This is a genomic window from Bradyrhizobium sp. Mp27, from assembly GCF_029953005.1.
Taxonomy (GTDB): domain Bacteria; phylum Pseudomonadota; class Alphaproteobacteria; order Rhizobiales; family Xanthobacteraceae; genus Bradyrhizobium; species Bradyrhizobium barranii.
This window is the reverse complement of the sequence record NZ_JASAUS010000007.1, coordinates 111,087-154,890: the sequence shown is the minus strand read 5'-3', so window position 1 is coordinate 154,890 and position 43,804 is coordinate 111,087. Positions and strand designations below refer to the sequence as shown.

Here is a 43,804-nt window from a genome sequence, read left to right as displayed (position 1 = left end):
GCACGCCTCAAGCACCTTGCGATCTTTCCTCGAAAGGTGGACTTCTCTTGCTTCGGGTATCATCCCGACCTTGAATCACGACTCACGTTCCAAGAAAAGTGGGTACTAGCTTCCCGCGGAGACTGCCCCGGATGATGCGAGAGCATCATCCGGGCTTTGTTGGCCGTCGATATAGGGGACGGAAAAAGGAATCCATGGCGCACGTCGAGATCGAGAACGTCAGCAAGGCATATGGGCCCTACAAGATCATCGAGGGGCTTAATCTGAGTGTGGCCGACGAGGAGTTTGTCGTACTTGTCGGACCGTCCGGCTGCGGCAAGACCACGACGTTGCGCATGATAGCGGGACTGGAGACGGTCACCAGCGGAACCATTCGTATCGGTAATCGCGATGTGACGCAGCTGCGCCCGGGCTTGCGTAATTGCGCGATGGTGTTCCAGAACTATGCGCTCTATCCGCATATGACTGTTGGTGAGAATATCGGCTACGGCATGAAGGCGCGGGGCGAGTCGCGCGCCAATATCGCGAAAGCCGTCGAGGACGTGGCGCGGGTTCTCGACCTCGAGCAATACGTGGACCGTCGGCCCAAGCAGCTCTCCGGTGGGCAGCGTCAGCGCGTGGCGATCGGCCGTGCCATCGTGCGCAGCCCGGACGTGTTTCTGTTCGACGAGCCATTGTCAAACCTCGACGCCAAACTCCGCATCGAGATGCGGACCGAGATCAAGGCATTGCATCGCCGTCTCGCCAAGACGATCGTTTATGTCACACACGATCAGGTCGAAGCCATGACCATGGCCGATCGGGTCGTGGTGATGAATCGCGGCCGCATCGAGCAGGCGGCTGATCCGATCACGATCTATGAGAAACCAAGCAATCTCTTCGTCGCGGGCTTCATGGGGGCGCCCAGCATGAATTTCATCCACGGGGAGATTGCCGCTCGCGACGGTGCACTGATCTTCACCGAACCCTCGGGTACGGCGTTGAGATTGCCGAAATCCCGAGAGGCGGCCTATGCAGGGAGCATCGGCAAGCCGGTTGTGCTCGGCGTGCGGCCCGACCACGTGCTGCGGCAAGATGCGCCATCGGGCTCCTCCGTCCGCATGATGGTGAAAGACGTGGAGCCGCTCGGGCCGCATACTCTCGTGATTGGAACCGTGGGCGCATTTCCATTCACGGCGCAGATGCAAGTTGGTGTTTCTGCGGCGCCGGATTGCCCAATAGATGTCGCCATCGATCTGGAGCGAACGCACCTTTTCGACAAGGTTTCCGGGAAGTCCGTTTCATAGTCGGCGGTCCTCCGGCGGTGCGGGTAATCCCAAATCTTTACTTCCAGCGTGCGCATGCCTCATCGCGGTCACTTGCGCTGCGGCGAGCTCGCAGGTGATGCGGGCGACGTTGCACCCTTCTTCGCAAACTTTGCTCGTCCGGTATTGGTGTCGAGCAGAGTCTGCGAAAGGAGATTAAGCGATCTCAGATGGTTGCATGCCAATATTCATTACCTCGCGGGTAATGGAAGGGCTGATATCCGCATGCTATGTTTTCGAGCATGAACGCACACGCATCCACGGCACAGGCCGAACGCAGCCAGCCCGTCCATATCGGCGACCATTTGCGCGAATGGCGGCAACGCCGCCGCATGAGCCAGCTCGATCTGGCGGGCGAGGCCGAGATTTCCGCGCGGCATTTGAGCTTCGTCGAGACCGGCCGCGCTGCGCCCTCGCGCGACATGGTGCTCAGGCTCGCCGAACGTCTCGAGGTGCCCTTGCGCGAACGCAACGTGCTGTTGGTCGCGGCCGGCTATGCGCCGGCGTTTCCGCAGCGCCCGCTGGAGGATCCCGCCTTGAAATCAGCTCGGCAGGCGATCGACCTCGTTCTCAGGGCGCATGAGCCCAATCCGGCGCTGGCCTATGACCGGCACTGGAATCTGGTGTCGGCCAACCGCATGCTGGCGCCGCTACTCGAAGGCATTCCGCAGCGCCTGCTCGGCCAGCCCTTCAATGTGCTGCGGCTCGCGTTTCACCCTGAAGCGCTGGCGCCGCGCACGGTCAATCTCGCGGAATGGTGCGGGCACCTGCTGGAGCGGCTGCACCGGCAATGCGAGGCAACGGCCGATCCAGAGCTGATCAAGCTCTATAACGACCTCAAGAGCTATCCCATCCCGGCGCGCTCGGGGCCGCTGTCGAGCGACAATGTCGCGATTCCCTTCAAGCTGCGCCATGGCGGGGAGATACTAAGTTTCTTCTCCACCACCATGGTGTTCGGTACACCTGTCGACATCACGCTGTCGGAGCTGGCGCTGGAGACGTTCTTCCCGGCGGACGAGCGCACCGCCGAGCGGCTCAAGCAGATGGCAGCAGCTATGACCTAGCGCCCTTGCCTCTGGGCGGGTTCGGCTTATCTTCGGCTTATCTTGGGTCAAACCCGCATCGCCCGAAGGAGGCGCTATGAGCACGTTGAAACCGCTCCAGATCGATGTCGTCTCCGACGTGGTGTGCCCCTGGTGCTACATCGGCAAGCACCGGATCGAGAGCGCGCTGGCGCTCGTTCCCGACGTTCCCGTCAAACTCAATTTCCGTCCCTTTTTCCTCAATCCCTGGGTGCCGCGTGAGGGCATCAGCCGCGAGGACTATCTCACCACCAAGTTCGGCTCGGTCGAGGCCTATAAGGGCATTGCCGGCCGCGTGGTCGCGGCTGCAAGCGAGGAGGGCCTCGTCTACAAGCCCGAGCTGGTCGCGCGCCAGCCGAACACCACCGACTGTCACCGCCTGATCCTCTGGGCCGAGGCGATCGGCAAGGCGCCCGAGATGAAGCAGCGGCTGATGGAGCTGTATTTCCGCGACGGCGGCGACCTCACTGACGTGAACGTGCTGGTGCAGGCGGCCGCCGATGTCGGCCTCGATGCCGACGACGTGCGCAAGCGCCTCGCCACCGACGAGGACGTCGCGCGCGTGTCGGCCGATGCGCAGGAGGCCGCCGAGAAGGGTATCTCCGGCGTGCCGACCTACGTATTCGCGCAGAAATACGCCGTCTCCGGCGCGCAGGATCCGAACCTGCTCGCCCGCGCCATTCGCGACGTCTCTGCGGAGATCAACGCGCAGGCGGCGGAGTAGCTTTCGCTTATTTGCGGAGCAGACGCGCCAGGCGTCGCGCGCCGTCGTGCGCGACGTTGAGGCCAACCAGCGCCGCGTGAATGAGCGCGACGACCAGATCGTGACGCCGTAGCGGAATCAGCACGTCGCCGATGGCGAAGCGTCCGCGCCAGATCGGGTTGATCATGGGGTGGTCGGCGCTCGCCGTGGAGTCCGCGCTGGCGATAGCAGGATCGGCGCAGAGATGGCGGGTAAGGTCGAGCGTGAGCTGCACGCCCGGCGAATATCTTGCAAAGCGTTCGTCGATACCGAGCTTGAAGAAGAAGGCGCGGTCCTGGTGGCGTAGCACGATGCCGGCTGCCACCGGCGTCGTGCCGGCGCGCAGCGTGATGACCTCGCACTGCGCGGTCTCTGCCAGCGCGGGAACCGCGCGGCGAATGAAAGTCGCATCGCCCGCATGCTGGATCAGCGCGGTGCCGCGCTTGCCTTTCCAGCCACTGGCCTCGAGTTGCAGGAATGTTTCGAGTGCCGGCCCGATCTCGTCGGGCTTGCGCGCGACCTCGAAGGCGACGGGCCCGTGCTCTTCGAGGCGATGGCGCTGGCGACGCAGCTCCTTGAGCTTCTTGGCGCCGAGCGCGCCATGCAACAGCGTTTCACCATCCTGCGTCGCGTCGAGGCTGGCGCGGATGTAGGAGGAGAGGATACGCGGCTTCAGGCCGTCGCGATTGAGAACCTCCTTGAGAGAACTCATCGCCGCGCCGTCGAGTGCAACGTCGTTGAGCACGAGCGCATGTGCTCCGGCCTCGCGCGCCTGCTGCAACAGGCGCGTGGCCACTTCGATCGGCGCGTCGCGGTCGATCAGCGGGCTGCACAGGGTGCCATAGGGATGCGCGCTCACCAGCGCGGGCAGGGGGATCTTCCAGGCGCGCCAGAGCGAGACCACCGGCATCAACCCGATCAGCCGCGCCGACGAGCCGTCGAAGGCGGGCAGCGCCTGGGCGTCGGTGCGGCCGCGTGCGGCCTCGCTCACGGCGAGCTCCCAGCCCGGCAGGTAATAGCCGTTCGGCTCGATCACGCGCTGAGCGAGCGCGCGCCATTGGCCGGGATCGATGGACGTGAGGGGGACGAGCGCGCGCGTCGCCGCGGCAGCCCTTGCCGATGCCGGATTGATCGCTGCCTGATGCGCGATATCGACCACGTCCCGTCGTTCCCCGTTCAGAAGGTCATGCTTAGCGCAAAGATTGGAAAATTCCGTTGGGGCGCCGCTTCAATTCGAATGGTAATATTAACGTCTCATTGAGCATTCGGGCGGCAGGCCGCGGCGTGCCATGATCGAGCTCTCGACCTGGAGGATCACAATGATCGCCACACCTTTCACGCCGATAGCGTCGCTCCTTGGTGGCGCGTTGATCGGACTGTCCGCCGTGCTCCTGATGTGGGCGACGGGGCGGATCGCCGGTGTCAGCGGCATCGCGGCCCGGCTGTTTCCGCCTTACGAGGACCGCGAGTTCGCCGGCCGGCTCGCTTTCGTCGCCGGCCTCGTCGTCGCGCCCATCCTGGTGCGCGTTGTCAGCGGAAGCCTGCCGGTGCAAACGATCGCAGCGGCAACGCCGGTGCTGATCGTCGCCGGATTGCTCACGGGCTTCGGTGCGGTCTGGGGCAGCGGCTGCACGTCCGGCCATGGCGTCTGTGGCCTGTCGCGGCTGTCGCTGCGGTCGCTGGTCGCGACCATCTCCTTCATGTCGGCGGGCATCGCCACTGTCTTCGTGATGCGGCACTGGGGCTGACGACGATGGCAATCCTCATCCAATTCGCGATCGGCCTCCTCTTCGGCATCGGGCTCATCGTCTCCGGCATGTCGAATCCGGCAAAGGTGCTGAACTTTTTGGACGTCGCCGGCATTCCCGCCGGAACTTGGGATGCGAGCCTCGCCTTCGTGATGGCGGGTGCAGTCGCGGTAACCTTCATCGGCTTCAGCCGTGTCTTGAAACTCGCGCGACCGTTTTTCGCGGACCGCTTTTACCTTCCGACGCGAAAGGACATCGATCCGAGAATTATCGCTGGTCCCGCCATCTTCGGCATCGGATGGGGGCTCGCAGGCTTTTGTCCCGGCCCTGCGCTCACCGCGCTCGGATTCGGCTCCGCGTCCGCTTTCATCTTCGTCGCCGCGATGTTTGCCGGCATGGTGCTCGCCCGCTTCATCGCGCAGCTCCCGTCGTCAACGCGCTTCGTCGCGCCGGCCGATCCGCTCGAAACCTGACATGGACAGGACCGGGCGAGTGGATCTCGTCCGGTCCTGCCCTGTGACAGCTTCAGTGACTACCAGCGGTCCCCGCCGACACCGACGCCCACGCTGACGCCGGGCGCTCGAATGCCGACGCCACCGCGCGGACCATCGTCCCAGTCGCGATAGGTGCGGCGCTCGTAATAGCGATCGCGCGGCATGGCGTTGTAGGAGTCGCGCACGATCACGCGCGAGCCACCACGGGTGCGATAGCAATTGCCGGCGTCATCGCAGACAAGCCGGACTTCCTGAACGAGCTCAGGGTTGGCGTATTCGCTGGTCGTGTAGATGTCCGCGGCTTTCGCGCCGCTCGCCGCAGCGAGGGCGCCGACGCCAGCCAGTAGTGCGATCGTGAATGTCCTCATCGTGTCCTCCTCCGAAACTGCCCTCGGGGGTAACAAGAAGGGGAGGCGGTGATCGTTCCGGGTCGAATTACAGGTTTTTCCCGGAACCGGAGCGCGTGTCGGCGTGATTGTTCCTAGATCGGCTCGTAGGTTTCCGTCCCGCAGATGTCGTCGGCTTCCGCGCGGCGGCGATCGATCACTTTTCCGCCTGAGATCGTCACGATGTAAATCTGGGTGCCGAGCATGGAGCCGGTGGCAGAGGTGAGCTGCGCGCGGACGCAGGCGGTCCAGCCCGGTCCCCGCACCTCCCGATGGGGCGGGGCGACGTGCACCTCGCGCGGATAGGACGTGTTGAGGAAGACCACGTTGATCTGCTCGCGGACCACGCGCTTGACGTCAGGGGGCGCTTCGGGTGGCGGCTGCTCGGCTTCCTTCAGGCGCATGAACTCGGGCACCGGCGCGCGGCTGTCGGCGAAGCCGCAAGAACCGAGTGCGAGGGCGCTGGCCAGCAGCGCCGCATGAGCAACAATCCGTAACATCCGTGAAGGTCCCCTGCGGGCCAACAGATAGGCAGGAATGCGATCCGGCAAAGTCCCGGCCGATCAAGATTTGCTGAAATCCCGGACGCCCCGGCATTTGCTATTACGGGATTGCAGGCTAATTTGTGCCCCAGACGAGGGGGATTGCATCAATGCGGATTTTGGTCATCGCGGCCGCCGTGCTCGCGCTAACGGCTGCGTCGGCGCAGGCGCAGGGCCGCAGCAGAGGCCAGCCGAACGAAGCGAAGTCGGACAACAAGCCCAAGGTCGACGAAAAGGCCTACAAGGCCGCGCTCGAGCGCATTCCGGAGCCCAAGGAGAAGTACGACCCGTGGAGCGGAGCCCGTCCGGCTGAACCTGCCAAGAAGCCCAAATAAATGAGGGGGGCGTTGGCGACCCGTCTGTGTCAGTCGGCCGCCGTCATCGTGCTCCTCTTGTTTTCGTCGTGGCCAGGCATCGCCTGGGAGAGCTGGGGTGGCGATCCCGGCGGCTCACGCTTCTCGCCTTTGCAGGAGGTCACGCCCGACAACGTCGGCAATCTGGTTCGGGCCTTCGAATTCCATACCGGCGATCTCGCGGCGCGGCCGCCCGAGGTGATGCGGCGAACCAAATTCCAGGCGACGCCATTGTTCGTCGAGGACAGCCTGATCTTCTGCTCGCCCTTCAACGAGGTGATCGCGCTCGATCCCGGCACGGGCGCGCAGAAATGGCGCTTCGATCCGAAGATCGCGACCAATCAGCGGCCCGCCAACCGCTATGTCTGCCGCGGCGTGACCCATTGGATCGACGATGAGGCGCCCGCGAATGCCGCCTGCCGATCGCGCATCTTCATGGGCACGAACGATGTCCGCCTGATCGCGCTCGATGCAAAGACCGGCATTCCCTGCGCCGGTTTCGGCACTGGCGGTGAGGTCAGGCCCGATATCGGCATGAAGCTGGACTGGCCTGGCGAATTCCAGATCACCTCGCCACCGGCGGTCGGCCGCGGTGTCGTCGTGATCGGCTCCGCGATCGGCGACAACCGCCGCGTCGACGCGCCGAGCGGCGTGGTGCGCGCGTTCGATGCGCGCAGCGGCCAGCCGCGCTGGACCTTCGAACCGCTCAAGCGCGACGGCGTCGAAGCCGGTCACGCCAATGTCTGGGCGCCGATGTCGGTCGACGCGGCCCGCGGGCTGGTCTTCCTGCCGACGTCCTCGCCGTCGCCGGACTTTTGGGGCGGCAAGCGGCCGGGCAATAACGAGCACGCCAATTCGGTGGTCGCGCTGCGCATCGAGACCGGCGAGCTCGTGTGGGCATTCCAGACCGTGCATCACGATGTCTGGGATTACGATCTGGCGTCGCAGCCGACGCTCACGCGTATCGAGACCGGAGACGGCCAGCGCGATGTCGTGATTCAGCCGACCAAGCAGGGATTGGTCTTCGTGCTCGACCGCGATACCGGCAAGCCGGTGTGGCCGGTGGAAGAGCGCGTGGTGCCGCAAGGCGGCGCGGAAGGTGAACGACTGTCGCCGACGCAGCCATTCCCGACGCATGTGCCGCCGCTGACATCGCAAAAAATCTCGACTGAGGATGCGCTCTCGCTCCTCCCTGGCCTGGGTCGCTCTGCTTGCGAAAGGCAGTTCGCGGAGGCACGTAACGAGGGGGTGTTCACCCCGCCCTCGACGCAAGGCACGGCGGAGTTTCCCTTCACCGGCGGCGGCGTCAACTGGGGTAGCGCAGCCTTCGACCCTGTCAACCAGATCCTCTACGCCAACACCGGCCGCGCCGTTCATCTCATCAAGCTGATCCCGCGTGCGGAGGCGGCTGGATTCGATCCGCCTCCCGGTCATGATTTCGGCCAGCAGAAGGGCGCGCCGTTCGCGATGTCGCGTGCGGTGGTGACGTCGCCGCTCGGGCTGCTTTGCAACAGGCCGCCTTGGGGCGAGATGGTCGCGGTCGATCTGAAAGCCGGCAAGATCCTCTGGCGTTCGACGGTCGGCACCACGGAAGACCTTGCGCCGCTCGGCGTGCCGCTGCCGTGGGGCGCGCCGCTCGTCAACGGGCTCGCGGTCACCGCAGGTGGTCTCGTCTTCACCGGCGCGATGGATGCCTATCTGCGCGCCTTCGATGCGCGAAGCGGCCGGGAGTTGTGGCAAGGCCGGCTGCCGGTGCCCGGCGTCGCCAACCCCATGACCTATCTCTGGAAGGGCGAGCAGTATGTCGCGATCAGCGCCGGCGGCCACTCCGAGGTCGGCACCTCGATCGGCGACAGCGTCGTTGCGTTTCGCCTGGCGCGGCCGGGTGAAGGGCCGTCGCTGTGGTCGCGCACCATCGATCGTCCGGGCGGACGATTTTGGGTGTCGTCGTCAGCAATTGCGCTCGCGATCATCGTGCTGATCATCGCGTGCCTGCGCTGGCGTCGTCGACGTCGTATAAAGCAAGCATGATGCTGCGTTGTGTATGCGATGCGAACGGTTGTTCACATCGCGCGCGCTATCGTACGAAAGCGAGGCCGATGCGCCTGTCATTTCGCCACACGGTGCGGCAATTCCGTACGAAATTGTCGCGCGCGATCGAGAGCGTGAATGATTGTGGCAACATGACGGGGGAATCGAGCTCGATCGCCGCGCCGCCTTCCGACATGTTTCGCACCGTGCACGCGATGCCGCTGCTTTCAAAAGTGATCGTTCCACCCTTGAAAATACGGTAACGCTGCGCTGCACGTTTCTCGATCATCGGCATTAATCCATAACGATGATTGTGAAGTAGTGCATAGAAATTACGTTGAAATAAACTCAATACTGGCGCTACTTGCACAGCGCTTCAGACTTCGTTTACGACGTTGGAGCGGTGAGTCACTTCCCGCCGACTTTCCTCACAAGCCCTTCCTTTGTGGCGTTACGCGCCGATGGAGAATATTGATGAAGACCACGCTTTCGCTTCTGTTCGCCGCAGCGCTCTCGCTGTCATCGATGCCCGCCCACGCCGTCAAGTGGGACCTCTCGACCATGACCTGCAAGCAGTTCCTCGAGAGCGGCGAAGACAACATCGCGGTCGTGCTGACCTGGATGGACGGCTGGTACAAGGGCGACGAGGACAACGCGATCATCGACACCGAGGTGTTCATCGAGAACGCCAAGAAGTTCGGTGCCTATTGCGGAAAGAATCCGACCGTCAGCGTCGTCACCGCGGCTGACGAAATTCTCGGCAAGTAATTCCTGAAGCTGACCGAAGCGCGGACACAATCGCGCTTCAGTCCCTTGCTTCGATGCGAATTTGATTGGAGAGCCGCTGAGCGCCTTGCATGCTCACCGCGGCTCTCTTCTTTTTGCGGCTCTCTTCTTTTGGATGATGCTCAGCCCGGCAGCATCGCGAACGCGCTCGACACCATCGCCACCTGTTTGTTGTCGGTGGCCGAGAGCAGCGTGACGCGGCCAAAACTCATGGTGCGTCCGAGCCGCACCACGCGCGCGTCGGCGAGCACATCCGAGGAGGAGACTGCGCGCATGAAATGCGTGGTCTGGTCGACCGTCGTCATCGGACGATAGCCGCGATTGGCGGCGAGGTTCGCGATCACCATCGCGGTATCGGCGAGCGCCATCAGCGCCTGGCCGCACACCACGCCGCCGTTGCGGCACAGCCGCTCCGAGAATGGCATGCGCAGGAGCGCACCCGGCTGCCAGTCCGCCACGTCCGGCGGCGGCAGGTGCTCGATGCGCTCGACGGCGAGGTTGAGATCCTGGACCCAGGGCGCAAAGACCTCGCCGAGTATGCGTCTGGCGTCAGCGATGCCGAACTCGGCTTCTGGCTGCGATGGCATTGCTGTCGGTCCCCCTGTGTTGCCGGATGTTTCGGCCATTCTGCGCGCATCGGCGCGGCAAAGTCACCCGGTCTTCCTTCGGCTCTGTCGGCTTGAAAATGCCTGACTTGGCCCGATATGATACCGGGCTTGGGAACGGGTGGGCGAAGTTGCGTCGGTGTGTCCTCGTGTTTGGGTTGATAGCGCCAGGTCTCGCGCTGGACGGGTGCACCAGATGCGGTGCGATTTGGGACGACTGGCTGAACGCGCCGAAATCGTGCAGATCGGACCGGCTCTAGCGCGCCATTCGGCCTGAGCGGGCCGTTGACAAAGACGACAAGGCGCGGTTGACCCGCCCTTCATGGATGATCAAGGAGTCAATGATGAAGCTTTTCCGTATGGCGGCGGTGCTGCTGGCCGTGCTGGCGGGACCGGCCTACGCGCAAATGCCCAATCTCAATTTGCTGCAGGAAGGTCCGGGCAAGACCCCCGAGGAAAAGGCCGCGGAAGCTGAGCGTGACAAGGCCTACAAGGAAACGCTGAAGAAGATTCCGGACTCCAAGGCGTCCAACGATCCCTGGGGCGGCATGCGTTCCGATCCGCCGAAGCAGGCGACTGCGCCGAAGGCATCGGCCGCAACCAGCGCGCCTAAGAAGAAGTCCGGCACGACCGCCAATTGACCTTCGGCCCGATCGGAGGCGGCTGATGCCTCCGGCCGGGGACTCCTCTTCGGCCGGCCTGCTTCCTACATCTCCGAGAACGTATTGCGTTGAGGAGGAACGGCATGGCCGATCGTCCGCGGGATCTCGCCGAGCGGATGGCGCGTCGGCGCCAGATAGGCGGCAAGCCGGGCGAGCGCGGCGGCGACGGCTTTTTGCGTGAGACTTTCACTCTGCCGCGCCCGGCGGCGCGGGCGAGGGCGGAGGCTTTCTTCGCCCGCTACCCCAAGGCCGGCTATATGAGCGCGGTCGAGACCTGGCGCGAACTGCCGGGCGGCGAGATCGAATTCACCATGCGGCGGCTGCCCAGCGCCGACTAGACCTCAAGTCTCCTCGAAGGATTCCGCGATGATGCGGATCCGGAACACGGGCTCTTTGGCCTCGTCCAGCAGCTCCATGTGCCATTCGGAATTTTCGTTGAGCTTGCGCGCGAGGCCGGCGGCCATGTCGGCGCAGATGCTGGTCATCATCTTCCAGGCCGCATCGCGATCGGCAAATTCCGTCGCCTGGTCCGCGCAGCCGGAATAGCGGCCGTTCCGAATTCGAAAGAAGTAGAGCGGCATGGCTGGCACCGGTCACATGATGGTCCCGCCTCCCGGGCCATGGGCGCGCGCAGTGCAGTCCCAAACCAGGGACAGATCAATTCCGGGCCGCTACGGACCACACCTCGCGGGCGCGCGTGGCTGCGGCATCCGGCTCGGGTGGTTTATTCATGCGGTCTTGCGCCCGATCGCCTTCAGCTCCCGATCGATGCGCAGCTGCACGCGTCGGATCGCCAGCAGATCGATCTTCGTCTCGGTCTTGCCCGTCCTGATCTCGTCACCGATGCGGAACTGCCACTGCCAGACTCCGGGAAGCGCCGTCTTGGCAACGGTGAACTCAACGCCCCTGTGATTCATGGTCGCCTCCACGATTCACCCTCCATCACCGTGAACATGTTGGGTGTCACCCTATTCCTGCGACAAGCGAAATTTGGCGGTAAGCCTTGGATAATTCACGGTAATCTTTGGAACCGCGCGCGGTCCGGAACAAACGAAATTAGGTTCCGAAAACCGTGCACGGAATTCGGGCAAGGCATGGCAATTCACGCGGTCTTGCCGTGCAACCGTCCGCCGCGAGGAACTCTGTTCATGGTCGGAGAACCCCGGAACGCGGGATCCGCGCATTTGACACATCGCTGCGAAGCGCGGTCCGGATTCCATTCCGCATCTTGTGGAACCCAAGGCGGCGCGCGTTGCCGCCGGCATTCGAAGCGAACAGGTGTGGTCGATACTTTTCCACTTTTGCGTGTCATGTATCTATGCTCTGCTTGTGAATGACGGTTCGAACGCGATGTCACGAAGGGGAAGGTGTGAGCTGGCTGAGACATCTTGTGCTGCGCTGGGGTGCACGGAATTTCTCGCTGACCTGTCCCCATTGCCGGCATCCCGCGTCCTCATCGAGCTTCAAGCGCGCGCGTTTCATGCTCGGTGACGAGAAGCTCGTCTGCGAAGAGTGCGGCGAGACCAGCGTCGTCACGTTCTGGCGTTTCGAAGGACTATCGAGCCGGCCCGATTGCACTGAAGCGAGGCGGCGCGCGCCGCTGTCCGATTCGCGGCAGTGATCCAGCGCCGGCGGTGTGCGTTGAAGTCCACTCCATGCGCGCTGCGGCATATGCCTTGCTTGGCCTCATGACGGCAAACAACATGGGCGCGTCATGCTCGGCATTCCCCGCCGCTACTCTCATTTCGTCTTCGGTGTCATCCAGTCCGGCCTGACCTCGTTGATCGCGGCGGGCATCGCCAGCTTTCCCGCTTCTGGCGCGACGGTCTTCGTCGCGCACTGGATGGTGTCGTGGCTGATTGCGTGGGCCGCGATGCTGCCGATCGTGCTGCTCGCGGCGCCTGCGATCCGCGCCTTCTCGCTGCGGCTGACGCGAGAGGAGAGGGCTCGGTGAGGCCGTCGGCAAGCATGAAAAAACCCGCTTGGGGAGAGCCAAGCGGGTGAAAGGTTATTGGAGGCTGAGGCGCTGGGCTGCAGCACCGTAGCCAGACGACCCTAGCCGGTTGAGCTTACGACAGCCTGACAGGGCCGGCAGATCGGCTTTCAACCTGCCGCGCCTCCGTGCCTGCAAACAGAAAACCCCGCTCGGGGCAGAGCGGGGTCCTCGACTGTGTATGGAGGCCCGGTGTTGGTCCACCGGGCACAGCCAGACTAGGAGACCAGGCTTACGGGTGCCTGACGGCCGGCACCGAAATCCGCGTCGGGAGGCCGCAGACTGGCCCCGCACACGTCCCAATTTAGCCACCCGATCGCACCACTGGAGCCACACCCCTCGGCGAGATTTCGCATCGTCGGCGACGCCATGGGGGAAACGTGGTGTGCCGGCAGCGGGGTGGCATCATGGATAACGTAGAGCGGTCATTCGCCGCCGCGACGGCGGCTGGCTTCGTCGTGCTGGTGATCGGCCTCGTGCTGCTGGCGCTGCTGTAAGGCGTACCGGCGGACGGCAGCCAAGGCCGGACCGGGCTAAAGCAGGCGCTTCGATCCTGGGTGGGCACCCAGGACGCCGCCGCGCCGTTTCAAAACATGGAAAACAACCCCTTGCACAGTAGGGGTCGGGCGGTTTCGTCGCGTGATCAATGGCTTAGCTATAGTATCTAGATGCCTTAAATGCTGCGCAACGGCTCCAGGGGCCCATCGCAGCGCAGCCTTGGTCAGATCAGAAGCCCGTCGGCAGGCTTAGTGGACCTTGATCTCACCGAGGGGAAGGCGGAGTTCGGCGGCGCGCTCTTCGCGGTCCTTCTTGCGAAACTCGTTTTCCTTCCGCTCGAACTTCACCATCTCCTCGTGCGCCGCCGCCAGGAGGTGAGTGCGCCTGACAGCACTGGGATGCGTGTCTTCCGTCATGTTCCTGGTCCCTATCGTTGCGATCGCATCCCGAAGAAAGCCGGACACCGCAGAATGGTTCGATGCCGCAGGATTGCGGAATTATGACGGCGCGCGGCGGCTGCGTCTTTGATGCGCGTCATCTTCAGTCGAAGGGGGACGAATGCGGAGGATCGGCAAAAATCAAGAAGGCCGCCAACCGGGGCGGCCTCTCGTCATCTTTGAATCACTTGATCTTTGGATCGCTTGCCCGCTAGCGGCAGGGCTTCTAGCGGCAGGGCTTCTAACGACAGGGCTTGCCAATCATCTGGGCGTGCCGGCTGTGGCAGCCGTCGTGCAACTGAGACTTCCTCGTCACCTTTATGCCGACCTTTGGGGCGCCCGATGCCGTCGCGGCATTCGATATCTGGGCTTGCGCCGGCACCGAACCGGCGAGGACAGACAGCGCCAGAGCGATCTTGAGGATTGCCTTCATCGTGCCTCCTGAGGTTGTTTGAACGGTACGAAAAGTAGCGCTACTTATATTAGCGTTACATATTGTAGCGTTCAATTCAAGTTCGATCGGAGGTGGATCGCTTATTCCAGGTAGGGCGGGGCGAACGCTTCGGGGAATGGGCCGATCAGGCGGGACCCCTCAAAGGGCGCCCGGGACTAAGTCGATGCATGGTGAGACGAAGAGGCCGCCTACTGAGGCGGCCTTGCTTCGTCGCGATGTGCACGCCCATTGTGGCGAGCCGTGGCGGCTATTGCTTCGTCGCTGGCGGCTCGAAGATGAGGGCGGCTTGGAACACCCGCCCGGCGTCGGTGCGGACTTCGATCGCAACGTCTGTTCGATCCTCGTGTCCCGCCAAGTCGCGCGCGAGGCCGCTCAATGTTTGCGTCGCCTCGATCTCTGCTTCGCGCTGGGTTCGAAACTCCAGTCCCTCTTCGTCGGCATAGAGGCCGGTGTCGTCTCGGATATCGAAAAAGTACCGGACCATGGCGCCGCCTCTCAGAGAGAGTATCGCCGCCAACCCCGCCTTGTGAGGACTGTTCCTAATTATTTCGGCGGCAGGAATCCGGGGGCTGTCCCAATCCCGGGGCGTGGTTGGCGTCCCGTTGGCCGACGAGAATTCAAGGACCGCCGCTTGCAGGTTGGGCAATCGTAGATCTGGACGCAGGGCGCGCCATTGAAACCAGGTCAATCATAGTTGCTTTTACGGACGGTCTCGATCCGCCTTGCGGCCGCCTACAGCTGTGGCGGCGTGACCCTTGCTTCGTCTCTCGTCAGGGCGGCCAGCCTGTCCAATTGGCTAGCCACGCCAGTGAGGCTCCGGGCGATGTTCTTCAACAGGAAGGCCCTCTCCGCGGAAACCCCGGATGCTTGAGAGAGGACCTTGTATTGATTTGCGAGTTCCTCGCATTTAGCAGCGTCGATCATAATTGAGCCCATCTATGAAACAGGTCAACAGCTCAACCCTAATACGGTTCCCACGCGGGGCGCTGACGACCCTTGGCGTTGCAATGCGTCGTATCTTACCACAGGTATTCGTCGTCAGGTTGTGTTCTGCGCCACAAAACTGGTCACTCCCGAAATCAAAGGCGACCGGGCCAGGAAACAGGCTCGTCCCTGAAGACGGCCCCGGCCGGTGGGGCTTGATAGGGGTGAAGGCCGGGGCCGCCTGGGGATGCTTGGCCCTTGGCAAAGACCAAGCGAGTCCGAGTTTAGTCGACCCTCACCGCGCCTCTGTTCGTTTCAGCACACAATTGCCAAATTTTCCTGCCCCGCATTCGCATGCGCAAATTCATCTCGAGGCCGGCACGGTTTCCTTATCGTCTTCGATTGGCAGACCACGGAGACGTGCGTATTGCCTGACCGGCACCCCCGCAGGGCAGATTTTTTCATTCGGATGAGTGGCATCGGTTGGATGATCTCCGACCGAGAGCGTAAGGGCCTGGCGATCATCGAAACAGCTGCGCCCGATGTCTATGCGCGCGCGCCGCAGTCAAGTCCGCCGCATTGCCAAAAATTCCCGCAACCGGTGGGCCTCGGCGGACCCTGCTGCGGCTCGCATGTCCGCCAACCGAGGCCTCAATTCATCTTGCGAAGCTTCCGGATGATCTCCCGCGGGTCGTCGGCATACTACCGTCCGGCTTCCTCGGTGCGCTCCGGATCGGGAGCCGGGAGCGCCTTCGGGAGGGACTGATTTTCGGTCACCTATCTCGGTGTCCCAAACGCAGCTGTGGCAACTCTGACACCGGAACTGCCGAATGAGCTCACAGGAAATCCGTGCAATGAGTGATCCCCGGTAAGGTTGCAATCGCCCCCGGTGCACGTGCCCAGGCTCGGATCGCCAGATTGGCCGCCTTCAAAACCGAGGGGCGCAAGATTTGAAGCGCATCGCGGATCGTTGCGCTCAGGGGCTGCTGAAGGATCCGTGTGCGCAGCCGGGCGACCCGCAATGCACGCACCATCGTTTCAGGATCGGGAAGTCCGCGCTTATCCTCCAGAAGGCTCCAGGCGAGGTGCTTGAGTTCGATGGTCTCCTGGTCAATCTGAGGGAACGATCCCAACGCCGTGATGCTCGCGTGGTTGGTCGTGTCGTAGAACACAAGACCGTCGTCGATCGCCACCATGTCGCCCTGGCAGGCGAGATCGAGAAAGAACAGTTGGTCCACGCCCCAACTGATCGACTTGTAGTTTCGCATCAGGCAACCGGCCCGGATGACCTTGCCGTTGATCAGCAGGGTCGACGGGACAATCCCAAGCAATCGGGTCTTGCCCGCCAGATAGAGATCCGTCAGGCACTGCTGGCCCGAATACAGATAAACCTGGCGTCCTCGCCGGTACTTTATGCCGCTGTCCTGAACGAGATGAGATGTGGAGGTCATGAACGCAGCGGCGGGGTACGTCCTCGCCAATTCCGCAAAAGTCGCAAGCGATCCTGGCGTGAGCCTGTCGTCGTCGTGCAGCACTTTGATCCAGTCGCCGCGACATGCGAGCATCGCGTTGTTGGTATTCTCAACCTGGCCCCGGCCGCGGTGGTTCTCGATTACGCGAATGCGCGGGTCGCTCAGCGCGTGCTCGGACAGGATGCTCCAAGTCGCGCCTTCTGGACCTTCGTCGTCGCTGATCACCATTTCCCAGTCGGCGTGCTCCTGCTGCAGCACGCTTTCAATCGCACGGCGCACCATCTCCGGTCGACGGAAAGTGGGTATTGCCACCGAAATGAATGGGCGGTGTTCCGAACTCCGGGAGCTATCGAACCGCTCGGCGTACAATTGATCCATTCATCGTACCTCGTTGATCGAAGCGGTCGTGGCTGGAAGTGGCAGACCCTTCTTCGGTTTGAGCCTGTTCGCAGAGCATCTTGAATCGAACCGAGCGAACGAGGCGCGTGAATGCTAGGGAGACGATCTCGACTCGGTCATCGTCCATTCGCATGAACTTTGTTCCCGCAGGCCGCGACGTTTCGAAGCGGCCGCTTGTCCGCCTTGGTGAAAGAGTGTCCTGGTTCCCCTCGGTTTCTGTCGCTGTAGCAGCCGCGCCAACGCGGTGACGGATCAAGACGGGGGCAGCCAATCGAGTCGGCGTCAGTTCAGTTTCTTGCGGAGCACCTGAAGGATTTCGCGAAGCTCTGCCGCGCTGCTCCTTTCCAAGAGGGAAGCGAGACGGGAGCGTGATGGCGTTCTCAATCACCGGTAGATTGCCAAGGGCCGCTCGGTGACAGATGGAGGGTGACTGCGTCCTGCCGCGACGTGCTGTCTCACCTCGCGACAATTGAACGACTTCAAATCCGGCCACGGCTCGTTTCAAAATCGGACAGTGAGGTCGGAAACAGGCCGACGCCCAAACCCGGGTGCTGTCCCAATCAGGACACTCGGAACATCAAGTCAGGACAGGTTGCTTGTTGGGCTTCAGAAGCAAGAACGCCGTCCGCTTAAATGAAGCGCGGACGGCGGCTGACCAGCCCCGGGAGGGAAACTGCAAAATCCCGATACCGTTATGTCAGCACGTCTCGTGCCAAGGTTCATCGGGACACCCGCAGAATTTGGAAAACCTTCATCCTCGAGCGTTGATGCCGCCAACGCGAATGACCACGCCGGGATGAATCCGGATCTATGCCGGCAACGCGATACCTCAGGCGCCGTCGGCTTCTAGGCTGGCTTGGGCGGTTGAAGCCCCGGCGATCTCAGCCACTCGCTCATGTGCGAGCCGGTCTCAGCTTGGCGCGCTTTGCGCAGCAGGGTCTCGCGCTCAGCCCCGGCGGGGAGCTTCCTGGCTTGCTCTCTCAGGCGTTGGGCTTCTTGGGCAAGACGTTCTTCGAGGGATTGAGTCTGCTTGAACCGGCGGCGCTCCATGACACAACCTCGTCTTACGGGTCCTAACCGCAGGGTTTGAGTTCCAGTGAACTTAGTATGCCGACGGGCGACCTTCCGTTCCAAAGTGAACTTTCAAGATCAAGCCGCGTCGAAATTCGCCTAGGACCAGGGAGGTCGGAAGCAGGCCAGCGCCAAAATCCGGATGCCGTCCCAATTAGGACAGCGGGACTGTCGGATTGCGACATCAATAAAAACGCCGCCCGCTTAAATGTCGCGCGGGCGGCGGCTTTCCAGCCCCGGAGAGGTGGATGCAAAACCCCGGTGAGGATGAGTGTGCACAGCCTGTGCCAAGGTTTTATGTCACGCTGCGGGACACCTCAGAGGGGCGGGCCACCGCCTGCAACGGCCGCGATCTTCTGATCATCAGAATATCCGGAGGAAAGGACGTGTGGGCCAGGCGTGCCGCGATGGTTCGGGAGGTCGGCGAGCTCTCCGCCCATCTGGTGGTCTAGGCCGAGGTTGGACGGAGAGCCGCGCGCCGGACCCCCGTCGCATGACAATGCTAGGAACGTGCCATGACAGTCGTGTGAAACTGTCGGCGCCGCTCAGTGGACGTTGATCTTATCCAGAGGCAGACGAAGCTCCGCCGCGCGCTCCTGGCGATCGCGCCTGCGGAACTCATTTTCCTTCTGTTCGAATTTGATCATTTCCTGCGTGGCGGCTTCCAATAGCCGATTGCGCCTGTCCGCCTGCTGCTGCGTGTTTTCCGTCATCACCCAGACTCCCTCAACGACTAGCGGCGCCATCCTCAGACCGGCCAGGCACCGCAAAAGATTCGCTAGGGATTGCGGATTTATGACGGCGACGTTCCGCTCGCGGATACACCGTAGGGTTGGCCCAGAAGAAAACAGGCCACGTGTCATTTTAAACCAGGCCACTGTCGCCGGAAACAGGCCAGCGCCCAAAATCGGTCACCTGACGGTCACCAAGACTTGTCGGATTATCTTGCGCTGTTCTTACGTAAGGCAAAACAAAATGCTGATGTCTCGCGTCTGGTCGAAGAGGTTACAGGGCGCGATAAGAAAGGCGTTTTCGAATGAAAGAGGCCGCCAACTGCGGCGGCCTCAAATCGTCAGGATCAGCCAGACGATTAGGCCAGCGTTCACGGTGCCCACAGTGACAATGCCTGCCTGAATAAGTCGCTCGGTCATACGGTTTCCCTCTCGATTGAGAGGGAACCTTGCGCTCAACCGGAACGAGCGTCTATGCGGATTATGCCAAAATCGGGAAATTTCGGTAATATATAACGGCGTGTTCCGCCCGTGAATACACCGTACGGTTGCCCAGAACAAAACAGGCCACGTGTCATTTCAAACTAGGCCAATGTCGCCAGAAACAGGCCAGCGCCCAAATCCGAAAGAACATATTGCGAACTCGGAACAAATAGGGTACATTGCTTTTATCGACGACCCGCCGCGCCAATCGTTTGTCCCGCACCCGAATCCTCGCCATAAGGAGCACGACCCAATGTCCAACACTGCCCTGCGTATCGTCGAAGGATCTTCCATGGACAAGAGTAAAGCTCTGGCCGCCGCGCTCTCCCAGATCGAGCGCCAGTTCGGCAAGGGCTCGGTGATGAAGCTCGGCAAGAACGACCGGTCGATGGATGTCGAGGCGGTGTCCTCGGGCTCCCTCGGGCTCGACATTGCGCTCGGGATCGGTGGTCTGCCGAAGGGGCGCGTCGTGGAAATCTACGGGCCGGAATCCTCGGGCAAGACCACGCTGGCGTTGCACACGGTAGCGGAAGCGCAGAAGAAGGGCGGTATCTGTGCCTTCATCGACGCCGAGCACGCGCTCGACCCGGTCTATGCGCGCAAGCTGGGCGTCAACATCGACGAGCTCCTGATTTCGCAGCCGGACACGGGCGAGCAGGCGCTGGAAATTTGCGACACGCTGGTGCGCTCGGGGGCGGTGGACGTGCTGGTGGTCGATTCGGTCGCGGCTCTGGTGCCGAAGGCCGAGCTCGAGGGCGAGATGGGCGATGCGCTGCCGGGTCTCCAGGCCCGTCTGATGAGCCAGGCGCTGCGCAAGCTGACGGCCTCAATCAACAAATCCAACACCATGGTGATCTTCATCAACCAGATCCGCATGAAGATCGGTGTGATGTACGGCTCGCCGGAGACCACGACCGGCGGCAACGCGCTGAAGTTTTATGCCTCCGTCCGCCTCGACATCCGCCGCATCGGCGCGATCAAGGAGCGCGACGAAGTGGTCGGCAACACCACGCGCGTCAAGGTGGTGAAGAACAAGCTGGCGCCGCCCTTCAAGCAGGTCGAATTCGACATCATGTACGGCGAGGGCGTCTCCAAGATGGGCGAGATCCTCGATCTCGGCGTCAAGGCCGGCATCGTCGAAAAGTCCGGCGCCTGGTTCTCCTATGACAGCCAGCGCCTCGGCCAGGGCCGCGAGAACTCGAAGGCGTTTTTGAAGGCCAACCCCGACATCACCGCCAAGATCGAGACCTCGATCCGCCAGAACTCCGGCCTGATTGCCGAGCAGATTCTCGCCGGCACCCCCGAGCGCGACGCCGACGGCGAGGAGCCGGCGGACGAGTAAGACCTAACGCGAAGAACTTTCGCGAGGAGCGGGCGCTGAAGACGTTGAGTTGCCGACGTCGTCAGTGCCCGTTTCGTTTTGGGGGGCGTTCGCGATGAGACGTGTGATCCTGACCAGTTCGTCGGGCGTGGGTCTCACCTACGCAAATCGTGCCGACATGGTCGTCCCGTTTATCTTTCGCTTCGTTTCGGGGCCGCTGCCTACCTCGCATCACCTCCAGCAATACCTGACGGGAGGCTATGTCAGAGGCGATCCGGAGGTGCGTTGGTCCGATCTTGTTGGCCGGTTGCCTCAGACCGGTCTCGCGCACAAGGAGACAGGCCTGATTTGGTTTTGTGAGACCTATGGCGTCGATCTCATCGAGCTGTGGTTCGACCCTGAGCCTAATAGTCAGTTGCAACTGATCTGGATTCTGGATTATTTGCGGTCCCATCCATCGATCACCGATCGTCTGAGATTGCGACGTGTCAATTTCGACCTGCGCGGAGCGGACGGCACGGAGCTTCGTGATCGTGTGCTGCGGGAATTGGAGGTCGCGGACTGCGACTTCGAGATCGCCAACATGGCCTGGGAAGCTTACCGGGCGTCAACGCCTGAACTTTGTTTCGGGCTTCTGAGCAGGGAGTAGGCTGCCTTTCCTGAAGCCGGCCCTGGAAGCATTGCTGGCAGAACTGCCGTCTCCGACAACCGGACTGGGCGCGACGGAAACGCGGCTTCTCGAACTCATTGCGAGGGGACACAACCGTACCAAGGAGCTGTTTCAGCCGGGCGGGTTGCTCGAAACGCGTGTGTTCGATCAGTGGGAGCTGGGCCCGTTGCTCGAAGGGCTTGCATCCGGCCCGATGCCGGCGATCGCGGGTCTCGATCCGAAACTTGCGACGCTCGCCCCGCACGATGCGAGAGGTCGCAATGCCGCTTATCGCCGGAGTCGGCTGTCGCTGACAGAGTTTGGCAAAGCAGTTGTTGCGGGCCGGGAGGATTTCCGACGTCACAATCCGATCAGACGCTGGTGGGGCGGCACGCTTCTCACCAACGAACGGCTGTGGCGTTGGGACCGAAAGAACCGTTCGCTGGTTGCACCCTAGATACGCGTTCGGGGCCGTAGGGTGGGCAAAGGCGCGCAAGCGCCGTGCCCACCATATTCCAACGCGCACAAAGGTGGTGGGCACGCTTCCGCCTTCGCTCTTCGAGCTAAGGCGGACAAGTCGCTTTGCCCACCCTACGAAGCCACGATCCCTTACTCCGCCGCTTCCGCGTAATCGCTGACCGGCGGGCACGAGCACACCAGGTTGCGGTCGCCGTAGACGTTGTCGACGCGGCCGACCGGGCACCAATATTTGTCGGTGCGCGAGACACCATCGGGGAAGCAGCCTTCGGCGCGGGTGTAGGCGCGATTCCACGCATCATCAGCGATGTCATGCACGGTGTGCGGGGCGTGACGCAGCGGTGACGCCTCGATCTTGAAGCGGCCGGCCTCGACTTCGGCGATCTCCTTCCGGATCGCGATCATGGCGTCGCAGAAGCGATCCAGCTCCGCCTTCGATTCCGATTCGGTCGGCTCGATCATCAGCGTGCCCGGCACCGGAAAGCTCATGGTCGGGGCATGGAAGCCGTAATCGATCAGGCGCTTGGCGATGTCGTCGACAGTGACGCCTGAGGTCGTCTTCAGCGCGCGCGGGTCGACGATGCACTCATGTGCGACCCGGCCCTTCGCGTTCTTGTAGAGCACCGGGAAGTGCGCATCGAGGCGCGCGGCAATGTAGTTGGCGTTGAGGATCGCGATTTCGGTCGCGCGCTTCAGGCCGTCACCGCCCATCATCAGAATGTAGATGTAGGAGATGGTCAGGATCGACGCCGAGCCGAACGGCGCGGCCGAGACCGGGCCGACCGGCGCGCCCCCATTCGTCGCCGGGTGACCGGGCAGGAACGGCGCGAGATGTGCCTTCACGCCGATCGGGCCCATGCCCGGGCCGCCGCCGCCATGCGGGATGCAGAAGGTCTTGTGCAGGTTGAGGTGGCTGACGTCGGCGCCGTAATCGCCGGGCCTGCTAAGGCCGACCTGCGCGTTGAGGTTGGCGCCGTCCAGATAGACCTGGCCGCCATGGCCGTGGACGATGTCGCAGATCTCGCGAATGTGCTCCTCGAACACGCCATGCGTCGAGGGATAGGTGATCATCACCGCGGCGAGATCTTTCGAGTGCTTTTCCGCCTTGGCGCGGAGATCATTGACGTCGACGTCGCCGTTCTTCTCGCAGGCGACCACCACCACGTCCATGCCGACCATCGCGGCCGAGGCTGGGTTGGTGCCATGGGCGGAGGAGGGGATCAGGCAGATTTTTCGGTGCGTCTCGCCGCGCGCGGCATGATAGCCGCGGATCGCGAGCAGTCCGGCGTATTCGCCCTGCGCGCCGGAATTCGGCTGCAGCGAGATCGCGTCATAGCCGGTGATGTCGCACAGCCATTTCTCCAGCCGCGCGAACAGCGCGTGATAGCCCTTGGCCTGCTCGCGCGGCGCGAAGGGATGCAAGGACCCGAACTCCGGCCAGGTCAGCGGCATCATCTCGGTGGTCGCGTTCAGCTTCATGGTGCAGGATCCCAGCGGGATCATCGCACGGTCGAGCGCGAGGTCGCGATCACTGAGCTTGCGCATGTAGCGCAGCATCTCAGTCTCCGAGCGATGCGCGTGGAAGACGGGATGGGTGAGGAAGGCGGTGGTGCGCTTCAGCGCCTCCGGCAGCGCCTCGCGCGTGGTCGCGTCGATCTCGGCATAGGCGAGCGTGCCGCCGAATACGCGCCAGACCGCTTCGACGGTCGCCGGCGTGGTGGTCTCGTCCAGCGCGATGCGGAGCGCGGTTTCGCCAACGCCGAGGTTGATCTTCTCGGCGGCCGCGCGCGCGACGATCTCGGCGCGCTTGGCACCGGCGTCCACGCTGAGCGTGTCGAAGAAGGCTTCGCTGTCAGGCGCAAAGCCGAGCTTGCGCAGGCCGGCGGCGAGCACGGCGGCGCGGCGATACACGTTGCGCGCGATCTGCGCAAGCCCCTCGGGGCCGTGATAGACCGCGTACATCGAGGCGATCACGGCGAGCAGCACCTGCGCGGTGCAGATGTTGGAGGTCGCTTTCTCGCGGCGGATGTGCTGCTCGCGGGTCTGCAGCGCGAGGCGATAGGCCGGCATCCCGCGTGAGTCCACGGAGAGGCCGACGATGCGGCCGGGCAGCGAGCGCTTCAGCGCATCGCGCACCGCCATGTAGGCCGCGTGCGGTCCGCCATAACCCATCGGCACGCCAAAACGTTGCGCCGAGCCGATCGCGATGTCCGCGCCGAGCTCGCCGGGCGAGGCGAGCAGCGTCAGGGCCAAGAGATCGGCGGCAACGATCGCGACCGCGCCCTTGGCCTTCAACGTCGCGATCGCGGGCCTGAGGTCGCGCAACGCGCCCGAGGAGCCCGGATATTGCAGCAGCGCGCCAAGCACGTCTGATTTGTCGAGATCGGCGAGGGGATCGCCGACGATCAGGGTCCAGCCCAGCGGCTCGGCGCGGGTGCGCATCACAGCCAGCGTCTGCGGATGGACGTCCTTGTCGACGAAGAAGGCCTTTGCTTCGACCCGTGAGTGCCGCTCCGCGAGCGCCATCGCTTCCGCCGCGGCGGTCGCTTCATCCAGCAGCGAGGCGTTGGCGACGTCGAGCCCGGTGAGATCGCAGATCATGGTCTGGAAGTTGAGCAGCGCTTCCAGCCGGCCCTGGCTGATCTCGGGCTGGTAGGGCGTGTAGGCCGTGTACCAGGCCGGGTTCTCCAAAATGTTGCGCTGGATCACCGCGGGCAAAATCGTGCCGGAATAGCCTTGGCCGATCAACGAGGTGAAGACCTGGTTCTCTCGCGCGAGCTCGGCCATGTGCGCGATCGCCTCGGTCTCGCTCAAGGGCTTGCCGAGATCGAGCGGAGCGGTCTGCCGGATCGAGGCCGGCAGCGTCTCCGCCATCAGGGCGTCCACGCTCTTGGCGCCGACGGCCTCCAGCATTGCGGTGACGTCGCGCGCCGACGGGCCGATGTGGCGGCGAACGAAGTTGGCGGCGGCGTCGCCATTGGATTTACGGTGCGCGGTCATCATGGGTCCTCGCTTTAGGTCATCTGTCATCGCCGTCGTCGTCATCGTCCGCGAAGGCGGACGATCCAGTACGCCGCGGCTTCTCGGTTCAATCCGTGCTGCCGGTGGCTACTGGATACCCCGCCTTCGCGGGGCATGACGATCGCTTGGGTCTGCTTCATCTCACGCCGTATGTGCCTTGTAGGCGGCCTCATCCATGAGGCCGCCGAGCTCGCTCTTGTCGGCCATCCTGATCTTGAAGAACCACGCCTTGCCTTGCGCGTCCGAGTTCACCAGCGCCGGCTCGGCGGCGAGCGCGTCGTTGGTCTCGAGCACTTCGCCCGTAACAGGCGCGTAGACGTCGGAGGCGGCCTTCACCGATTCGACGACGGCGGCGGCTTCCGCCTTCTTCAGGCTGCGGCCGACCTTCGGCAACTCGACGAATACGACGTCGCCGAGCTGCGACTGCGCGTAGTCGGTGATGCCGACGGTGGCGACGTCGCCGTCGATGGCCAGCCATTCATGGTCGGAGGAGTACAGCGTCGTGGTCATCTTCTCAGTCCTCAGCGTTTGTAGGTGTTTTTCACGAAAGGCATGGCGGCGACCGTGAGCGGCAGCCGCTGGCCGCGCACTTCGGCGAAGAGCTTTGTGTCGAGCGCGCTCGATGCCGTGGGCACATAGCCCATCGCGACCGGCGCGTTCAGGCTCGGGCCGAAACCGCCCGAGGTGACCTTTCCGATCGGCTCGCCGCCCGCTTCATCCGCAAACAGCAGTGCGCCTTCGCGCACCGGCGCGCGGCCTTCCGTGCGCAGGCCGACGCGGCGGCGGCTCGCGCCGTGATCGAAATGAGCGAGGAGCTTTTCAGCGCCGGGGAAGCCACCGGCGCGGGCGCCGCCGCTGCGGCGGCTCTTCTGCACCGACCATTCCAGCGCGGCCTCAACCGGCGTGGTGGCGGTGTCGATGTCGTGGCCGTAGAGGCAGAGCCCGGCTTCCAGCCGCAGGCTGTCGCGGGCCCCCAAACCGATCGGCATCACGTCGGGATTGTCCAGCAGCGTTTTTGCGAGACGCTCGGCATCGGCCGCGGGGACCGAAATCTCGAACCCATCCTCGCCGGTGTAGCCGGAGCGCGAGACGAAGCAGTCGAGACCGGCAACCTTGTGCGGGCCGGCGTCCATGAACTTCATGGCGGGCGCCTCTGCACACAATTTCGCCAGTACCGCTTCCGCCTTCGGGCCCTGCAGCGCGATCAGGGCGCGGTCTTGAAGCGAATCGATGATGCAGTCGTCCGCGAGATGCGCGCGCAGATGCGCCTCGTCCGCTTCCTTGCAGGCGGCGTTGACCACCAGGAACAGGTGATCGCCGAAATTGGCGACCATCAGATCGTCGAGAATCCCGCTGTCCGGATTGGTGAACTGGGCGTAGCGCTGCCGTCCCGGGGCGATCGCCACGATATCCTGTGGCACCAGCCGTTCCAGCGCGCGCGCGGCGTCCTCGACCTTGCCCGACTTCGGCCGAAGCGCGAGCTGGCCCATATGGGAGACGTCGAACAGGCCGGCGGAGGAGCGGGTATGGAGGTGCTCTTTCAGGACGCCCGCGGGGTACTGAACGGGCATGTCATAGCCCGCGAACGGCACCATCTTGCCGCCGAGGGAGACATGAAGCCCGTGAAGGGGCGTACGTTTGAGGGAATCTTGGTCGTCGCGCGCAAGCATTACGGGGCCCTCGGCGGTTCCCCGGGGACGATTCCCCGGTAGCAACCAGTCGAAGCCCCATCTGTCGCTGTGCCTGAGAGTATTATCCCGTCGGCGGACGTCGTCCGGGCTATGCCCGTCGGCGCCTCTTTCCAGATGTCGTCAAAGCCACGCGGTCCTTTTGCCTGAGAGTTTCCGGGGCGGTTGCTCCTTCGGCGCCGGCACCAAAGCCGGTCTCTCCCGACGTGGCCGTACGATACAGATGGGTACAGACCACAGGCCGGCCAAGCCTGTCAACGCGCACCTGGCGGCTTTCAACGGGATTGCAAACGGGATTGCGCGCCTGCGGCAACTCACTGATCTCCTTGCACAGTTTCTGGACAGCGCAGCTGGCCTTGTCTAAAAGCGCTTTGACCCGCAGATATCAGCCCAAATGCCCGGTTTGGATGGCGTATCGCGGGGCCAAGCACACCCGATTGGATGAACATGAGCGGCGTCAACGAGATCAGGTCGACCTTTCTGAACTTCTTTGCCGAGAACGGCCACGAGATCGTGTCGTCCTCGCCATTGGTGCCGCGCAACGATCCGACGTTGATGTTCACCAATGCCGGCATGGTGCAGTTCAAGAACGTCTTCACCGGCGTCGAGAAGCGGCCCTACCAGCGCGCCACCACGTCGCAGAAATGTGTGCGCGCCGGCGGCAAGCACAACGACCTCGACAATGTCGGCTACACCGCGCGCCATCTCACCTTCTTCGAGATGCTCGGCAATTTCTCGTTCGGCGACTATTTCAAGGAGCGCGCGATCGAGCTGGCCTGGACCCTGATCACGCGGGAGTTCGGGCTCAAGAAAGACAAGCTGCTCGTCACCGTCTACCACACCGACGACGAGGCGGCCGGGCTGTGGAAGAAGATCGCGGGTTTCTCTGACGACCGCATCATCCGCATCCCGACCTCGGACAATTTCTGGGCGATGGGTGACACCGGCCCGTGCGGACCGTGCTCGGAAATCTTCATCGATCGCGGCGACCACATCTGGGGCGGACCTCCGGGCTCGCCGGAAGAGGACGGCGACCGCTTCCTCGAATTCTGGAACCTGGTGTTCATGCAGTACGAGCAGGTGACGAAGGAGGAGCGCGTGGATCTGCCGCGTCCCTCGATCGACACCGGCATGGGGCTGGAGCGCATGGCCAGCATCATGCAGGGCGTCGACAGCGTGTTCGAGACCGACCTGTTCCGCCATCTGATCGACGCGACCGCGTCCGCGCTCGGCAGCGGGCCGAACGAGCAGACCGTCGCCTCGTTCCGCGTCATCGCCGACCATCTGCGCTCCTCGGCGTTCCTCGTCTCCGACGGCGTGCTGCCCTCGAACGAGGGCCGCGGCTATGTGCTGCGCCGGATCATGCGCCGCGCGATGCGCCATGCGCAGCTCCTGGGTGCGAAAGAGCCGCTGATGCACCGCCTGGTCTGGGCGCTGGTGCGCGAGATGGGCCAGGCCTATCCCGAACTGATGCGCGCGGAAAACCTGATCGAGGAAACGCTGCGGCTGGAAGAGACCCGCTTCCGCAAGACGCTGGTGCGCGGCCTTGCCATCCTCGACGAGAAGAGCGCGTCCCTGAAGAAGGGCGACATGTTCGACGGCGACGTCGCCTTCACGCTGTACGACACCTACGGCTTCCCGCTGGACCTGACCCAGGACGCGCTGAAATCGCGCGGCATCGGCGTCGACCAGGCCTCCTTCACCGACGCGATGGAGCGCCAGAAGGCCAAGGCGCGCGAGTCCTGGAAGGGTTCGGGCGAGGCGGCCTCCGAAGCGATCTGGTTCCCGCTGCGCGAAAAGCTCGGGGCCACCGAATTCCTGGGCTATGAGACCGAGAGCGCCGAAGGCGTGGTCTCCGCGCTGGTGAAGGACGGCCAGGAAACCGCGAGCCTCAAGGCCGGCGAGACCGGCGCGCTCGTGCTCAACCAGACGCCGTTCTACGCGGAGTCCGGCGGCCAGGTCGGCGACACCGGCGTGCTCAGCGGCGAGGGCGGCATCAAGTTCCGCGTCACCGACACGCAGAAGAAGCTCGGCGATCTCTTCGTTCACGTCGGCACCGTGGAGAGCGGCGAGCTTAAGCTCGGCACCGCGCTCCAGCTCGAGGTCGATCACGGCAGGCGCTCCTCGATCCGCGCGCATCATTCGGCGACGCATCTCATCCACGAGGCGCTGCGCCAGGTGCTCGGCGACCACATCGCCCAGCGCGGCTCGATGGTCGCGCCCGATCGTCTGCGCTTCGACTTCGTGCATCCGAAGCCGATCACGGCGGAGGAGCTTGCCCGCGTCGAGGACATTGCCAATGACGTGGTGCTGGAGAACGACGAAGTCACGACACGCGTGATGGGAGTCGATGAAGCGCGCGAGGCCGGCGCGCGCGCCCTGTTCGGCGAGAAATACGGCGACGAGGTCCGCGTCGTCTCGATGGGCAGGACCGCGCGGGAGCGCGGCGCCAACGCGCTCGGCTGGTCGGTCGAGCTTTGCGGCGGCACCCATGTGAAGCGCACCGGCGACATCGGCCTGATCACGCTGACCGGCGAGAGCGCGGTCGCCTCCGGCGTGCGCCGCATCGAGGCGCTGACCGGCAATTATGCGCGCAGGCACGCCAACGAGACCATGGCGCTGGCGAAGACCGCGGCCAACGAGCTGCGCACCTCGATCGACGACGTCCCGGCGCGCATCACAGCCCTGATGGAGGAGCGCAAGAAGCTCGAGCGCGAGCTCTCCGACGCCCGCAAGAAGCTCGCGATGGGCGGCGGTACATCCGTCGGGAACGGCGCAGCCGCAGGCGTGCGTGAGGTCGGCGACGTCAAGCTGATGGCGCGCGCGGTCGAGGGCATCGAGATGAAGGATCTCAAGAGCCTTGCGGACGACGGCAAGAAGCAGATCGGCTCCGGCGTGGTCGCCATCGTCGGCGTCACCGAGGACGGCAAGGCCGGGATCGTGGTCGGCGTCACCGCGGACCTCACCGCGCGCTTCAATGCCGTGAACCTGGTCCGCGTCGCCTCTGAGGCGCTCGGCGGCAAGGGCGGCGGCGGCCGGCCCGACATGGCGCAGGCTGGCGGCCCCGATGGCGCCAAGGCGCCCGAGGCGCTCGCGGCGATCGAAAAAGCGATGGCAGGCGCTTAAGATTCCATGGGCCCCGTTCCGCGAGGACGTGGGCTTCGCGATCCCGATTTGAGGGATCGCCTCTACGAATTGCTGGAGCACGATCCGCTGGCCTATTCGGCCGGATCGCGCTTCATCCAGATCATCATCAGCGTCATTGTGCTCGACGTCGTGGCGATGATTCTGGCCTCGGTGCCGGAACTGGACGCGCAATTCGGCACGTTGTTCTCGGCGATCACCATTCTCGCCGTGATCGTGTTCGCGCTGGAATATGCCGCGCGGCTGTGGACGGTGGCGGGCCACACACCGCGCAAGGGCTCGGCGCTGGCCGACCGCCTCGGCTACGCCTTCTCCGCGCTCGGCATCATCGATCTCCTGGCCTTCCTCCCCGCCGCGATCGTGCTGGCCACCGGCCGGCATGCGACGCTGGCCGGGCTCGGCGTGCTGCCGTTCTTCAAGCTGATACGGTACTCGCCGGCAATGCGCTCGCTGCTCGCGGCCGTCCATGCCGAGCGGCGGGCGCTGATCGGCTGCATCGTCATCCTGTTCGGTGTGGTGCTGACGTTCGCCTCGCTGCTCTACGCCATCGAGCGCGATGTGCAGCCCAGCAAGCTCGGCACCATTCCAGACGCGATGTGGTGGGCGATCGTGACGCTCGGCACCGTCGGCTATGGCGACGTCGTGCCGGTGACGCCGCTCGGCAAATTCATCTCGGTGTTCGCGATCATCTCAGGTTTTGCCATGATCGCGCTGCCGGTCGCGATCATCTCGACCGCCTTCGCCGAGGAGGTGAGGCGGCGCGATTTCGTGGTGACCTGGGGCATGCTGGCGCGGGTGCCGCTGTTCTCGCATCTCAGCGCAGCGGAGATTGCCGACATCATGCGGCTGCTCCGCGCCCGCACCATCGAGCAGGGCGAGATATTGGTCCGCCGCGGCGATGCCGCCTCGTCGATGTATTTCATCACCGCCGGCGAGGTCGAGATCGCGCTGCCGAGCCAGCAGGTACGGCTCACCGACGGCACCTTCTTTGGTGAGATCGCGCTGCTGCATAAGACAAAACGCAGCGGCACGGTGACGGCGACACGCAAGACGCGGCTGCTCGTGCTCGACGCCCAGGATTTTCACGCGCTGATCGAGCGCATGCCGACGCTCGCCGCCCACGTCCACCAGACCGCAAAAGCCCGGCTGGAGGAGACCGGCGATCTCGCGGCGGCAGAACTGGCGCAGGCGGAGCGCGACGACACCGACCGCTAAGCGGTCAGCCCTTCTTCAGGAAAATGTAGTCGGCCGAGTAGGGCGCGCTTTTGAAATCGCCGGCCTTGTCGCAAGCGCCGTCGAGTTTGCCGCCGTGGGTGTTGATGCGCTGGACCGTGGTAACAGGCGTCAGCACGCCGCTGCCGCGGCGGGAGGCGACCTCCAGCTTCAGCCAGGGGATATCGGCGGCGGTCACACCCGGCGCGTTGCCGATGGCCTTGCCGGCCACGGCGCTGCCGTCGGCGAGCTCCCAGTTCGGCCCGGCATAGTGCCGGCCGACGGTCTTGCCGTCAGCGAGCAGGGTGGCGATCGGCTCGCGAAAAGTCCAGGCGAGCTTGCCGTCGGCGGCTGCCTTGCAGTCATAGCCCTGCGCGCCCTCGGCGTGGACGCTGAGCACGACGCTCTCGCCCGGCGCGGCGATGGCCTCGGGAAGCGACTCCGCGCCTGCGGCGGGTCCGGTCACGGCCGCGAGCAACAGGTAGGGGACGGCGAACTTGACGATGGACATGGGTGGCCTCCGCGCAACGGTGTTAAAATGAAAGGGCCGCGCCCAGGCGCGGCCCTTAATGATGTCTAACCCCGATCAGACGAAAATAATGCGCGGGCTTACGCCAACGCTTTCGTGAGGTTCTCCGCGACCTTGTCGAGGAAGCCGGTGGTCGAGAGCCAGCGCTGGTCGGCGCCGACCAGGAGCGCGAGGTCCTTAGTCATGTAGCCTTCCTCGACGGTGTCGACGCAGACCTTCTCCAGGGTGCTCGCGAACTTGGCGAGCTCGGCATTGTTGTCGAGCTTGGCGCGATGCGACAGGCCGCGGGTCCAGGCGAAGATCGACGCGATCGAGTTGGTCGAGGTCTCCTTGCCCTTCTGGTGCTCGCGGTAGTGGCGGGTCACCGTGCCGTGGGCGGCTTCGGCTTCCACGGTCTTGCCGTCGGGGGTGAGCAGCACCGAGGTCATCAGGCCGAGCGAGCCGTAACCTTGCGCGACCGTGTCGGACTGCACGTCGCCGTCGTAGTTCTTACAGGCCCAGACATAGCCGCCGGACCATTTCAGCGCCGAGGCCACCATGTCGTCGATCAGGCGGTGCTCGTAGGTCAGGCCCTTGGCGTCGAATTCCTTCTTGAACTCGCGCTCGTAGACGTCCTGGAAGATGTCCTTGAAGCGGCCGTCATAGACCTTCATGATCGTGTTCTTGGTCGAGAGATAGACCGGGTAGTTGCGCAGCAGCCCGTAGTTCAACGAGGCGCGGGCGAAGTCGATGATGGAATCGTCGAGATTGTACATCTGCATCGCGACGCCGGCGCCCGGGGTCTTGAACACTTCCTTCTCGATGACGGTGCCGTCCTCGCCGACGAACTTCATCGTCAACGTGCCCTTGCCGGGGAACTTGATGTCGGTGGCGCGATACTGGTCGCCATAGGCGTGGCGGCCGATGATGATCGGCTTGGTCCAGCCGGGAACCAGGCGCGGCACGTTCTTGCAGATGATCGGCTCGCGGAAGATCACGCCGCCGAGAATGTTGCGGATGGTGCCGTTCGGCGACTTCCACATCTGCTTGAGGTTGAACTCCTTCACCCGGGCCTCGTCCGGGGTGATCGTGGCGCACTTGACGCCGACGCCGACCTTCTTGATCGCCTCGGCGGCGTCGATGGTCACCTGATCGTTGGTTTCGTCGCGGTACTCCATGCCCAGGTCGAAATAGAGCAGCTCGACATCAAGGTAGGGGTTGATCAGTTTGTCCTTGATGTACTGCCAGATGATCCGGGTCATCTCGTCGCCATCGAGTTCGACGACGGGGTTGGACACCTTGATTTTTGCCATGATCGGGGAAGCCTCTTGGGAACGGCGCTTTGGCGCGCCACGGGAATATCCGCCGCCTCTTAGCACCGGACTGCAGCGGGCGAAAGCCAAGGGATTATGCACTTTTAGCTCATCCAGCTTGCCCAGATGGGGGGCGGGGCGGGCCCTGCCGCGGGGCGGGCCTCAGGCTTCAGAAGAGATTCAAAAGTCGAATCCAACCCGTTATTTCCCTTGAGAATTTCGTCAGGACAGGCAAACGACAGGTGAACGGGCAGCCGCCCCCAACGGATCGGGGCAGACCGGCTTTGAATCAATTCCTGAAGAGCGCCTTGCCAAGGCCTTGAGAACCAGTGTGAAAGCGAAGAGAGATGTCGGGGACTGACAAGACCAAGGCGGGCCTTTCCCTCGACGGTCCCATCGTGATCCTGGTCGAGCCGCAGCTTGGCGAAAACATCGGCATGGCCGCGCGCGCCATGGGCAATTTTGCGCTCAGCCGATTGCGCATCGTCAATCCCCGCGACGGCTGGCCCAATATCGCCGCGCAGCGCGCCGCGGCCGGTGCCGACTACATTCTGGAAAAGGTCGAATTGTTCGACACGGTCGGCGAGGCGGTCGCGGACCTCGACCTGCTGTTCGCCACCACCGCGCGTCCCCATGACCAGGCCAAGCCGGTGGTGGGGCCCGAGGCAGCCGCGACCGAGATCTCGGGGCACATCGCCACAGGCGGCAAGGCGGGCATCCTGTTCGGCCGCGAGCGCTGGGGGCTGACCAACGAGGAGGTCGGGCTCTCCAACCGCATCATCACCTTCCCGGTCAATCCGGGCTTTGCCTCGCTCAATCTCGCCCAGGCCGTGCTGCTGGTCGGCTATGAATGGTTCAAGCGGGCAACGTCAGGCGAGCTGCCGCACAGCATGCCCGAGCGCTCCGAGCGCGCCTCGCAGCATCAGATGCAGGCCTTCTTCGACAACCTCATCCGCGAGCTCGACCGGGTCGAATTCCTCCGCCCGGCCGAGAAGCGCGACACCATGCTGGTCAACCTGCGCAACATCTTCAGCCGCATGGAGCCGACCAGGCAGGACATGCACACCCTGCACGGGGTGGTGATGGCGATCGCGGAGGGGCGCAAGGGCCCGGCCAAAGGCGGCGTGCTCGACGGCGAGCAGGCCACGCGCCTGCGCGCGCTGCTGGCCGAGCACGGCCAGGGCGGCGGCGTGCCCGACAGCGGTTCGACCGTGCGCGGGCTCGCCCGCCTGCTCCGCCGCAACCCGACCGACGCCGAGCGCCTGCTCTGGCAGGCGCTGACCCGCGACCGCCGCTTCGCAGGAGGGTTCAAGCGCCAGACCCCGGTCGGCCGCCACATTCCCGATTTCGTCTCGTTCCCGCACCGGATCGCGATCGAGCTGGTCAACCCGGGTGAGGGCGAGACCATCGCGGCCGATCGTGCGGGCCGGCGGACGTGGCTGGAGGCGCGCGACTATCGCGTGCTGGAGATCCGGGCGGCGGATGTGGAGCGCGATCTCGAGGCGGAGCTGGTGCGGTTGCAGGGGATGATCGAGCCAAGCGCGTAGGCCGGAGCTCTCGTAGGGTGGGCAAAGGCGCGTAGCGCCGTGCCCACCATTTTGCCTTCGAGCGCGATGGTGGGCACGCTTCGCTTTGCCCACCCTACGAGATCGCGCTTGTGGGGTGCGTTAGTCGTACTGCGTCAGGCGGCGCTTGCGACCTGGGCTTTCGGGCCGCTCTGCTGGAGGCGACGTAACGCCGCGAGGTTGGTCTCGACCGAGGCGAGGCAGCAACGCGATTTGCCGCCTGACTTCGCCTCGTAAAGTGCTGCATCGGCGACCGCGAGCAATTCCTCGACTTCGGCGCCATGATCCGGCGACATCGCAATGCCGACGCTGGCGCCGACACCGGCGCGCACCTCGCCGCCGAGCTCATAGGAGACGGCAACCTCGCTGATGAGGCGGTATCCCGCCTCCTGGGCCATTTCGGCCGTGACGCCGTCGACGAGCACGACGAACTCGTCGCCGCCCATCCGGGCGACCACCGCGCTGTCCGGCAGCGCCCGGCGCACGCGCCCGGCCACCGCTTTCAGCACCTCGTCGCCCGCCGCATGTCCGAACGTGTCGTTGACCGGTTTGAAGTCGTCGAGATCGAAGAACATCACAGCGAACCGTCGTTCGGCGTGGGCTCCAAGTCTGGCGCTGAGTGCCTCGACGAAGCCCGCGCGATTGAGCAGCCCCGTGAGTGCATCATGATGCGCGCGATGGCTGTTCTCGCGTTCGGCGCGCATGGTGGTGATCAGCATCCGATTGAGGCGGAAGGCGGCGGCCGTCATCGCGGCCAGATACATCGGCACCTGGAGGTAGACGATGTAGAACAGCGGTTCGCCGGCGAACGCAGCGCCGGGGATGATGGGACCGAGACTCAGCAGGATCATGGTCCTGGCCAGCCGCGGCGCGCCGAAATTGCGGAAGCAGATGCCGCCGACCATCGCCGCCGCCGAGAGCGAGGCCAGCATGGCGACGACCCAGTCCCCGCTGACCAGGCTGGCAACGACGCCAAATCCAACGCTGGCGCTCCAGGCGACCGCGAGCAGGAGATGAAGGTCGGTCGGCGTCGGGCGGTGGGCACGCGCCCTGCGATGCGCGCTGACGAGCACGGCGAGGCGGGCCAGGCAGATCGCGATCTCCATGACCAGCCAGACAATGAATGGTGCAGTCTGCTTGCGGCCAGCGATCACGGCGGCGACGGCAATGGTGTTGACGGCGCCGGCAGCAAAAACCGGCAGCGATCCATAGAGCTGGACAATGAGCGCGGCGCGGATGTCGTCGGGAACACCTAGCCCCGGCTCGGCGAGCCAGCGTGTCAGGCGCCAGCGCGGCGCACTGTAGAGTCCCTCGTCCGATTGCATTGCAGAGCGTCCCCGTATTCCGGGCGCCAACAACGATGACCGCTCCTAACAAGCCTTTTAAGACAGCCATCGATTGCCGGGCGTGCTTGACGCAAGGTAAACCGTCGCAAGCGCGGCTGCGGGCGTGCAGGAGAATGCGGATTGGTGCAGGCCGAAGGTGCGGCGACGGATGTGTTGCGTGATTAGAGGGAGGGCAAAGCGACTTGTCCGCCGTAGCTCGAAGAGCGGAGGCGGAAGCGTGCCCACCATGTCGCTCAACGGAGCTGAGATAGGAGTGATGAGCACGGCGCTTCGCGCCTTTTGCCCACCCCACGAGATCGAGTTTGTACGGACATCAAAGTGGTGCTCCGCTAATCCGCCCTACGAAGTACGCCCGAGCAGCACGTTGCGGTCGACTGCGATCCATGTCGTCTTCGCCACGGCCAGCAATCTCCCGGATTCATTATGGAGCGCGGCCTCGGCCGTGCGCTTGCGGCCGTCGCGGCCGGTTGGCCAGGCGGTGATGATGCAGCCTTCGCCGGGGCGGGGCCGAGTCTCGATGCGGGCTGACATCCGTCCGAGCAGGAGCGGGGTCTTCTCGAAGCTGCCGCTCTGCTGATCAAAATTGCAGGCAAAGCCGGTGGGGCAATCGAGCGCGGACCAGAGGAATTCGGGTGCGATGAGGTCATCCTCGGCGGCCAGGTTCTGATCCGCAATCCAGGTCGCCGCGAGAACGGGAAGCTGTCCATGACGGCTGAGCGGGCCGGCGAAGATGCGCAGGCCGTCGCCTTTCGCTCTTGCGGGACCGCAGACGAAACAGTTCGGCAGCGGATGCTCGTGTGGCTTGAACAGCGCCAGCAATTCGGCTGCGCGTGCTTCCTGCAAACGGGCTGTCTCCACGTGTGCAAGCTCGACGCTGGCCGCGTGCGCGGTCGCGACGACCTTGGCGCCGTCGCGAAGCTCCCATGTGCCGTCGTCTGTCGCGATCGCATCGAGCGGTGTGTCCAGGGGAGGCGGAGCGCGCAGCGTCACCTCGGCGCCGCCGGGAATGTGGCGGGCCAGCCGGCCGCAGACATAGCCGCCGTTCCCGGAGTTCGGAGGACCGCAAAAGCGCTTGTCGATGATGATCTCGGTCATCGGTTCTGTCCTCTTCCTCGTCGGGCGCAGTCTACCTGATCTTGAGGACAATTCGTCCCTGAACCGTCCGGTTGGCTATGGCGCGCATGGCGTCGCCGGCCTCCTCCAAAGGGAGGACGCGGTCGATGTGCGGGCGGATTTTTCTGTCGGCCAGCAATTGCATCAGCGTATCATTCATGCGCGCGGCCTCCGTGGAGAATTTCTCCGCCCAGGCGCCGACAAAGACGCCGATGATGGCGTAGTTTTTCAGGAGAGGCAGGTTCATCGGGATCTGTGGAATCTCGCCGCCGGTGAAGCCGATCGGCATCAGCCGTCCGTCCCATCTCATCAGCCGGGCCATCTGCTCGAAGATCGCGCCGCCGACGTTGTCGAGACCGACATCGATGCCTTCTCCCGATGTGATCGACTTGATCCGGTCGCGCAGATCTTCGCTGCGATAGTTGACGACATCGCCGGCCCCGTAACGCCGCACCAGGGCGGCCTTGTCGTCGGAGCCGACACCGGCGACGACCCGCAGGCCGAGATGACGGCCGAGGTCGACGGCGGCAAGGCCAACCCCGCCGGCTGCGCCGGTGACGAACAGCGTTTCCCCGCGTTGCGCCCGTGCCCGCTCGACCAGCGCATAATAGGCCGTGCCGTAATTGTGCAGCACCGTCGCGCCGGCTTCGAACGCGACGCCATCAGGCAGCCGCACGCTCTTCGATTCCTTCGCGATCATCCGTTCGGCGTAGCCGCCGGTCCAGGCACTGCAGGCCACGCGATCGCCGGGGGCGAATGTCGTGACCTTGTCGCCGACCGCGACGACGACGCCGGATGCTTCGGTGCCGGGCACGAAGGGTGTCGCCGGCCGCATCTGGTAGAGGCCCGAGACCAGCAACTGGTCCATGAAGCTCACGGACGCCGCGTGGACGTCGATGAGGATCTCGTCGCCGGCAGGCCGAGGCGTAGCGATCTCACCGAGGCGCAGATCCGCAGGGCCAGTGAATGAGTTGCACAGAACCGCTTTCATCGGGGCGCTCCGAAAATGCGCGGCAACAGCATCGGAACGCGCCGGCGATAGTCCTGATAGGTTGCGCCGAACTCGGCGATCAGGTCCCGCTCCTCGAACTGCAGGGCGACCAGGATGTAGGCCGTGTTCGCAATCGCGAACAGCAGATGGCCGGAGGTCATCTCGGGCGTCGCCCAGAACGCGAGCAGAAAGCCCAGCATGAGCGGATGCCGCACGATCTTGTAGAGCAGCGGCGTCCGGAAGGATTGACCTGATATCTCGGCTCCGCGCAACGCGACGAGAGCCTGACGCAGGCCGAACAGATCGAAATGATCGATCATGCAGGTCGAGGCGAACGCGATCAGCCAGCCGAGCCAATGTACGCCGGTCAGGAGCCACGCCGTAACTCCGCTGGCCTGCCAGACCGGTGCCGGGATCGGACGCCACTGCCAGAACAGCAGCAGGAGGATCAGGCTGGAGAGCAGCACATAGGTGCTGCGCTGGCAGGCGATGGGAAGGACTCCCGCCCACCATCGCTTGAAGGCCGGGCGCGCCATGACGCTGTGCTGGATGGCAAACAGGCTCATCAGCAGCAGGTTGACGACGATGGCCTCACCCAAATTCGCAGGCGCGCCGACGTCGATCGACGTGTCGATTGACTTGGGCACGACATAATTGCCGACGAAACCGAGCGCGTAGAGGAATGAAGCCGTGAAGACGGCGTAGCTCACGATGGCGTAGAGCAGGATTGCGAGGCGCGCGAACATGGTTTTTCCTATTGTGCCGATGGCGGCGGTGCCGCATTCAGGAGCCTGAGCTGCTCGCTGGCGAGCGGGCTCGATCTGGCCTGACTGCTATCGCTGGACCGTCCCCTGCGCGTCCCCCGGGGGCGCCGACCGGGGAGGGAGGATCTCCATGACGGCCTTTTCGCTTGGGACGTTCGGGTTCCCCGAGGTCCATGCCGGCGACCGCCCGATCAAGCTGGCCTTGCGCAAGGGGCTTGCGCTGCTGGTCTATCTCGCGGAAGCCAAAGGCCCCGTCGCGCGCGACGTCATTGCCACGCTGCTGTGGCCCGAGACCTCCCGCGGGACGGGCCTTGCACGATTGCGGCGTCTGCTTCACCGCGTCGAGCTCACGCTCGGCCAGGCGGTTTTCGAGACCGACCGCACGAGCTTGCGTTGGTCTCCGGAGGTCGAGCTGAAGATCGACTCGCATCGGTTCGAGCGCGCCTGCGATCGCGGCGACTTTGAAGCGGCCTGCCGGATTTATCGCGGCGACTTCCTGGCGGGCTTTTCTCCGGACGACTGTCCTGAGTTCGACGAATGGGCGTTCTTTCGCCGCGAGGCGCTGCGGGGGCGGCTCGTGCAGGCGCTCGAGCGTCTGGTGCAGGACAGGAATGCTGCCGGCGATCATCTCGCCGCGACAGTGCATGCGGGCCGTCTGGTTGAGCTCGATCCGCTCAGCGAGGTGTATGGCCGGCACCTGATCCGCAGCCTGCTGCTCGCCGGCGACCGAAGCGCGGCGGAACGGCGTCACGCGGCACTGGCGCAGCGGCTGCGCGACGAGCTTGGCGTCGCGCCGGAGGCCGAGACCGAAGCGCTCATGAGCCGCGCGGCCGCGCCGCTGCGCGATGCTCTTCCAGCGACACGCTATGTGAAGGGCGCCGGCGTGCATCTGGCCTATCAGACCTATGGCAGCAGTCCGCTCGACATCCTGGTCATGCCAGGTTTCGTATCGCATGTGGAGCGCGCCTGGGAGCATCCCGCGAGCCGGACGTTTCTGGCCTCATTGATGAGGCTTGGGCGGCTGATCGTTTTCGATCGCCGCGGCATCGGGCTGTCCGACCGGGTCGGATCGGCCCCCGGCATCGATGTCACTGCGGAAGATATCGGCACCGTGCTACGGGCGGCGGACTCGCGCCGCGTCGTGCTGTTCGGCGCATCCGAATGCGGGCCGGCCTGCATCAAATTTGCGGTCGAGGAATCCCGCCATGTGGCCGGACTCATTCTGTTCGGCGCACTGGCCAAGGGCTGCTGGTCGGAGGACTATCCGCACGCACTGCGCGCCAGCCAGTATGACGCCTGGAGCAAGCACCTGATTGCGCAATGGGGCGGTCCGGTCGGGATCGAAGCCTTCGCGCCGAGCCTGGCCAATGATCCGCAGGCGCGCGCCTGGTGGGCCGGGCTGTTGCGCGCGGCGTCCAGCCCCGGCGGAATCTCCGCCGTGCTCGAGGCCTTTCGCGACGCCGACGTGCGACACCTTCTGGCGCGGATTGCGGTGCCGACGCTGGTGCTGCATCGTCGGGACGACAAGGCCGTGCGGATCGCGGCCGGGCGCGACATCGCGAGCCGGATCACCGGTGCAGAATTCGTCGAGCTCGACGGCAATGACCATTGGTTCTTTGCCGGCGACCAGCAGCCGGTGCTCGAGGCGATCAAGCGGTTCACGGAGGCTTTACCGCGTGAGGGGAGGTCGGGGCGATGACGCCTCAAGCCTCATTTATTGGCACGTTTCGTGCCTCCCAAAGCGGCACAAACGACGTGACACGATGCCTGGCCAAGGGAGACCCTGACATGAAACGCGAAGACCTCACCGAAAAGCTGCTCGACATCAAGCGCGAGAACGGCTGGAGCTGGAAACACATCTGCGACAAGGTCGGCGGCTATTCCGAGGTGCTGATCGTCGGGGCGATTCTCGGCCAGATGAAGCTGACGAAACCGCAGGCCGCCAATGCCGGCGAGCTGTTCGGCCTGTCGAAGGCCGAGACCGCGATGCTCAACGAAGTGCCGATGCGCGGCACCGGCACGCCGATGCCGCCGACCGATCCGCTGATCTATCGCTTCTACGAGATGGTGATGGTCAACGGTCCGGCGTGGAAGGCGCTGATCGAGGAGGAATTCGGCGACGGCATCATGTCGGCGATCGACTTCGACATGGCAATGGAGCGCGTTGCCAACCCGAAAGGCGACCGCGTCAAGATCACCATGAGCGGCAAGTTTCTGCCGTACAAATATTACGGCGCCAGCGGCAATGTGCCGGAATACGGCTTCAAGGAGGGGTGAGGGACGCGAATGGCGAATCGCAAGTAGCGAATGGGGTTCATTCGCTACTCGCCGCTCCCTATTCGCCTATTTGCCCGCCTTCACCTCGGCCGCGGCCACGGCGATCAATTCGCTCATCTTGGCGCGAATCACCTGCTCGGTGATGGCGACGTTCTTGGCGGCGAAATCGGCCATGACCTTGCGCAGGACGTCGGCGTCGCCGGCCTCCTCGAAATCGGCCGCGACCACTTCCTTGGCGTAGGCCGTGGCGGCCTCGCCGGTGATGCCGAGCTTCTCGGCGGCCCAAAGGCCGAGCAACCGGTTGCGGCGGGCTTCCGCCTTGAATTTCTGCTCCTCATCGAGGGCGAATTTCTTCTCGAAGCCTTCCTCGCGCTTGTCCAAATTGCTCATGCTTTTTCCAATTCCCTGCTGACTGGATCCGGGGGCCGTCGTTGCGACGGCCCCGGCGCATGCCTAGATAGGGGGCACGAATCGGCAAAACAACGAGCCGTTAAGCCGCAGGCAAGACGGTATAAGTTGATGCCGGGCGGCCGGATCGATTGTGCTGGGACAGCCAATCGGATAGGTTGCCTGAAGGCTTGGTTCCCGTTCTGTTTCCAAGGGGTTATAGACGGGTTCCCAGCCGTTCACGGCAGCTCCGCTGTGGGTCGTAACCTGGTAACCGGAGCACACCAAATACATGGATTTCAACAAAACACGGTACATCCCCATGAGCCGTCGGCGTCGTATTTATGAAGGCAAGGCAAAGGTTCTTTACGAAGGCCCGGAGCCCGGTACCCTGATCCAGCACTTCAAGGATGACGCCACCGCGTTCAATGCGAAAAAGCATCAGGTGATCGAGGGCAAGGGTGTCCTCAACAACCGGATCTCGGAGTACCTGTTTCAGCACCTCAACGACATCGGGGTGCCGACCCATTTCATCCGCCGCCTCAACATGCGCGAGCAGTTGATTCGCGAGGTCGAGATCGTGCCGCTGGAAGTGGTGGTGCGGAACGTTGCCGCGGGCTCGCTGTCGCAGCGCCTCGGCATCGAGGAGGGCACGCAGCTGCCCCGGTCGATCATCGAATTCTACTACAAGAACGACCAGCTCAACGACCCCATGGTGTCGGAAGAGCACATCACCGCGTTCGGCTGGGCCACGCCGCAGGAGATCGACGACATCATGGCGCTCGCCATCCGTGTCAACGACTTCCTCACCGGCCTCTTCCTCGGCATCGGCATTCGCCTGGTCGACTTCAAGATGGAGTGCGGCCGGCTGTTCGAAAACGAGATGATGCGGATCATCGTCGCCGACGAGATCTCGCCGGATAGCTGCCGTCTGTGGGACATCAAGTCGAACGAGAAGCTCGACAAGGACCGTTTCCGCAGGGATCTCGGCGGCCTGCTCGAGGCTTACACCGAAGTCGCAAAACGCCTCGGCATCCTCATGGAGAATGAGCGTCCGCAGGGCACTGGCCCGGTGCTGGTGAAGAGCTAAGAGGGATTTGACGTGAAGGCACGTGTTACCGTTACCCTGAAAACGGGCATCCTCGATCCGCAGGGCAAGGCCATCGAAGGCGCGCTGAAGTCGCTCGGCGTCGACGGCGTCGCCAGCGTCCGCCAGGGCAAGGTGTTCGACATCGAGCTTGCCGGCGCCGACAAGGCCAAGGCAGAAGCCGCGCTGAAGGAGGCCGCCGACAAGCTGCTGGCGAACACGGTGATCGAGAACTATCGCGTCGAGATCGTCTGACCCGCGCGGCGCGTCACAGCCATCCGACGCGGCGGAAGCGCCAGTAGAGCGCGGCGCATGAGGCGAGCATCACGCCGAGCAGCACGTAATAGCCGTACTCCCAATCCAGCTCCGGCATGTGCTTGAAGTTCATGCCGTAGATGCCCGCAAGCGCGGTCGGGATGGCGATGATGGCGAGCCACGAGGCGAGCTTCTTGGAGACCGCCGTCTCCTGCGCCTGTCCGACCAGCAGGCTCGCCTCGAAGGCGAAGGCCAGCACCTCGCGCATGGAATCGATACGCTCCTGGATGTTCCTGACGTGGTCGGTGACGTCGCGGAATAGCGGCTGCATCGTCGCGCGCACCATCGAAAGCTCGTCATGCTCGAGGCGGCGGCAGACTTCCACCAGCGGGCCGATCGCGGTCCTGAGCCGCAACAGGTCGCGGCGCAGCATGTAGAGCCGCTCGATCTGGGCCTTGCTGATCGGCTTGGAGAGCACGTCGTCCTCGATGCCCTCGACCTCCTCGTGAATGCTCTCCAGCACGGGCGAGTAGTTGTCGACGATGAAATCGAGGATGGCGTAGAGGATGTAATCCTCGCCGCGCGCAAGCGCCCGCGGGCAGCTTTCGCAGCGTTCGCGCACCGGCGTGTAGGACGTCGAGGCGCCATGGCGCACCGAGACCAGATAGCCTTCGCCGACGAAGATGTGCGTCTCGCCGAAGGCGATCCTGCCCTCGATCAGTTGCGCCGTCCGCGCCACGATGAACAGGGCCTCGCCATATTGCTCGATCTTCGGCCGCTGATGGGCGTTGTTGGCGTCCTCGATGGCAAGGTCGTGCAGGTCGAACTGCTTCTGCACGGCGCCGAGCAGTGCCATGTCAGGCTCGTGCAGCCCGATCCACACCACATGGCCGGGCTTTGCCCGCCAGCTCGAAGCCTCGCTGATGGCGATATTGGCGACACGCCGGCCGTCGACATAGGCGCCGGCAGCGATGACGCCCTGAGTGGACACTGGTTCGGAGGGGGAGGCGGGCAGCGACGGGACGTTCATGGCTTCAATCCCGGGCAAGATCGTCAGGTAAGAGTGCCGTGGCTATGGCCTGTGTACAAGGCCGCCCGGCGAGGCTAGCACTGGTAAAATCCCCGTCAAATGGCTATGTCTCTTCACGATTTTGGCCCTCTTGGGCCAGCCCGATTCCCATCACCGTCGGAACCCGAACCATGAAAGCCGCCATCCTCGTCTTTCCCGGAATCAACCGCGAGCGCGACATGGCGCGCGCATTGAGGCTGATCTCCGGCAGCGAGCCCGCGATGGTCTGGCACGCCGAGACGTCGCTGCCCGCGGGCACCGACCTCGTCGTGGTGCCTGGCGGCTTCTCCTACGGCGACTATCTGCGCTGCGGCGCGATTGCGGCGCGGTCGCCGGTGATGGACGCGGTGCGCGACTATGCGGCCAAGGGCGGTCTCGTGCTCGGCGTCTGCAACGGTTTTCAGATCCTCTGCGAGTCCG

47 protein-coding genes and 1 riboswitch (1 of these 48 running past the window's edge) are annotated in these 43,804 nt (G+C 64.0%); of the genes, 23 read left to right on the top strand and 24 right to left on the bottom strand.

What is annotated here, in order from left to right; all coding sequences use genetic code 11:
* The first annotated feature begins 194 nt into the window (after nt 1-194).
* The 3 genes from ugpC (at nt 195) to QJT78_RS07550 (ending at nt 3,110) form a co-directional block, all read left to right on the top strand.
* Nucleotides 195-1,286: a sn-glycerol-3-phosphate ABC transporter ATP-binding protein UgpC gene (ugpC, locus tag QJT78_RS07560; protein WP_028152670.1), complete on the top strand. Its 1,092-nt coding sequence runs from the start codon at nt 195-197 to the stop codon at nt 1,284-1,286.
* Nucleotides 1,287-1,546: 260 nt separating this feature from the next.
* On the top strand, nt 1,547-2,368 hold the full coding sequence (locus QJT78_RS07555) for a helix-turn-helix transcriptional regulator (protein ID WP_028152669.1): 822 nt from the start codon (nt 1,547-1,549) through the stop codon (nt 2,366-2,368).
* A 76-nt stretch (nt 2,369-2,444) separates the two neighbouring features.
* Nucleotides 2,445-3,110 carry a DsbA family oxidoreductase gene (locus QJT78_RS07550; RefSeq protein WP_028152668.1) on the top strand — a complete coding sequence of 222 codons (666 nt, stop codon included), beginning with the start codon at nt 2,445-2,447 and terminating at the stop codon, nt 3,108-3,110.
* 7 nt (nt 3,111-3,117) lie between these two features.
* On the opposite strand, the gene QJT78_RS07545 is transcribed toward QJT78_RS07550, so the two are convergent.
* The gene (locus QJT78_RS07545) at nt 3,118-4,287 is read right to left on the bottom strand and encodes a GNAT family N-acetyltransferase (RefSeq protein ID WP_028152667.1); all 1,170 of its coding nucleotides are present in this window, start codon (nt 4,285-4,287) and stop codon (nt 3,118-3,120) included.
* 160 nt (nt 4,288-4,447) lie between these two features.
* Here QJT78_RS07545 and QJT78_RS07540 point away from each other — a divergent pair, with 160 nt between their 5' ends.
* On the top strand, nt 4,448-4,876 hold the full coding sequence (locus QJT78_RS07540; protein ID WP_028152666.1) for a YeeE/YedE family protein: 429 nt from the start codon (nt 4,448-4,450) through the stop codon (nt 4,874-4,876).
* A 5-nt stretch (nt 4,877-4,881) separates the two neighbouring features.
* Nucleotides 4,882-5,349 carry a DUF6691 family protein gene (locus tag QJT78_RS07535; RefSeq protein ID WP_028152665.1) on the top strand — a complete coding sequence of 156 codons (468 nt, stop codon included), beginning with the start codon at nt 4,882-4,884 and terminating at the stop codon, nt 5,347-5,349.
* Between the two features lie 59 nt (nt 5,350-5,408).
* Here the strand turns inward: QJT78_RS07535 and QJT78_RS07530 are convergent, their stop codons facing one another.
* Complete coding sequence (locus tag QJT78_RS07530) at nt 5,409-5,738, bottom strand: hypothetical protein (RefSeq protein WP_028152664.1); 330 nt, start codon at nt 5,736-5,738, stop codon at nt 5,409-5,411.
* Between the two features lie 113 nt (nt 5,739-5,851).
* Nucleotides 5,852-6,256 carry a hypothetical protein gene (locus QJT78_RS07525; RefSeq protein WP_028152663.1) on the bottom strand — a complete coding sequence of 135 codons (405 nt, stop codon included), beginning with the start codon at nt 6,254-6,256 and terminating at the stop codon, nt 5,852-5,854.
* A gap of 152 nt (nt 6,257-6,408) precedes the next feature.
* Here QJT78_RS07525 and QJT78_RS07520 point away from each other — a divergent pair, with 152 nt between their 5' ends.
* Nucleotides 6,409-6,633: a hypothetical protein gene (locus QJT78_RS07520; protein ID WP_028152662.1), complete on the top strand. Its 225-nt coding sequence runs from the start codon at nt 6,409-6,411 to the stop codon at nt 6,631-6,633.
* On the top strand, nt 6,634-8,682 hold the full coding sequence (locus QJT78_RS07515; RefSeq protein WP_028152661.1) for a pyrroloquinoline quinone-dependent dehydrogenase: 2,049 nt from the start codon (nt 6,634-6,636) through the stop codon (nt 8,680-8,682).
* A 46-nt stretch (nt 8,683-8,728) separates the two neighbouring features.
* Here QJT78_RS07515 and QJT78_RS07510 read toward each other — a convergent pair whose 3' ends face one another.
* Nucleotides 8,729-8,977: a PilZ domain-containing protein gene (locus tag QJT78_RS07510; protein WP_245289298.1), complete on the bottom strand. Its 249-nt coding sequence runs from the start codon at nt 8,975-8,977 to the stop codon at nt 8,729-8,731.
* 179 nt (nt 8,978-9,156) lie between these two features.
* Here QJT78_RS07510 and QJT78_RS07505 point away from each other — a divergent pair, with 179 nt between their 5' ends.
* Nucleotides 9,157-9,450, top strand: a complete 294-nt coding sequence (locus tag QJT78_RS07505) for an HdeA family protein (protein WP_014494092.1) — start codon at nt 9,157-9,159, stop codon at nt 9,448-9,450.
* A 140-nt stretch (nt 9,451-9,590) separates the two neighbouring features.
* Here the strand turns inward: QJT78_RS07505 and QJT78_RS07500 are convergent, their stop codons facing one another.
* Nucleotides 9,591-10,055, bottom strand: a complete 465-nt coding sequence (locus QJT78_RS07500) for a PaaI family thioesterase (protein WP_028152659.1) — start codon at nt 10,053-10,055, stop codon at nt 9,591-9,593.
* A gap of 362 nt (nt 10,056-10,417) precedes the next feature.
* Between QJT78_RS07500 and QJT78_RS07495 the strand changes: the two genes are divergently transcribed.
* Nucleotides 10,418-10,714, top strand: coding sequence for a hypothetical protein (locus QJT78_RS07495; protein WP_028152658.1), 297 nt, complete (start codon nt 10,418-10,420; stop codon nt 10,712-10,714).
* A 104-nt stretch (nt 10,715-10,818) separates the two neighbouring features.
* On the top strand, nt 10,819-11,073 hold the full coding sequence (locus tag QJT78_RS07490) for a hypothetical protein (RefSeq protein ID WP_028152657.1): 255 nt from the start codon (nt 10,819-10,821) through the stop codon (nt 11,071-11,073).
* Nucleotides 11,074-11,076: 3 nt separating this feature from the next.
* Here QJT78_RS07490 and QJT78_RS07485 read toward each other — a convergent pair whose 3' ends face one another.
* Both QJT78_RS07485 and QJT78_RS07480 read right to left on the bottom strand, forming a co-directional pair.
* Complete coding sequence (locus tag QJT78_RS07485) at nt 11,077-11,316, bottom strand: hypothetical protein (protein ID WP_028152656.1); 240 nt, start codon at nt 11,314-11,316, stop codon at nt 11,077-11,079.
* A gap of 147 nt (nt 11,317-11,463) precedes the next feature.
* A complete protein-coding gene (locus QJT78_RS07480) occupies nt 11,464-11,652 on the bottom strand; it encodes a hypothetical protein (protein WP_028158398.1) in 189 nt (62 codons plus the stop codon).
* Between the two features lie 452 nt (nt 11,653-12,104).
* On the opposite strand from QJT78_RS07480, the gene QJT78_RS07475 reads away from it, so the two are divergent.
* Together QJT78_RS07475 and QJT78_RS07470 are read left to right on the top strand one after the other, a co-directional pair.
* Nucleotides 12,105-12,356 (top strand): hypothetical protein, encoded by a 252-nt coding sequence (locus tag QJT78_RS07475; RefSeq protein ID WP_049831897.1) that lies wholly within the window; start codon nt 12,105-12,107, stop codon nt 12,354-12,356.
* Between the two features lie 93 nt (nt 12,357-12,449).
* Complete coding sequence (locus tag QJT78_RS07470) at nt 12,450-12,689, top strand: DUF2798 domain-containing protein (protein ID WP_028152653.1); 240 nt, start codon at nt 12,450-12,452, stop codon at nt 12,687-12,689.
* Between the two features lie 785 nt (nt 12,690-13,474).
* On the opposite strand, the gene QJT78_RS07465 is transcribed toward QJT78_RS07470, so the two are convergent.
* The 6 genes from QJT78_RS07465 to QJT78_RS07440 all read right to left on the bottom strand — a co-directional run bounded on the left by QJT78_RS07465 (nt 13,475) and on the right by QJT78_RS07440 (nt 18,696).
* On the bottom strand, nt 13,475-13,642 hold the full coding sequence (locus QJT78_RS07465) for a hypothetical protein (protein ID WP_193375895.1): 168 nt from the start codon (nt 13,640-13,642) through the stop codon (nt 13,475-13,477).
* 262 nt (nt 13,643-13,904) lie between these two features.
* Nucleotides 13,905-14,096 carry a hypothetical protein gene (locus QJT78_RS07460; protein WP_028152652.1) on the bottom strand — a complete coding sequence of 64 codons (192 nt, stop codon included), beginning with the start codon at nt 14,094-14,096 and terminating at the stop codon, nt 13,905-13,907.
* Nucleotides 14,097-14,364: 268 nt separating this feature from the next.
* Complete coding sequence (locus QJT78_RS07455) at nt 14,365-14,601, bottom strand: hypothetical protein (RefSeq protein WP_028152651.1); 237 nt, start codon at nt 14,599-14,601, stop codon at nt 14,365-14,367.
* Nucleotides 14,602-15,877: 1,276 nt separating this feature from the next.
* A complete protein-coding gene (locus QJT78_RS07450; protein ID WP_028152649.1) occupies nt 15,878-16,891 on the bottom strand; it encodes a glycosyltransferase family 2 protein in 1,014 nt (337 codons plus the stop codon).
* Nucleotides 16,892-17,758: 867 nt separating this feature from the next.
* Nucleotides 17,759-17,962 carry a hypothetical protein gene (locus tag QJT78_RS07445; RefSeq protein WP_080586477.1) on the bottom strand — a complete coding sequence of 68 codons (204 nt, stop codon included), beginning with the start codon at nt 17,960-17,962 and terminating at the stop codon, nt 17,759-17,761.
* 566 nt (nt 17,963-18,528) lie between these two features.
* On the bottom strand, nt 18,529-18,696 hold the full coding sequence (locus QJT78_RS07440; protein WP_085965495.1) for a hypothetical protein: 168 nt from the start codon (nt 18,694-18,696) through the stop codon (nt 18,529-18,531).
* A 754-nt stretch (nt 18,697-19,450) separates the two neighbouring features.
* On the opposite strand from QJT78_RS07440, the gene recA reads away from it, so the two are divergent.
* The 3 genes from recA (at nt 19,451) to QJT78_RS53135 (ending at nt 21,624) form a co-directional block, all read left to right on the top strand.
* Nucleotides 19,451-20,539, top strand: a complete 1,089-nt coding sequence (gene recA, locus QJT78_RS07435) for a recombinase RecA (RefSeq protein WP_014494106.1) — start codon at nt 19,451-19,453, stop codon at nt 20,537-20,539.
* 94 nt (nt 20,540-20,633) lie between these two features.
* Nucleotides 20,634-21,167 (top strand): hypothetical protein, encoded by a 534-nt coding sequence (locus QJT78_RS53140; RefSeq protein ID WP_249151616.1) that lies wholly within the window; start codon nt 20,634-20,636, stop codon nt 21,165-21,167.
* A gap of 31 nt (nt 21,168-21,198) precedes the next feature.
* Nucleotides 21,199-21,624 (top strand): hypothetical protein, encoded by a 426-nt coding sequence (locus tag QJT78_RS53135; protein WP_309248374.1) that lies wholly within the window; start codon nt 21,199-21,201, stop codon nt 21,622-21,624.
* 152 nt (nt 21,625-21,776) lie between these two features.
* Here the strand turns inward: QJT78_RS53135 and gcvP are convergent, their stop codons facing one another.
* The 3 genes from gcvP to gcvT all read right to left on the bottom strand — a co-directional run bounded on the left by gcvP (nt 21,777) and on the right by gcvT (nt 26,335).
* Nucleotides 21,777-24,644, bottom strand: a complete 2,868-nt coding sequence (gene gcvP, locus QJT78_RS07425; protein WP_028147516.1) for an aminomethyl-transferring glycine dehydrogenase — start codon at nt 24,642-24,644, stop codon at nt 21,777-21,779.
* A gap of 162 nt (nt 24,645-24,806) precedes the next feature.
* Nucleotides 24,807-25,175 (bottom strand): glycine cleavage system protein GcvH, encoded by a 369-nt coding sequence (gcvH, locus tag QJT78_RS07420; RefSeq protein ID WP_028147515.1) that lies wholly within the window; start codon nt 25,173-25,175, stop codon nt 24,807-24,809.
* Between the two features lie 11 nt (nt 25,176-25,186).
* The gene (gcvT, locus tag QJT78_RS07415; protein WP_281460204.1) at nt 25,187-26,335 is read right to left on the bottom strand and encodes a glycine cleavage system aminomethyltransferase GcvT; all 1,149 of its coding nucleotides are present in this window, start codon (nt 26,333-26,335) and stop codon (nt 25,187-25,189) included.
* A gap of 143 nt (nt 26,336-26,478) precedes the next feature.
* Nucleotides 26,479-26,567: riboswitch (glycine riboswitch) on the bottom strand.
* A gap of 233 nt (nt 26,568-26,800) precedes the next feature.
* Between gcvT and alaS the strand changes: the two genes are divergently transcribed.
* Both alaS and QJT78_RS07405 read left to right on the top strand, forming a co-directional pair.
* The gene (gene alaS, locus QJT78_RS07410) at nt 26,801-29,479 is read left to right on the top strand and encodes an alanine--tRNA ligase (RefSeq protein ID WP_028147513.1); all 2,679 of its coding nucleotides are present in this window, start codon (nt 26,801-26,803) and stop codon (nt 29,477-29,479) included.
* A 6-nt stretch (nt 29,480-29,485) separates the two neighbouring features.
* Complete coding sequence (locus QJT78_RS07405; protein ID WP_028147512.1) at nt 29,486-30,712, top strand: cyclic nucleotide-gated ion channel; 1,227 nt, start codon at nt 29,486-29,488, stop codon at nt 30,710-30,712.
* 4 nt (nt 30,713-30,716) lie between these two features.
* Here QJT78_RS07405 and QJT78_RS07400 read toward each other — a convergent pair whose 3' ends face one another.
* Together QJT78_RS07400 and QJT78_RS07395 are read right to left on the bottom strand one after the other, a co-directional pair.
* Entirely contained in the window at nt 30,717-31,220 is a 504-nt protein-coding gene (locus tag QJT78_RS07400; protein WP_281460203.1) for a DUF3455 domain-containing protein, read from the bottom strand.
* Nucleotides 31,221-31,318: 98 nt separating this feature from the next.
* Nucleotides 31,319-32,530 (bottom strand): NADP-dependent isocitrate dehydrogenase, encoded by a 1,212-nt coding sequence (locus QJT78_RS07395; protein ID WP_028147510.1) that lies wholly within the window; start codon nt 32,528-32,530, stop codon nt 31,319-31,321.
* 347 nt (nt 32,531-32,877) lie between these two features.
* On the opposite strand from QJT78_RS07395, the gene QJT78_RS07390 reads away from it, so the two are divergent.
* Nucleotides 32,878-34,077, top strand: coding sequence for a TrmJ/YjtD family RNA methyltransferase (locus tag QJT78_RS07390; RefSeq protein WP_038942004.1), 1,200 nt, complete (start codon nt 32,878-32,880; stop codon nt 34,075-34,077).
* A 134-nt stretch (nt 34,078-34,211) separates the two neighbouring features.
* Here QJT78_RS07390 and QJT78_RS07385 read toward each other — a convergent pair whose 3' ends face one another.
* The 4 genes from QJT78_RS07385 to mddA form a co-directional block, all read right to left on the bottom strand.
* On the bottom strand, nt 34,212-35,420 hold the full coding sequence (locus QJT78_RS07385) for a GGDEF domain-containing protein (RefSeq protein WP_028147508.1): 1,209 nt from the start codon (nt 35,418-35,420) through the stop codon (nt 34,212-34,214).
* Between the two features lie 360 nt (nt 35,421-35,780).
* Complete coding sequence (locus QJT78_RS07380; RefSeq protein WP_038975539.1) at nt 35,781-36,536, bottom strand: hypothetical protein; 756 nt, start codon at nt 36,534-36,536, stop codon at nt 35,781-35,783.
* Nucleotides 36,537-36,567: 31 nt separating this feature from the next.
* On the bottom strand, nt 36,568-37,545 hold the full coding sequence (locus QJT78_RS07375) for an NADPH:quinone oxidoreductase family protein (RefSeq protein ID WP_028147506.1): 978 nt from the start codon (nt 37,543-37,545) through the stop codon (nt 36,568-36,570).
* Nucleotides 37,542-38,291 carry a methanethiol S-methyltransferase gene (mddA, locus tag QJT78_RS07370; RefSeq protein ID WP_038942002.1) on the bottom strand — a complete coding sequence of 250 codons (750 nt, stop codon included), beginning with the start codon at nt 38,289-38,291 and terminating at the stop codon, nt 37,542-37,544. The genes QJT78_RS07375 and mddA overlap by 4 nt, the downstream gene beginning before the upstream one ends.
* Before the next feature lie 148 nt (nt 38,292-38,439).
* Between mddA and QJT78_RS07365 the strand changes: the two genes are divergently transcribed.
* Together QJT78_RS07365 and cynS are read left to right on the top strand one after the other, a co-directional pair.
* On the top strand, nt 38,440-40,008 hold the full coding sequence (locus QJT78_RS07365; protein WP_038942001.1) for an alpha/beta fold hydrolase: 1,569 nt from the start codon (nt 38,440-38,442) through the stop codon (nt 40,006-40,008).
* 89 nt (nt 40,009-40,097) lie between these two features.
* Nucleotides 40,098-40,586, top strand: coding sequence for a cyanase (cynS, locus tag QJT78_RS07360; RefSeq protein ID WP_014494123.1), 489 nt, complete (start codon nt 40,098-40,100; stop codon nt 40,584-40,586).
* Nucleotides 40,587-40,652: 66 nt separating this feature from the next.
* Here the strand turns inward: cynS and QJT78_RS07355 are convergent, their stop codons facing one another.
* Nucleotides 40,653-40,976 (bottom strand): DUF1476 domain-containing protein, encoded by a 324-nt coding sequence (locus tag QJT78_RS07355; protein ID WP_028147503.1) that lies wholly within the window; start codon nt 40,974-40,976, stop codon nt 40,653-40,655.
* A 319-nt stretch (nt 40,977-41,295) separates the two neighbouring features.
* Between QJT78_RS07355 and purC the strand changes: the two genes are divergently transcribed.
* Nucleotides 41,296-42,063: a phosphoribosylaminoimidazolesuccinocarboxamide synthase gene (gene purC, locus QJT78_RS07350; RefSeq protein ID WP_172782948.1), complete on the top strand. Its 768-nt coding sequence runs from the start codon at nt 41,296-41,298 to the stop codon at nt 42,061-42,063.
* Nucleotides 42,064-42,075: 12 nt separating this feature from the next.
* Nucleotides 42,076-42,315 carry a phosphoribosylformylglycinamidine synthase subunit PurS gene (gene purS, locus QJT78_RS07345; protein WP_014494125.1) on the top strand — a complete coding sequence of 80 codons (240 nt, stop codon included), beginning with the start codon at nt 42,076-42,078 and terminating at the stop codon, nt 42,313-42,315.
* Nucleotides 42,316-42,328: 13 nt separating this feature from the next.
* Here the strand turns inward: purS and QJT78_RS07340 are convergent, their stop codons facing one another.
* The gene (locus tag QJT78_RS07340) at nt 42,329-43,345 is read right to left on the bottom strand and encodes a magnesium and cobalt transport protein CorA (RefSeq protein WP_028147502.1); all 1,017 of its coding nucleotides are present in this window, start codon (nt 43,343-43,345) and stop codon (nt 42,329-42,331) included.
* A gap of 170 nt (nt 43,346-43,515) precedes the next feature.
* On the opposite strand from QJT78_RS07340, the gene purQ reads away from it, so the two are divergent.
* Nucleotides 43,516-43,804, top strand: the 5' end (the start) of a protein-coding gene (purQ, locus tag QJT78_RS07335; RefSeq protein WP_014494127.1) for a phosphoribosylformylglycinamidine synthase subunit PurQ. The gene runs 413 nt beyond the window's last position; 289 of the gene's 702 nt are visible here — the first part of the coding sequence; it begins with the start codon at nt 43,516-43,518; its stop codon lies off the right edge, out of view.

What these genes read in the sequence shown, in the direction of transcription:
- ugpC (WP_028152670.1), top strand. Translation starts at nt 195, where the DNA reads ATGGCGCACGTCGAGATCGAGAACGTCAGCAAGGCATATGGGCCCTAC.
- QJT78_RS07555 (WP_028152669.1), top strand. Translation starts at nt 1,547, where the DNA reads ATGAACGCACACGCATCCACGGCACAGGCCGAACGCAGCCAGCCCGTC.
- QJT78_RS07550 (WP_028152668.1), top strand. Translation starts at nt 2,445, where the DNA reads ATGAGCACGTTGAAACCGCTCCAGATCGATGTCGTCTCCGACGTGGTG.
- QJT78_RS07540 (WP_028152666.1), top strand. Translation starts at nt 4,448, where the DNA reads ATGATCGCCACACCTTTCACGCCGATAGCGTCGCTCCTTGGTGGCGCG.
- QJT78_RS07535 (WP_028152665.1), top strand. Translation starts at nt 4,882, where the DNA reads ATGGCAATCCTCATCCAATTCGCGATCGGCCTCCTCTTCGGCATCGGG.
- QJT78_RS07530 (WP_028152664.1), bottom strand. Translation starts at nt 5,738, where the DNA reads ATGAGGACATTCACGATCGCACTACTGGCTGGCGTCGGCGCCCTCGCT.
- QJT78_RS07525 (WP_028152663.1), bottom strand. Translation starts at nt 6,256, where the DNA reads ATGTTACGGATTGTTGCTCATGCGGCGCTGCTGGCCAGCGCCCTCGCA.
- QJT78_RS07520 (WP_028152662.1), top strand. Translation starts at nt 6,409, where the DNA reads ATGCGGATTTTGGTCATCGCGGCCGCCGTGCTCGCGCTAACGGCTGCG.
- QJT78_RS07515 (WP_028152661.1), top strand. Translation starts at nt 6,634, where the DNA reads ATGAGGGGGGCGTTGGCGACCCGTCTGTGTCAGTCGGCCGCCGTCATC.
- QJT78_RS07510 (WP_245289298.1), bottom strand. Translation starts at nt 8,977, where the DNA reads ATGCCGATGATCGAGAAACGTGCAGCGCAGCGTTACCGTATTTTCAAG.
- QJT78_RS07505 (WP_014494092.1), top strand. Translation starts at nt 9,157, where the DNA reads ATGAAGACCACGCTTTCGCTTCTGTTCGCCGCAGCGCTCTCGCTGTCA.
- QJT78_RS07500 (WP_028152659.1), bottom strand. Translation starts at nt 10,055, where the DNA reads ATGCCATCGCAGCCAGAAGCCGAGTTCGGCATCGCTGACGCCAGACGC.
- QJT78_RS07495 (WP_028152658.1), top strand. Translation starts at nt 10,418, where the DNA reads ATGAAGCTTTTCCGTATGGCGGCGGTGCTGCTGGCCGTGCTGGCGGGA.
- QJT78_RS07490 (WP_028152657.1), top strand. Translation starts at nt 10,819, where the DNA reads ATGGCCGATCGTCCGCGGGATCTCGCCGAGCGGATGGCGCGTCGGCGC.
- QJT78_RS07485 (WP_028152656.1), bottom strand. Translation starts at nt 11,316, where the DNA reads ATGCCGCTCTACTTCTTTCGAATTCGGAACGGCCGCTATTCCGGCTGC.
- QJT78_RS07480 (WP_028158398.1), bottom strand. Translation starts at nt 11,652, where the DNA reads ATGAATCACAGGGGCGTTGAGTTCACCGTTGCCAAGACGGCGCTTCCC.
- QJT78_RS07470 (WP_028152653.1), top strand. Translation starts at nt 12,450, where the DNA reads ATGCTCGGCATTCCCCGCCGCTACTCTCATTTCGTCTTCGGTGTCATC.
- QJT78_RS07465 (WP_193375895.1), bottom strand. Translation starts at nt 13,642, where the DNA reads ATGACGGAAGACACGCATCCCAGTGCTGTCAGGCGCACTCACCTCCTG.
- QJT78_RS07460 (WP_028152652.1), bottom strand. Translation starts at nt 14,096, where the DNA reads ATGAAGGCAATCCTCAAGATCGCTCTGGCGCTGTCTGTCCTCGCCGGT.
- QJT78_RS07455 (WP_028152651.1), bottom strand. Translation starts at nt 14,601, where the DNA reads ATGGTCCGGTACTTTTTCGATATCCGAGACGACACCGGCCTCTATGCC.
- QJT78_RS07450 (WP_028152649.1), bottom strand. Translation starts at nt 16,891, where the DNA reads ATGGATCAATTGTACGCCGAGCGGTTCGATAGCTCCCGGAGTTCGGAA.
- QJT78_RS07445 (WP_080586477.1), bottom strand. Translation starts at nt 17,962, where the DNA reads ATGGAGCGCCGCCGGTTCAAGCAGACTCAATCCCTCGAAGAACGTCTT.
- QJT78_RS07440 (WP_085965495.1), bottom strand. Translation starts at nt 18,696, where the DNA reads ATGACGGAAAACACGCAGCAGCAGGCGGACAGGCGCAATCGGCTATTG.
- recA (WP_014494106.1), top strand. Translation starts at nt 19,451, where the DNA reads ATGTCCAACACTGCCCTGCGTATCGTCGAAGGATCTTCCATGGACAAG.
- QJT78_RS53140 (WP_249151616.1), top strand. Translation starts at nt 20,634, where the DNA reads ATGAGACGTGTGATCCTGACCAGTTCGTCGGGCGTGGGTCTCACCTAC.
- gcvP (WP_028147516.1), bottom strand. Translation starts at nt 24,644, where the DNA reads ATGACCGCGCACCGTAAATCCAATGGCGACGCCGCCGCCAACTTCGTT.
- gcvH (WP_028147515.1), bottom strand. Translation starts at nt 25,175, where the DNA reads ATGACCACGACGCTGTACTCCTCCGACCATGAATGGCTGGCCATCGAC.
- gcvT (WP_281460204.1), bottom strand. Translation starts at nt 26,335, where the DNA reads ATGCTTGCGCGCGACGACCAAGATTCCCTCAAACGTACGCCCCTTCAC.
- alaS (WP_028147513.1), top strand. Translation starts at nt 26,801, where the DNA reads ATGAGCGGCGTCAACGAGATCAGGTCGACCTTTCTGAACTTCTTTGCC.
- QJT78_RS07405 (WP_028147512.1), top strand. Translation starts at nt 29,486, where the DNA reads ATGGGCCCCGTTCCGCGAGGACGTGGGCTTCGCGATCCCGATTTGAGG.
- QJT78_RS07400 (WP_281460203.1), bottom strand. Translation starts at nt 31,220, where the DNA reads ATGTCCATCGTCAAGTTCGCCGTCCCCTACCTGTTGCTCGCGGCCGTG.
- QJT78_RS07395 (WP_028147510.1), bottom strand. Translation starts at nt 32,530, where the DNA reads ATGGCAAAAATCAAGGTGTCCAACCCCGTCGTCGAACTCGATGGCGAC.
- QJT78_RS07390 (WP_038942004.1), top strand. Translation starts at nt 32,878, where the DNA reads ATGTCGGGGACTGACAAGACCAAGGCGGGCCTTTCCCTCGACGGTCCC.
- QJT78_RS07385 (WP_028147508.1), bottom strand. Translation starts at nt 35,420, where the DNA reads ATGCAATCGGACGAGGGACTCTACAGTGCGCCGCGCTGGCGCCTGACA.
- QJT78_RS07380 (WP_038975539.1), bottom strand. Translation starts at nt 36,536, where the DNA reads ATGACCGAGATCATCATCGACAAGCGCTTTTGCGGTCCTCCGAACTCC.
- QJT78_RS07375 (WP_028147506.1), bottom strand. Translation starts at nt 37,545, where the DNA reads ATGAAAGCGGTTCTGTGCAACTCATTCACTGGCCCTGCGGATCTGCGC.
- mddA (WP_038942002.1), bottom strand. Translation starts at nt 38,291, where the DNA reads ATGTTCGCGCGCCTCGCAATCCTGCTCTACGCCATCGTGAGCTACGCC.
- QJT78_RS07365 (WP_038942001.1), top strand. Translation starts at nt 38,440, where the DNA reads ATGACGGCCTTTTCGCTTGGGACGTTCGGGTTCCCCGAGGTCCATGCC.
- cynS (WP_014494123.1), top strand. Translation starts at nt 40,098, where the DNA reads ATGAAACGCGAAGACCTCACCGAAAAGCTGCTCGACATCAAGCGCGAG.
- QJT78_RS07355 (WP_028147503.1), bottom strand. Translation starts at nt 40,976, where the DNA reads ATGAGCAATTTGGACAAGCGCGAGGAAGGCTTCGAGAAGAAATTCGCC.
- purC (WP_172782948.1), top strand. Translation starts at nt 41,296, where the DNA reads ATGAGCCGTCGGCGTCGTATTTATGAAGGCAAGGCAAAGGTTCTTTAC.
- QJT78_RS07340 (WP_028147502.1), bottom strand. Translation starts at nt 43,345, where the DNA reads ATGAACGTCCCGTCGCTGCCCGCCTCCCCCTCCGAACCAGTGTCCACT.